Source organism: Tabrizicola sp., from assembly GCF_034366665.1.
Lineage (GTDB): Bacteria > Pseudomonadota > Alphaproteobacteria > Rhodobacterales > Rhodobacteraceae > Tabrizicola.
This window is the reverse complement of record NZ_JAXMMF010000062.1, coordinates 1-53,470: the sequence shown is the minus strand read 5'-3', so window position 1 is coordinate 53,470 and position 53,470 is coordinate 1. Positions and strand designations below refer to the sequence as shown.

General features: G+C 66.8%; 57 protein-coding genes, 1 tRNA gene, 1 pseudogene and 1 riboswitch (1 of these 60 cut by a window edge). Of the genes and pseudogenes, 32 read left to right on the top strand and 27 right to left on the bottom strand.

What is annotated here, in order from left to right:
- Window positions 1-224, top strand: partial view of an exodeoxyribonuclease VII large subunit gene (xseA, locus tag U1E69_RS08700; protein WP_322244004.1) — the 3' end only. Its footprint begins 1,345 nt before the window's first position; 224 of the gene's 1,569 nt are visible here — the last part of the coding sequence; its start codon lies off the left edge, out of view; it ends in the stop codon at window positions 222-224.
- 173 nt (window positions 225-397) lie between these two features.
- Here the strand turns inward: xseA and U1E69_RS08695 are convergent, their stop codons facing one another.
- The 8 genes from U1E69_RS08695 to U1E69_RS08660 all read right to left on the bottom strand — a co-directional run bounded on the left by U1E69_RS08695 (window position 398) and on the right by U1E69_RS08660 (window position 5,057).
- Window positions 398-790, bottom strand: coding sequence for a hypothetical protein (locus U1E69_RS08695; RefSeq protein WP_322244003.1), 393 nt, complete (start codon window positions 788-790; stop codon window positions 398-400).
- Window positions 787-1,176 (bottom strand): hypothetical protein, encoded by a 390-nt coding sequence (locus U1E69_RS08690; protein ID WP_322244002.1) that lies wholly within the window; start codon window positions 1,174-1,176, stop codon window positions 787-789. Before U1E69_RS08690 ends, U1E69_RS08695 begins: the two co-directional genes overlap by 4 nt.
- Before the next feature lies 1 nt (window position 1,177).
- Entirely contained in the window at window positions 1,178-1,594 is a 417-nt protein-coding gene (locus U1E69_RS08685) for a hypothetical protein (protein ID WP_322244001.1), read from the bottom strand.
- Between the two features lie 343 nt (window positions 1,595-1,937).
- The gene (locus U1E69_RS08680) at window positions 1,938-2,327 is read right to left on the bottom strand and encodes a hypothetical protein (RefSeq protein ID WP_322244000.1); all 390 of its coding nucleotides are present in this window, start codon (window positions 2,325-2,327) and stop codon (window positions 1,938-1,940) included.
- 355 nt (window positions 2,328-2,682) lie between these two features.
- Window positions 2,683-3,084, bottom strand: a complete 402-nt coding sequence (locus tag U1E69_RS08675; protein WP_322243999.1) for a hypothetical protein — start codon at window positions 3,082-3,084, stop codon at window positions 2,683-2,685.
- Window positions 3,085-3,087: 3 nt separating this feature from the next.
- On the bottom strand, window positions 3,088-3,477 hold the full coding sequence (locus U1E69_RS08670) for a hypothetical protein (protein ID WP_322243998.1): 390 nt from the start codon (window positions 3,475-3,477) through the stop codon (window positions 3,088-3,090).
- Between the two features lie 58 nt (window positions 3,478-3,535).
- Complete coding sequence (locus tag U1E69_RS08665) at window positions 3,536-3,928, bottom strand: hypothetical protein (RefSeq protein WP_322243997.1); 393 nt, start codon at window positions 3,926-3,928, stop codon at window positions 3,536-3,538.
- Between the two features lie 55 nt (window positions 3,929-3,983).
- A complete protein-coding gene (locus U1E69_RS08660; protein WP_322243996.1) occupies window positions 3,984-5,057 on the bottom strand; it encodes an alkane 1-monooxygenase in 1,074 nt (357 codons plus the stop codon).
- 683 nt (window positions 5,058-5,740) lie between these two features.
- On the opposite strand from U1E69_RS08660, the gene ftsY reads away from it, so the two are divergent.
- From ftsY to U1E69_RS08630, 6 genes are all read left to right on the top strand, one after another.
- Window positions 5,741-6,955 carry a signal recognition particle-docking protein FtsY gene (gene ftsY, locus U1E69_RS08655; RefSeq protein ID WP_322244031.1) on the top strand — a complete coding sequence of 405 codons (1,215 nt, stop codon included), beginning with the start codon at window positions 5,741-5,743 and terminating at the stop codon, window positions 6,953-6,955.
- Window positions 6,952-7,866 (top strand): hypothetical protein, encoded by a 915-nt coding sequence (locus U1E69_RS08650; protein ID WP_322243995.1) that lies wholly within the window; start codon window positions 6,952-6,954, stop codon window positions 7,864-7,866. The genes ftsY and U1E69_RS08650 overlap by 4 nt, the downstream gene beginning before the upstream one ends.
- A complete protein-coding gene (locus tag U1E69_RS08645; protein ID WP_322243994.1) occupies window positions 7,856-8,728 on the top strand; it encodes a hypothetical protein in 873 nt (290 codons plus the stop codon). The genes U1E69_RS08650 and U1E69_RS08645 overlap by 11 nt, the downstream gene beginning before the upstream one ends.
- Window positions 8,725-9,624 carry an EamA family transporter gene (locus U1E69_RS08640; protein WP_322243993.1) on the top strand — a complete coding sequence of 300 codons (900 nt, stop codon included), beginning with the start codon at window positions 8,725-8,727 and terminating at the stop codon, window positions 9,622-9,624. The genes U1E69_RS08645 and U1E69_RS08640 overlap by 4 nt, the downstream gene beginning before the upstream one ends.
- Complete coding sequence (locus tag U1E69_RS08635) at window positions 9,624-10,232, top strand: inner membrane-spanning protein YciB (RefSeq protein WP_322244030.1); 609 nt, start codon at window positions 9,624-9,626, stop codon at window positions 10,230-10,232. The genes U1E69_RS08640 and U1E69_RS08635 overlap by 1 nt, the downstream gene beginning before the upstream one ends.
- Window positions 10,233-10,327: 95 nt before the next feature.
- Window positions 10,328-10,960, top strand: a complete 633-nt coding sequence (locus U1E69_RS08630) for a hypothetical protein (protein ID WP_322243992.1) — start codon at window positions 10,328-10,330, stop codon at window positions 10,958-10,960.
- Between the two features lie 46 nt (window positions 10,961-11,006).
- Here the strand turns inward: U1E69_RS08630 and U1E69_RS08625 are convergent, their stop codons facing one another.
- Both U1E69_RS08625 and U1E69_RS08620 read right to left on the bottom strand, forming a co-directional pair.
- Complete coding sequence (locus U1E69_RS08625; RefSeq protein ID WP_322243991.1) at window positions 11,007-12,125, bottom strand: tetratricopeptide repeat protein; 1,119 nt, start codon at window positions 12,123-12,125, stop codon at window positions 11,007-11,009.
- A 70-nt stretch (window positions 12,126-12,195) separates the two neighbouring features.
- Entirely contained in the window at window positions 12,196-13,113 is a 918-nt protein-coding gene (locus tag U1E69_RS08620) for an alpha/beta fold hydrolase (RefSeq protein WP_322243990.1), read from the bottom strand.
- Window positions 13,114-13,244: 131 nt separating this feature from the next.
- Window positions 13,245-13,323, top strand: a riboswitch (SAM riboswitch).
- Between the two features lie 50 nt (window positions 13,324-13,373).
- Here U1E69_RS08620 and metZ point away from each other — a divergent pair.
- The 4 genes from metZ to U1E69_RS08600 all read left to right on the top strand — a co-directional run bounded on the left by metZ (window position 13,374) and on the right by U1E69_RS08600 (window position 18,513).
- The gene (gene metZ, locus U1E69_RS08615; RefSeq protein WP_322243989.1) at window positions 13,374-14,555 is read left to right on the top strand and encodes an O-succinylhomoserine sulfhydrylase; all 1,182 of its coding nucleotides are present in this window, start codon (window positions 13,374-13,376) and stop codon (window positions 14,553-14,555) included.
- Window position 14,556: 1 nt separating this feature from the next.
- Window positions 14,557-15,780: a hypothetical protein gene (locus U1E69_RS08610; protein WP_322243988.1), complete on the top strand. Its 1,224-nt coding sequence runs from the start codon at window positions 14,557-14,559 to the stop codon at window positions 15,778-15,780.
- A gap of 157 nt (window positions 15,781-15,937) precedes the next feature.
- Window positions 15,938-17,023: a GTP cyclohydrolase FolE2 gene (gene folE2 / locus U1E69_RS08605; protein WP_322243987.1), complete on the top strand. Its 1,086-nt coding sequence runs from the start codon at window positions 15,938-15,940 to the stop codon at window positions 17,021-17,023.
- Window positions 17,024-17,064: 41 nt separating this feature from the next.
- Entirely contained in the window at window positions 17,065-18,513 is a 1,449-nt protein-coding gene (locus tag U1E69_RS08600) for a TrkH family potassium uptake protein (RefSeq protein ID WP_322243986.1), read from the top strand.
- 79 nt (window positions 18,514-18,592) lie between these two features.
- On the opposite strand, the gene U1E69_RS08595 is transcribed toward U1E69_RS08600, so the two are convergent.
- Window positions 18,593-20,395: a serine protease gene (locus U1E69_RS08595; RefSeq protein ID WP_322243985.1), complete on the bottom strand. Its 1,803-nt coding sequence runs from the start codon at window positions 20,393-20,395 to the stop codon at window positions 18,593-18,595.
- Window positions 20,396-20,554: 159 nt separating this feature from the next.
- Between U1E69_RS08595 and U1E69_RS08590 the strand changes: the two genes are divergently transcribed.
- From U1E69_RS08590 to U1E69_RS08540, 11 genes are all read left to right on the top strand, one after another.
- Window positions 20,555-21,481 carry a glycine--tRNA ligase subunit alpha gene (locus tag U1E69_RS08590; protein WP_322243984.1) on the top strand — a complete coding sequence of 309 codons (927 nt, stop codon included), beginning with the start codon at window positions 20,555-20,557 and terminating at the stop codon, window positions 21,479-21,481.
- Window positions 21,436-21,954: a DUF6446 family protein gene (locus tag U1E69_RS08585; protein WP_322243983.1), complete on the top strand. Its 519-nt coding sequence runs from the start codon at window positions 21,436-21,438 to the stop codon at window positions 21,952-21,954. The genes U1E69_RS08590 and U1E69_RS08585 overlap by 46 nt, the downstream gene beginning before the upstream one ends.
- A 2-nt stretch (window positions 21,955-21,956) precedes the next feature.
- The gene (locus U1E69_RS08580; RefSeq protein WP_322243982.1) at window positions 21,957-22,622 is read left to right on the top strand and encodes an FkbM family methyltransferase; all 666 of its coding nucleotides are present in this window, start codon (window positions 21,957-21,959) and stop codon (window positions 22,620-22,622) included.
- Between the two features lie 9 nt (window positions 22,623-22,631).
- Complete coding sequence (glyS, locus tag U1E69_RS08575; protein WP_322243981.1) at window positions 22,632-24,914, top strand: glycine--tRNA ligase subunit beta; 2,283 nt, start codon at window positions 22,632-22,634, stop codon at window positions 24,912-24,914.
- 92 nt (window positions 24,915-25,006) lie between these two features.
- Window positions 25,007-27,553, top strand: coding sequence for a putative PEP-binding protein (locus U1E69_RS08570; RefSeq protein WP_322243980.1), 2,547 nt, complete (start codon window positions 25,007-25,009; stop codon window positions 27,551-27,553).
- 185 nt (window positions 27,554-27,738) lie between these two features.
- Window positions 27,739-28,353 carry a cell wall hydrolase gene (locus U1E69_RS08565; RefSeq protein WP_322243979.1) on the top strand — a complete coding sequence of 205 codons (615 nt, stop codon included), beginning with the start codon at window positions 27,739-27,741 and terminating at the stop codon, window positions 28,351-28,353.
- Window positions 28,354-28,438: 85 nt separating this feature from the next.
- Window positions 28,439-29,338 carry a dihydroneopterin aldolase gene (locus U1E69_RS08560; protein WP_322243978.1) on the top strand — a complete coding sequence of 300 codons (900 nt, stop codon included), beginning with the start codon at window positions 28,439-28,441 and terminating at the stop codon, window positions 29,336-29,338.
- 45 nt (window positions 29,339-29,383) lie between these two features.
- A complete protein-coding gene (gene folP / locus U1E69_RS08555; protein ID WP_322243977.1) occupies window positions 29,384-30,403 on the top strand; it encodes a dihydropteroate synthase in 1,020 nt (339 codons plus the stop codon).
- Window positions 30,400-31,743 carry a phosphoglucosamine mutase gene (gene glmM, locus U1E69_RS08550; protein ID WP_322243976.1) on the top strand — a complete coding sequence of 448 codons (1,344 nt, stop codon included), beginning with the start codon at window positions 30,400-30,402 and terminating at the stop codon, window positions 31,741-31,743. The genes folP and glmM overlap by 4 nt, the downstream gene beginning before the upstream one ends.
- A 175-nt stretch (window positions 31,744-31,918) precedes the next feature.
- Window positions 31,919-32,734 (top strand): hypothetical protein, encoded by an 816-nt coding sequence (locus U1E69_RS08545; RefSeq protein ID WP_322243975.1) that lies wholly within the window; start codon window positions 31,919-31,921, stop codon window positions 32,732-32,734.
- The gene (locus U1E69_RS08540; protein WP_322243974.1) at window positions 32,731-33,201 is read left to right on the top strand and encodes a hypothetical protein; all 471 of its coding nucleotides are present in this window, start codon (window positions 32,731-32,733) and stop codon (window positions 33,199-33,201) included. The genes U1E69_RS08545 and U1E69_RS08540 overlap by 4 nt, the downstream gene beginning before the upstream one ends.
- 6 nt (window positions 33,202-33,207) lie before the next feature.
- On the opposite strand, the gene U1E69_RS08535 is transcribed toward U1E69_RS08540, so the two are convergent.
- Together U1E69_RS08535 and U1E69_RS08530 are read right to left on the bottom strand one after the other, a co-directional pair.
- Entirely contained in the window at window positions 33,208-34,221 is a 1,014-nt protein-coding gene (locus tag U1E69_RS08535) for a glycosyltransferase family 61 protein (protein ID WP_322243972.1), read from the bottom strand.
- A 132-nt stretch (window positions 34,222-34,353) separates the two neighbouring features.
- Entirely contained in the window at window positions 34,354-35,136 is a 783-nt protein-coding gene (locus U1E69_RS08530) for a hypothetical protein (protein ID WP_322243971.1), read from the bottom strand.
- 206 nt (window positions 35,137-35,342) lie between these two features.
- On the opposite strand from U1E69_RS08530, the gene U1E69_RS08525 reads away from it, so the two are divergent.
- Window positions 35,343-35,609: a hypothetical protein gene (locus U1E69_RS08525; RefSeq protein ID WP_322243969.1), complete on the top strand. Its 267-nt coding sequence runs from the start codon at window positions 35,343-35,345 to the stop codon at window positions 35,607-35,609.
- Window positions 35,610-35,651: 42 nt separating this feature from the next.
- Here the strand turns inward: U1E69_RS08525 and ilvC are convergent, their stop codons facing one another.
- Window positions 35,652-36,674: a ketol-acid reductoisomerase gene (gene ilvC, locus U1E69_RS08520; protein WP_322243968.1), complete on the bottom strand. Its 1,023-nt coding sequence runs from the start codon at window positions 36,672-36,674 to the stop codon at window positions 35,652-35,654.
- A 127-nt stretch (window positions 36,675-36,801) separates the two neighbouring features.
- On the opposite strand from ilvC, the gene U1E69_RS08515 reads away from it, so the two are divergent.
- The 3 genes from U1E69_RS08515 (at window position 36,802) to U1E69_RS08505 (ending at window position 38,939) form a co-directional block, all read left to right on the top strand.
- Window positions 36,802-37,260 (top strand): Lrp/AsnC family transcriptional regulator, encoded by a 459-nt coding sequence (locus tag U1E69_RS08515; RefSeq protein ID WP_322243967.1) that lies wholly within the window; start codon window positions 36,802-36,804, stop codon window positions 37,258-37,260.
- The gene (locus U1E69_RS08510) at window positions 37,257-37,727 is read left to right on the top strand and encodes an Lrp/AsnC family transcriptional regulator (RefSeq protein WP_322243966.1); all 471 of its coding nucleotides are present in this window, start codon (window positions 37,257-37,259) and stop codon (window positions 37,725-37,727) included. Before U1E69_RS08515 ends, U1E69_RS08510 begins: the two co-directional genes overlap by 4 nt.
- 87 nt (window positions 37,728-37,814) lie before the next feature.
- A complete protein-coding gene (locus U1E69_RS08505) occupies window positions 37,815-38,939 on the top strand; it encodes an aminotransferase class V-fold PLP-dependent enzyme (RefSeq protein WP_322243965.1) in 1,125 nt (374 codons plus the stop codon).
- Between the two features lie 69 nt (window positions 38,940-39,008).
- Here U1E69_RS08505 and U1E69_RS08500 read toward each other — a convergent pair whose 3' ends face one another.
- The 4 genes from U1E69_RS08500 to U1E69_RS08485 form a co-directional block, all read right to left on the bottom strand.
- The gene (locus U1E69_RS08500; protein ID WP_322243964.1) at window positions 39,009-39,260 is read right to left on the bottom strand and encodes a hypothetical protein; all 252 of its coding nucleotides are present in this window, start codon (window positions 39,258-39,260) and stop codon (window positions 39,009-39,011) included.
- 256 nt (window positions 39,261-39,516) lie between these two features.
- Complete coding sequence (locus U1E69_RS08495) at window positions 39,517-40,740, bottom strand: UbiH/UbiF family hydroxylase (protein WP_322243963.1); 1,224 nt, start codon at window positions 40,738-40,740, stop codon at window positions 39,517-39,519.
- A gap of 76 nt (window positions 40,741-40,816) precedes the next feature.
- Window positions 40,817-41,059, bottom strand: a complete 243-nt coding sequence (locus tag U1E69_RS08490; protein WP_322243962.1) for a hypothetical protein — start codon at window positions 41,057-41,059, stop codon at window positions 40,817-40,819.
- Between the two features lie 70 nt (window positions 41,060-41,129).
- Window positions 41,130-41,777, bottom strand: a complete 648-nt coding sequence (locus U1E69_RS08485) for a pyrimidine 5'-nucleotidase (RefSeq protein ID WP_322243961.1) — start codon at window positions 41,775-41,777, stop codon at window positions 41,130-41,132.
- Window positions 41,778-41,871: 94 nt separating this feature from the next.
- Between U1E69_RS08485 and U1E69_RS08480 the strand changes: the two genes are divergently transcribed.
- Complete coding sequence (locus U1E69_RS08480; protein ID WP_322243960.1) at window positions 41,872-42,507, top strand: GntR family transcriptional regulator; 636 nt, start codon at window positions 41,872-41,874, stop codon at window positions 42,505-42,507.
- A gap of 38 nt (window positions 42,508-42,545) precedes the next feature.
- Here U1E69_RS08480 and U1E69_RS08475 read toward each other — a convergent pair whose 3' ends face one another.
- The gene (locus U1E69_RS08475; RefSeq protein WP_322243959.1) at window positions 42,546-44,417 is read right to left on the bottom strand and encodes a glycosyltransferase; all 1,872 of its coding nucleotides are present in this window, start codon (window positions 44,415-44,417) and stop codon (window positions 42,546-42,548) included.
- Between the two features lie 64 nt (window positions 44,418-44,481).
- A complete protein-coding gene (gene carA, locus U1E69_RS08470) occupies window positions 44,482-45,630 on the bottom strand; it encodes a glutamine-hydrolyzing carbamoyl-phosphate synthase small subunit (protein ID WP_322243958.1) in 1,149 nt (382 codons plus the stop codon).
- A gap of 180 nt (window positions 45,631-45,810) precedes the next feature.
- Here carA and U1E69_RS08465 point away from each other — a divergent pair, with 180 nt between their 5' ends.
- Both U1E69_RS08465 and U1E69_RS08460 read left to right on the top strand, forming a co-directional pair.
- Window positions 45,811-46,269 (top strand): GatB/YqeY domain-containing protein, encoded by a 459-nt coding sequence (locus U1E69_RS08465; protein ID WP_322243957.1) that lies wholly within the window; start codon window positions 45,811-45,813, stop codon window positions 46,267-46,269.
- Window positions 46,270-46,623: a hypothetical protein gene (locus tag U1E69_RS08460; protein ID WP_322243956.1), complete on the top strand. Its 354-nt coding sequence runs from the start codon at window positions 46,270-46,272 to the stop codon at window positions 46,621-46,623. It begins immediately after the preceding gene.
- Window positions 46,624-46,628: 5 nt separating this feature from the next.
- Here U1E69_RS08460 and U1E69_RS08455 read toward each other — a convergent pair whose 3' ends face one another.
- Together U1E69_RS08455 and U1E69_RS08450 are read right to left on the bottom strand one after the other, a co-directional pair.
- Window positions 46,629-47,021: a hypothetical protein gene (locus U1E69_RS08455; protein WP_322243955.1), complete on the bottom strand. Its 393-nt coding sequence runs from the start codon at window positions 47,019-47,021 to the stop codon at window positions 46,629-46,631.
- A 73-nt stretch (window positions 47,022-47,094) separates the two neighbouring features.
- The gene (locus tag U1E69_RS08450; RefSeq protein ID WP_322244029.1) at window positions 47,095-47,580 is read right to left on the bottom strand and encodes a DUF2244 domain-containing protein; all 486 of its coding nucleotides are present in this window, start codon (window positions 47,578-47,580) and stop codon (window positions 47,095-47,097) included.
- A gap of 98 nt (window positions 47,581-47,678) precedes the next feature.
- Here U1E69_RS08450 and U1E69_RS08445 point away from each other — a divergent pair, with 98 nt between their 5' ends.
- Window positions 47,679-48,266 carry a hypothetical protein gene (locus U1E69_RS08445; protein WP_322243954.1) on the top strand — a complete coding sequence of 196 codons (588 nt, stop codon included), beginning with the start codon at window positions 47,679-47,681 and terminating at the stop codon, window positions 48,264-48,266.
- 6 nt (window positions 48,267-48,272) lie between these two features.
- Here U1E69_RS08445 and U1E69_RS08440 read toward each other — a convergent pair whose 3' ends face one another.
- From U1E69_RS08440 to soxR, 5 genes and pseudogenes are all read right to left on the bottom strand, one after another.
- Window positions 48,273-49,220, bottom strand: coding sequence for a hypothetical protein (locus U1E69_RS08440; RefSeq protein ID WP_322243953.1), 948 nt, complete (start codon window positions 49,218-49,220; stop codon window positions 48,273-48,275).
- A 73-nt stretch (window positions 49,221-49,293) separates the two neighbouring features.
- Complete coding sequence (locus U1E69_RS08435; RefSeq protein WP_322243952.1) at window positions 49,294-50,976, bottom strand: cytochrome c oxidase subunit 1; 1,683 nt, start codon at window positions 50,974-50,976, stop codon at window positions 49,294-49,296.
- Window positions 50,977-51,178: 202 nt separating this feature from the next.
- Window positions 51,179-51,589, bottom strand: a complete 411-nt coding sequence (locus tag U1E69_RS08430; protein ID WP_322243951.1) for a cytochrome C — start codon at window positions 51,587-51,589, stop codon at window positions 51,179-51,181.
- Window positions 51,590-51,694: 105 nt separating this feature from the next.
- Window positions 51,695-52,357, bottom strand: a complete 663-nt coding sequence (lipB, locus tag U1E69_RS08425) for a lipoyl(octanoyl) transferase LipB (RefSeq protein ID WP_322243950.1) — start codon at window positions 52,355-52,357, stop codon at window positions 51,695-51,697.
- A pseudogene (gene soxR / locus U1E69_RS08420) lies at window positions 52,350-52,808 on the bottom strand (redox-sensitive transcriptional activator SoxR). The gene lipB and the pseudogene soxR overlap by 8 nt, the downstream one beginning before the upstream one ends.
- Window positions 52,809-52,880: 72 nt before the next feature.
- On the opposite strand from soxR, the gene U1E69_RS08415 reads away from it, so the two are divergent.
- Together U1E69_RS08415 and U1E69_RS08410 are read left to right on the top strand one after the other, a co-directional pair.
- Window positions 52,881-53,258, top strand: a complete 378-nt coding sequence (locus tag U1E69_RS08415; protein ID WP_322243949.1) for a VOC family protein — start codon at window positions 52,881-52,883, stop codon at window positions 53,256-53,258.
- Window positions 53,259-53,351: 93 nt separating this feature from the next.
- Window positions 53,352-53,438, top strand: a tRNA-Leu gene (locus U1E69_RS08410).
- Window positions 53,439-53,470 lie beyond the last annotated feature (32 nt).

Below are 53,470 nucleotides of genomic sequence, written 5' to 3'. Positions count from 1 at the left end.
TGGAGGCCCTGGACCGGACCCGCACCACGCTGGGCTATGCCGAGACCCTGAAGCGGGGCTACGCGGTCGTGCGGGGCGACGGGGCGGTGGTCACCTCGAAGGCCGGGGCCGAGAAGGCGGCGAGTCTGGAGATCGAGTTTCAGGATGGGCGGCTAGTGGTGGGCGGCCGGGCGGGGAAGAAGGCGCGGGGCGACGGGGAAAGCGGGCAGGGAAGCCTGTTCTGACCGCGGTGTCCACGAGTGGGCAGGGTCGCAGGCCATGATCTTTCAATGGCTTGCCTGTGGGCCTTCACGATTCCTTAACCGGGGGCCACGGCCGGACCTGGTGTGCGCAAATTCCTTGAGGAAGGAATTTGGCAAATTTCTTGCTTAAGAAATTTGGGTCCTTGGGGCACCGGTCACACGCCGAAGTAGCCCTCGCAGGTGACCACTTCGTCGGCGGGGTAGAGCAGGATCGGGTCGGTCCCGCGGTCGCCGTCAAGCCAGGCCATCAGCCAGTCGCCGCGGTCGTGGTAGGTCCAGCAATAGGGCGTCGGATCGCCCTGGTAGTCAAAGCAGATCTGGTCGCCCTGTGGCCGCCAGGTGCCTTCCAGGCATTGTTCCGCATCACGCCAGATCGCGCGGCGGCCGGGCAGGAAGGTCTCGACCCCGTAGCGGCCGGTCTGGTCATGGGTGTCGAAGGTGCGGCCCTGGACGAAGGCTTCGAAGTCACTTGCAGACAGCGGCGGGTCTGCCTGGGCCATGACGGCGCTGGGCAGGACGGCAAAGGCAAGCGCGAAACGGAGCATCATGCGCCAACCTCGGGTCCGAAACAGGCCAGGGGCTCGGTGGTCTCGGCGACCACGACGGGGGCCGAGTTCGCAGCCGTGCCGGCATAGCGGGCGTGCAGGTCCGAACCGGATCTGGTGATCGTCCAGCAATCGGGGTCGGGGTCATCCTCGTACTGAAAGCAGATCATCGCACCCTCGGGATACCAGTGGCCCAGCTTGCAGTCGTCGCCCAGCACGGTCCAGCGGACCCGGCGGTCGGGCAGGTATTGCTCGACCCCGTAGACCTGGCCGAACTCGGCCCAGGTCATGGTGCGGCCCTGGGTGAGGGCATCGAAGTCCTCGGCGGAAAGGGGGGCCTCGGCGAGCGCCGGGGTGGCAAGCAGAAGGGCAAGGAGGGTTGCGCGCATGTCAGACGCCCACCTCGGGGGCACAGGAAAGCGGGTTGGCAGAGGGGGTGACGGTCTGGGCGGGGTCATCGGGACCGGCGAGGCGGGGTTTGGCCAGGACCTTGTCATGCTCGCGCCAGTATAGCCAGCAGTGGCGCTGGTCGCTGCCGTCGTAGACGAAGCACACGGCCGGGCCGTCGGGATACCAGACCCCGGCCCGGCATGGCCCGCTGGTGTCGGCATCGCGGACACTGCGATCGGGGAAATAGGCCTCGGATCCCAGGACCTTGCCATCGACGGCATAGTCAAGTGTGCGGCCCGTGGCGAAGGCCGCGAACTCGTCCGGGGTCATCGGCTGGGCAGGGGCCGGGGCCGCGAGGAGCAGCGCCAAAGTGACGGCGAGGGCAGGGGTGGGGATGGCGACGACGGCACGGCGCATCAGTCTGCGGCCCCCCGGCGGCAGGGTCACGGCCTTTGGGCCAGGGTGAGTGCCAAGGTAAGTGCCAGTCCTTCGGCGGGTGAACCGGTCCCGAAAGTCGGCGACGGTCTTTCCCAAGCCCCAATCGACACAACGATGACCCGTGGCCCGGCTGCGGGGATGGAAAGCAATTTCATGGGTCATGCAGACAGCCCCAACCGGTGGAGGTCATCGGCCCGGTCACCGCAGGTCGTCCTTGACGTCCTTGCGGGTCTGAAACCGGGTTTCAGCGATCTGGCCCCGAGCGACGCTTTGGCGTCGCTGGTCCATCTGGCCAAACCTGCCGACGGGTCACGGGCAGGCATCAGACACCGACCTCGGGACCCGGACAGGGCAGAGGCTGGTCGGTGGATGCGACCTCGTAAAGCTCGGTGCCGGGCAGGTTGTCGGTGGAAAGCGCGACCAGTGCGCCGTCCTTCAGCCAGAAGGTCCAGCAGTGCGGGACAGGGTCGTAGTCGTAGACGAAGCAGATATCGTCGTCTTGCGGATACCAGGTTCCGTACTGGCACTGGTCGGGCGCCGTCGACCAGCGGACGCGGCGGTCGGGCAGGTATTCCTCGGTGCCGAAGGGGCTTCCGAACTGGCTGTAAGTGATGGTCTTGCCGGTGACATGCGCCTGAAACGCGTCGGCGGTGATCGGAGTGTCACCAAGCGCCGGGGTGGCAAGGAGGAGGGCAAGGGCAAGGGGGCGCATCGATCAGGCTCCTGCAAGGGGGACGGGGTGGGCGCCGGTCGTTGTTCGACCTTGGCGCGGGCGTATCCGCAAGGTGTCCGTGGGGGTGCGGGCGTCCGGAACGCCGGGGGGTGTGATCTGCCGGGCCTTTGGGGCGGGTCCAGCAGCGGCAGGACCGTGCCAGCTGGCAGGACAGCGACCGGGCGTGCCTACCTTTGAAGTGCACGCCGCATGGACGGAAAGACTGCAAAGCCCTTGCGGGCGACGAAAGACGTTGCCAAGGGAAGACCCCTCCAGCGGGCTTCTGGTGGCCCGGGTCCTGATCCGGTCGGCTGTCACCGGACGTTCGGTCTGCACTGGGGTGAAGCGGGGCATGTCAGACCCCGACCTGCGGGGCATGGCAGTCCAAGGGGTCGGACCTGCGGGCGGATTCCCGGATTTCCAGCGGTTGGGCCTTGCCCGAAGCCAGTTCGGTTGCGGTCCCGCGCAGGCCTTCGCCGTCAAGGAAGAAATGCCAGCAGGCCGACAGTCGACCGTCCGTGTAGGCAAAGCAGATTTCGTCAGCCCGGGCGAACCACTTACCCTCAAAGCAGGGCTCACCCTCGAAGGCCCAGCGAAGCGTGCCGTCCGGCCCGTAATCCGCCGTGCCGCGGGCGCCAGTGCTGTAGGTGTAGGTGACGGTGTCGGTCCCGACATGGGCGGCAAAGACGCTTGCGCTCAGCGGGGTTTCGGCAAGCGCAGGGCCGGCCAGAAGGACAAGGAGGGCGACCTTGCGCATCGCCTACGACCCCAGGTCCGGACCGGGGCAGACCAGGGGCTCGGCGGCCTCGCGCGCAAGGTGGAATGACGTGGTGAGGCTGTCTGTGGCGAACCGCCCGGCAAGGCCTGTGCCGTCGGGCCAGAGGCTCCAGCACTTCGGGGCGGGATCGTCCGTGTAGAGAAAGCAGATCTGTCGGCCCTCGGGATACCATGTCCCGGTCTTGCAGTCGCCCCCGGTCCTGGCCCAGTGGACCTTGCGGCCGGGAAGGTAGGCCTCGCGGCCATAGACCGCTCCGTCAAGCGAATAGTCCAGCGTCTTGCCCGTAACGTGGGCCTCGAACTCCTCTGCCGTCATCGGGGACAAGGCCAGGGCCGGGCTGGCCAGAGCGCAGACCAGGAGCAAGGCCCGCATCAGACACTCCCGCATCAGACACTCCCGCATCAGACGCCCCCCATCAGACGCCCCCCCATCAGACACCGACGTCCGGCCCGGCGCAGGGCAGGGGGCCGCCATCGCGGGACGTCTCCAGGATTTCCCAGCCGCCGCCTTCGCCCATGTAGCGGCCACGGATCTTGCCATCTTCCAGGAAATACAGCCAGCAGGCCGCGCCGGGTTCGTTCTCGTATTCAAAGCAGATCTCGTCGTTCTTCTGATACCAGACGCCGTAGATGCAGAGGTCGCCTTCGAAGGCCCAGCGGACGCGGCGGTCGTCAAGGTATTCCTCGGTGCCGAAAAGGCCGCCCCCGTAGTCATAGGTGATGGTGTCGCCACGGGTGGCCGCGTCGAATTCTTCGGCGTTCAGCGGGGTCTCGGCGAAGGCCGGGGTCGAGGACAGGATCAGCGACAGGACAAGGGTACGCATCCGGGGCTCCGTTTGGATCGAGGGGAGAGTGCCAGAGAGCGATCGGGTTGGCCAGTCAAGCCGCCGTGTCCGTCGTGCTCTTGCCGGGTGGGGAATTCCGCAGGCGCGCAAGGTGCGGCGCCAATGCGCGACGCCAAAGGCGCGGGGCGAGGGCCAGCATGCAGGCAAGCGGCAAGGGCCAGGGCAGGCGGGGGGCGTCCTCGGTCAGGCGCAGGGCGGGGAAGGGGCGCAAGGGGTGGACGTGGTGGTCGGAATGGCGGGGCGCGTTCAGCATCAGGGCTGCGCTGAACCAGTGTGCGGTGTTCCAGCTATGGCCAAGGCCGACCGGTTCCAGCTTTCCGCCGGGCAGCCGGGCGCGGGTCAGGCCATAGTGCTGGACGTAGTCGGACAGAAGGATCTGGCTTTGGGCGTGCAGGGCAAGGCCGGTCCAGACAAGCACCCCCGGCAGCCCAGCGATGAGCGCGGCAAGCAGCAGGGCCGCGGCACTGCCGGTCAGATACAGCGCATAGGGGTGCAGGCCGGGGCGATCGGCCCGAAGCGCGGTCTCGGCGCGGGCACCTTCGCGAAAGCTGCCGATCCAGGCGCGGCGCGCGAAACGGTAGAAGCTTTCCCCCTCGCGCGCCGAGTTGGGATCGTCGCGGGTCGCGACATGGCGATGGTGGACCAGGCGATGCGCACTGGCGTGCTGGCCGAACAGGATCGCGGCGTAAAAGGCGGCTCCCAGACGGAAAAGGCCGCGCCCGGGGCGGTGGATCAGCTCATGCGCGGCGGGGTGGGCGACCTGGCCAAGCCAGAAGCCTGCGGCGAAGAAGAGCAGCACCTTTTCGCCCGTATCAAGGGTGCCGTCCCCCGTGCTGTGCCCCGCGATGGCCCAGGTGGCAAGGGGTAGAAGACCCAGCGCGCCGAGGCCGACGAGGACCAGAAGCAGGTTGGCCCCGGGAAACTCGGCATCTTCCGCGGTGCCCGAGGTCAGGGGAAGCAACTGGTCAAGAACCAGCGTCAGGACCCCCATGTAAAGGAAGGCCAGCCACAGCCACAGCCCACCTTGCACCATGCCAAGGGCGACAAGCGGCAGCGGCAAGAGGGTTGCCAGCGCAAAAGCCGAAAGGGGCAGAGGACGGGGTTGCATCGGGCGGTCCGGTCAGGGGGCGGTCAGGGCATGGGTCCATGCTGCCCGACAAATTGGGCGAAACGCTGGCGGGCGCAACTGCAATGATGTCGCTGGCGGCTTCGTTGGGCCAGTGCAGGGACCTTGCCTGCGGGCTGGAAAGCGGGTTGGGCGCGTGAAAGTCCGGGCGGGCCGCCTGGGTCCAAGGCGATCTGGTCATGGGGGAGGATGCCGCGCGCGGGATCGGTGCAAGCGGACCGTCACGCCTGCGATAAACTGGATGAGGCCGCGGCCCCTAACCCGGCGGATCGGGCGGCAAGGGCATCCGGGCCGCACGTCTGAAATCGCGTGGGGTTTGGAAGGCTTCAGCAAGACCGTGCTGAATTCGAACGAGGATGACGCCGGGTGCACCAAGCGGCAGGCTGCCACTCCGGGGCGGTCGGGGCTGCTTCGGCGGCATGGCTGGTGGCCGTGACCGAAAGTGCCTTGCCTTGGACGCCGCTTCGCCGGGCGTGACGGCGATCAGGCCGGCGGTCTGCAGGAACGGCGGGCTTCACCCCTCAAGATGGTCGTTGCACCCCGCGCCGTGGGGACCTTGCGACGAGAAGACGAAGTCGCACGAGGAGCCTGCCCTGGGGTTTCACGGCCTTCCAATGACCCGCCAAAGGGACTAGGTGAAAGGAAACAGCCCGGGGGTGCCGCCCATGTCGTTCTTCAAGAAGCTCAAGGAACGGATGTTCCGGTCCTCGGACAAGATCGGCGAGGGGCTGGACGCGCTGGTGGCCGAAGGAGCCGAAGGGCCGAAGGACCCCACGCGGGAAATACCGCCATCCGTGCCGGAGTTGCCCGAGCCACTGGCCCCGGAATTGCCGGAACCTGACCTGCCCGAATTTCCTGAACCGGTCGCGCCCGAACCCGATCTGCCGATGCCTGAAGACCCGGCGCCGGTCGAGCAGGCAAGGATGGCGGTGGCCCCCGGACACCCCGTCGCCCGCACCCCCGAGCTTGTCCCAGAACCCACACCCGAACCACCCAAGCCCGGCCTTCTGGGGCGGCTCTTCGGGCGGGTGGCGGTCGAGGAGCCCCGGCGCGTGCTGGACGATGCGATGCTGGAAAGCCTGGAGGAGCTGCTGATCCAAGCCGACATGGGCGTCGATACGGCGGTGCGGGTGACGGCGAACATCGCCGAGGGGCGGTTCGGGCGGAAGATTTCCACGCGGGAATTGCGCGCAGCGCTTGCGGCCGAAGTGGCGCGGATCATGGAGCCGGTGGCGCGGCCGATGCCCTTGTACCCGCAGAAGCCTCAGGTCGTGCTGGTGGTGGGCGTGAACGGATCGGGCAAGACCACGACGATCGGCAAGCTGGCCAGTCAGTTCAAGGCGGCGGGCAAGACAGTGGTGATCGCGGCGGGCGACACGTTCCGCGCGGCGGCGGTGGAGCAGTTGCAGATCTGGGGCCAGCGCGCGGGGGTGCCGGTGCTGACCGCTCCCGAAGGCTCGGACCCGGCGTCGCTGGCGTTCGACGCGCTGACCAAGGCGCGGGCGGATGGCGCGGACCTGCTGATGATCGACACGGCGGGGCGGCTGCAGAACCGGCAGGACCTGATGGAGGAACTTGCCAAGATCGTCCGCGTCATTCGCAAGGTCGACCCCACGGCGCCACACAACACCTTGTTGGTGCTGGACGCGACGACCGGCCAGAACGCGGTGGCGCAGGTCGACATCTTCCGCAAGATCGCCGATGTGTCGGGCCTGGTGATGACCAAGCTGGACGGGACGGCCAAGGGCGGCGTGCTGGTCGCCTTGGCCGACAAGTTCGGGCTGCCGATCCATGCCATCGGCGTGGGCGAGCAGATCGACGACCTTGCCCCCTTTGACCCCGAAGAGTTCGCCCGCGCGCTGGTCGGGGCCGAGGCATGATCCGGGCGGGCGTTGTCGCGCTGCTGCTGGCTTCGCCGGCGGGGGCGGAAAGCTTCTGTGCAACGGCCTGGACCAAGGTCTCGGCCGGGCTGACGGCCTTTGGAACGGTCAGCGGCACCGTGCGGCAGGACGGGGACTGGTGCGTCGTTCAGGGCGCGATCCTGGACCTTGACGGGCAGTATCTGCCGGATTGGCACCTGGACCTGCTGCGCGTCCGCGGTTCGGCGCTGGGCTGGCTGGTCGATGGCTCGACCCTGCCCGAGGGGCTTGAGATCGCGGTCGAGGGGTTGCGTCTGGTCGTGCAGACCGGCGACCCGCAAATGGACTGGCTTTTCGCCGCGCAATCCCGCCCGAACGCGATCAATGCCGATGCGGCCCTGTCTTGGGACGCCAAGGCACGGGTGCTGCGGCTGGAAGGGCTGAGCATCGACTTCCCGGGGGAGAACCTGATCGAGGTCTCGGCGCTGGTGCGGGGGGTGGACCTGTCCTCGACCGGGGCGATGCAGATGTCCCTGACCAGCTTTGCGCTGACCGAGGCGGACCTGGCGGTCACCACGCATGGGCTCTTCGAAGGGTATGCCCTGTCGGCGCTGGCACCGATGCTGCTGCCGGTCGAAGGTGACATGGACGCAGCGGCCGAGGCGATCCGGGCCGACCTGCTGGCGGGGGTGGGTGACTTGGCCGAGGGCAGCTTTTCGGCAGACAGCAAGGCCGCCCTGCGGGCGCTGGTGGCCGAGTTGCCGAACCCGTCGGGCACTCTGACCCTGGGCCTGCGGGCCGAGGCGGGCCTTGGCCCGGCGCGGCTGGGGGGCTACGCCATGACGGGTGTGCCTGGGACAGTGGCCGAGGCGGCCCCGCTTCTTCAGGGCGTGACGGTTGATGTCGGTTGGACGCACACGGATGCGCCCTAGCATTGGCTGCGCGCTGGTGATTGCGCTGGCCGGTCCGGTCGCGGCAGAGCCTGCGGAGTGTCGAAGGCTTGCGGTGGTGCTGGCGGGGCTGACGGGCTTTGCGGTGACGGCCCCTCCGGCGGGGCCCGAGGACGGGTGGTGCGTCTTCGACCGGGGGGTTCTGAAGGCCCAGGGCCCGCCGGACCTGGCGGTGGAACGACTGCGGCTGAAGGGCGAATGGGTCGACAGTGTGCTCGTGGCGCTTGTGCTGGAGGCGAGCGGTCTGCGGGTGGCCCCGGGCCTGCCGCAGAGCTACCTGGACCCGGTCTTGCGTGAGACGTTGCGGCTGCAGACGGCAGAGGTGACGGCCACGGTGCGCGTCGGGCCGGAGGGGCTGGCGCTGCGGGACGCGCGGCTGCGCCTGACGGGCGGGACCGAGGTCAAGGTCGAGGTGGACATCGGCGGGGCGGGGTTTGCGGCGGGGTCGCTTCTGGCCGGTCGGCTGACCTTTGCGCGGATCGACTGGCGCAATGACGGCAAGTTTCTGCAGCCAGTGATGCAGGCCTGGGGGGAAGATCTGGTGGACGGGGCAACGGGCGAAGCCTGGGTAGGCGCCGCGCGGCTGGCCTTGCGCCAACTGGCAGGGAACCTGCCGGTGTCGCTGTTCCCGGGCGATGGGCTGGACCGGCTGGAGGCGGTGATTGACGCCTTGCCGCAGGGGCGGGGGCGGCTGGTGCTGGAGTTCCGCTCGCCCGAGGGGATCGGGATGGCCGAGGTCGGGATCGCGGCGCTGTCGGGCGACCCGCTAGGCCCCGAGGCGCTGGCGAGGCTGTTCGCCGGGGCAGAGGTCATGCTGGACTGGCAGCCTGGGCTGGCCCCTTGACCGAATATCTTCGCTCGATCGAGGGGACGCCTGCGGGGCATGACGTGGCCTTGGCGCTCGCGCTCTTGGCGGCTGTGCTGCATGCGCTGTTCGGGGCGTTGCAGAAGGGGCGGCATGATCCCTGGCTTTCGCGCGCCGCCATCGATATCAGCTACGGGGTGATCGCGCTGCCCTTCGCGCTGTTCGTGGTCCCCTGGCCGGAACCCCACATGTGGCCGATCTTCGCGGGGGCCGTGCTGATCCACATCGTCTACAAGGTGCTGCAGGCGATGACCTACACGCGGGGGGCCTTCACTGTGGTCTACCCCGTGGTGCGCGGGACGGGGCCGTTCTTCACGGTCATCGGCGCTGGGATCGTCTTTGGCGAGACCTTTGCGCCCGGCCAATGGGCGGGGCTGGCGCTGCTGGTCGGCGGAATCCTGGGGCTGGCGGCCTGGAACCTGACCCATGTCACGGTGGACCGGGCGACGATGGTCCCCGCACTTTGGCTGGCCGTGGCCACGGGGGCGATGGTCGCAGTCTACACCACCTATGACGCTTACGGCATCCGCGCGACGGCGGACCCGTTCACCTTTCTGGCCTGGTTCTTCCTGCTGGATGGCATCTTCATCCCGCTGGTCACGCAGCGCCGCTGGCGGCAGCTTCCCGCCACCGAGATCGTCCCCCTGATGAAGCGGGGTGTCCTGGGCGCTTTCGTCGCCTATTTCAGCTTCGGCTCGATCATGCTGGCCACACGGCTGGACAAGGTCGGCGAGGCGGCGGTCCTGCGCGAGACCTCGACCGTATTTGCCGCCTTGATCGGCTGGCTGGTTCTGGGCGAGAAGGTGGGGCCCGTCAGGGCAGGTCTGATGGCGTTGATCGCCATTGGCGCAGTGATCATGGAATGGGCGGGATAATGGCCGAGCGGAAGATCAACCCGATACTGAAGCAGGCGCTGGAGCTGGGGCCGACGATTCTGTTCTTCCTGGTCTACATGCGGATCAAGGATGACAGCTACAGCTTCGCGGGGACCGAATATTCTGGCTTCATTGTGGCAGCCCTGATCCTGGTGCCACTTTTGCTCGCCTCGACCCTGACGCTGTGGTTGTTGACGGGAACGATCAGCCGGATGCAGATATTCGTGGCTGTGATGGTGATCTTTTTCGGCGGGTTGACCGCCTGGTTCAACGACGAGCGGTTCTTCAAGATGAAGACGACCATCGTCTACGGCACTTTCGCGGTGATCCTTGGGATCGGCCTGGTGCGCGGAACAAGCCTGCTGCAATGGGTAATGGCCGAGGCTTTGCCCATGAAGCCAGAGGGTTGGATGATCCTGACCCGCCGGCTGGCGGTGATGTTCGCGGCCCTGGCCGTGGCCAATGAAATCATCTGGCGCACCCAGTCGACCGAGCTTTGGGTCAAGCTGGAGACCTTTGCGATGCCCGCGGCATTGTTTCTGTTTCTGATGGGAAACTTCATGGCGCTGCAGCGCTACATGATCGACCCGGAGGCCGAGAAAGAGTGACGGCGCGGGGGGGAATGCCCCCTTGGAGACCGGCTTCTGCCGCAGGTCTGCCTTGATGCGTGGCTAGCTTGAGGACACCAAAGAAGGGTCCTGCCATGTACCGCTCGCCACTTGATCTCGTCCGCCTCTTTCTCAGCCTGTTCCAGGATCTGCCGCCGCTGTCGCGGGCGCTGTATCTGCCGGGCGCGGTGCTGCTGATCGGGTATCCGCTTCTGTCGGTGCTGCTGGGGCCGGATCATCATGGCCAGGCTTTCGCGACGGCCTTCCTCGCGGCGCTGGCAGTCAAGATCGGGATGGGGTTCGAGGGCATGGTCAAGCGGATGCTGACCCGCTACTCCCCGACCCAGGCGGTCGTCTTCGCGCTGCTGTTCGCCGGGTTGCCGCTGGCCGTTCTGGCGCTGGTGGATGATCCCTTGTGGTGCCAGCGCATGCAAAGCCTGTTCTACGTGGTGATCGCCGGGATCTTCCTGCAGGACGTGCTGAACGGCCGCACCGCGACCGCTGCAAGCTTCTGGCCGCATGAGGAAATGCGTGCGCACCTGCCGAACCTGACCAAGATGATGGTGGTCTACAACTTCACCTTCCTGATGCTGAACGAAACCATGATCCGCATCGTCGAGCCGTCACAGTGGCTGCTGTTCTGGGCGGTGCTGCCGGTGATCGGCCACATGATCCTGCGCGCCATGGTCCTGACGGTGATCAACCTGGACGCCGGCCACAAGGCCTGAGCGGATTGCCAGACAGACGGACAGGGCGCCCCAGGGGCGCCCTTTGTCATTTCGACATCACGCAGGCAGTCTTCTTGACGTCGATGCAGCGGCGCAGCGCGGTGAGAACGCCCGCAGGCGCGTTCGACAGGGGCAGGAAGCCAAGCTCGGACAGCTTTCGGGCGTAGGTCCTGGACAAACCTGCGTCGAGGGTCATCGCGGCCTCGTAATTGGCGAAGGCGTCGTCCATCCGGCCAAGGCTTGCGTCGATGCGGGCGAGGGTGTCGTGGTAGACCGCCTCCATCCGGGCACCGTCGGGGTTCTGCCGCAGGACCTGGGTGACCTGGTCCGCCTCGGCGGCCTTGCCGTCGGCCAGAAGGGCGGCCCCCTGGACGTTCACCGCGGCCAGGTTCTGCGGGTAGCGCTGCAACAGCGCGGCGGCTTCGGTCGCCACGGTGGCGGGGGGCGCGTATTCGCCAAGCGCCAGCAGGCGGCGGGCCAGGATGTCCTCTTCGATCGCGGGATTCGGGTCGGGAATGGTGCCGGGACGCAGCGCCTCGTCTGCGACGGCAACGACGTCCTGGGGACGGCCCAAGGCGGACAGGGCGGCCAGCTTGTTGCGGTAGGCGTTCTGATAGCCCGGCGCCAGCGCGATGGCGGTGTCGAAGTAGGCCAGCGCCTCGTCCGCGCGGCCAAGGTCGATCAGGCAGCGGCCCTTGATCTCGTTCGCATAGGCATATTGCGGGTCCAGCCGCAGTGCATTGTCGGCGTCGTCGGAACAGCGCTGGCCTTCGCGGAACTGCCACCAGGTTTCGGCCCGGTTGGCCCAGGCCGAGATGTAGTCCTCGGTCGCCAGGGCGGCGGAATAGTGCGCCAGCGCTCCGGCACTGTCGCCCTGGTCGTAGCGCACATTGCCCAGCTCGACCCAGACCCAGGCACTGCCGGGGGTGTAGCCAAGCGCCTGCTGCAAGGTCGCGGCGGCCTCGTCGTATTGACCGAGCATCCGCTGCGCTTCGCCCTTGTAGGACAGTGCGAGGGAGGCGTCCTCGGGGGTGGTGGCGTCCTGGAAGGCCTGGTCGCACAGCGTAACTTGCGTTGCGGGGTCGGCTGCGCGGTCGATGCAGGATTGCGCCCAGGCCGGGGCCGCGGGGGCGAGGGTGGCAAGGGCAAAGAGGAAACGGCGCATGGGGGCCTTGGGGTGAGGGACGGTCCTGGGGGCGACTTCCGGCAAACCGTCCCTTACCCGGCGGCAGAAATCAAGCCCGGCCAAGGGGTGTGGGGCCGGGGATGATCCGAAAGCCCCGCGCGCCCAGGACCAGTCGGGACCAGCGCCGTCCGGGGCGGCCGAGGGGCAGGTCGGCTATGCTGATCCTGCCGTCGATCAGGGCGCGGTAAAGGGCGATGGTCCCGGGTCGCAGGTAGGGCGACCAGTGGCAGATCCGGCGCGGCGGGTCGGAAAGCGGATGGCCAAGTGCGGCCAGCACCTTCAGCGTCTCTGGCTGGTCGATCCAGAGGTCGCGCCAGTTCGGCACGGACCGGCCGAGGCCCTGACCGATCGAGGTGCGACAGCCCAGGTGGATGCCCCATTCGAAACAGGCGTCGAAAAGGTCATTCTCGCGCGTGGTGACGTTGATGATCTCGGCCGCGCGGCCGGCAGGGGTCTGCAAGGCCCTTTGCGCCCGGTCCCGGGTTTCGGCGGCGGCCAGCAGGATCAGGCGGGTGATCTGGCCCGGTTCGACCAGGGGAAGCGCGGCCAGCGCCACCCGTGCGCCCATCGAGTGCGCGATGACCTGCACGCCGCGCCCGGTCCGGTCATGCACATTGCGGACGATTTCGGCCAGGGCATCGCCGGTCTGCCAAGCGCGCAGGTGGGCGCGCCAGGGATCGCAGCGGGCATTCCAGCCAAGCGCGACGCCCAGGCCCTGCGTGCCGTCAAGGCCCAGATGCCGGGGCCAGCTGACCGCCCGGCGATCCTCGGGCGCGGGGTCCAGCGAGAGGATCGAGCCGTGCGGACAGTCGCGCGCAATGCCGGGGGCGTAGCGCCAGCCGTGGATCATGACGACAACGGGGGCGTCGGGGGGCAGGGCCTTCAGCTTGCGGGCAAGCCGGTCCCGGTCAAGCCGCAGGCCACCAGGTTCAAGATCGGCGCGGATGGGGCGGGGATCGTGGGTCATGACAGCGCCACCACTAGGGCTTGTTGCCGAAGGTCTCGCTCAGCCCGGAAACGCGGCGGTGACGCGGCGGTGACAGGCGCATGACGCACCAGATATTGTGGCGGGTTGACCACACCCCCTTGCGGGCGTATTCAAACGGTCGTGGCGATTTGTCCTCCGGATTGCGGGCCACGTTAAACAAACCGCTAAAGAGGTGAAGGGCATGGCCCCGGCACCTTCTGGTTGTCCGGGGCTTTTTTATTGGCCGGAGGGCCCGCACGATGACGAAGGACTGGAAGACCCGCACGCAACTGGTGCACGAAGGCACCCGCCGCAGCCAGTATGGCGAGATGGCCGAGGCGATCTTCCTGACGCAAGGGTTCGTCTACCCCACGGCCGAGGCTGCCGAGGCGCGCTTCGTCAAGGCGGGCGAGGACGAGTTCATCTATGCCCGCTACGGCAACCCCACGACCCGGATGTTCGAGGAACGCATCGCCGCCCTGGAGGGCACCGAAGACGCCTTCGCCACGGCCAGCGGCATGGCGGCGGTGTCGGGCGCGCTGATGTCCTGCCTGCGGGCGGGGGACCATGTGGTCAGCGCGCGGGCGCTCTTCGGGTCTTGCCTCTACGTGCTGGAAGAGGTGCTGCAGCGCTTTGGCGTCCGCGTGACCTTTGTCGATGGCGCGGACCTGGACCAGTGGCACAAGGCGGTCACTCCGGGCACGAAGGCGGTGTTCTTCGAGTCGATGTCGAACCCGACGCTGGAACTGGTGGACATCCGCAGCGTCAGCGAGATTGCCCATGCGCAAGGCGCGCTGGTGATCTGCGACAATGTCTTTGCAACGCCGATCTTTTCGCGGGCCGTGGAGCAGGGCGCGGATGTGGTGGTCTATTCCACCACCAAGCACATCGACGGGCAGGGGCGTGCCCTGGGCGGCGTGGTCTGCGGCACGAAGGACTTCATCCGCAAGGTGCTGGAGCCTTACATCAAGCACACCGGCGGCTCGATGAGCCCGTTCACTGCGTGGATGCACCTGAATGGCATGGCGACGCTGGACCTGCGCTGCCGGGCGATGGCGGATACGGCGCTGACGGTGGCCCGCGCGTTGGAGGCGCATGGCAAGGTCACCAGGGTGATCTATCCGGGCCTCGCCAGCCACCCGCAGCACGCGCTGGCGATGGCGCAGATGGGGTCCGGCGGGACCCTCGTGACATTCGAGATCGCTGGCGGGAAGGAGGCGGCCTTCCGCTTCATGAACGCGCTGGCAATCGCCAAGATTTCCAACAACCTGGGCGATGCCAAAAGCATTGCGACGCACCCTGCGACGACGACCCATCAACGCCTGCCGCAGGACCAGAAGGACGTGCTTGGGATCACGCCCGGCCTGATCCGGCTGTCTCTGGGGCTGGAGGATGCCGGCGACCTGATCGCCGACCTCGCCCAGGCGCTGGCCGTCGCCTGAGGTGGCCCGGCCAGGCGGAGAGCTGGTACTGTATCTGGGCCTTGGCCAGTCGCTCCTGGCCCTGGTGCCCCGGCTGCGTCCCCTGGGTGAGAAGCCTGGGCTGTTGGACGCAGAGAAAGCCTGGGTTTTCGCTGCGACGGGTGATCCCCGCGTCGCCGCCGACCCGACAGAGCCGCTTTCCGACGACGCGCTGACCCAGCTTCATCCGCATCTGCGGCAGGGACGGTCGGGGCCGCTGACCGCGTCATCGGCGGCGATCCTTCCGGCGCTGCAGCCGGACGACCAGCTTCTGACGGTGAACCTTGCGCGACGCAACACTGTGGTCGAGGCTTTCCTGCCGGGGACCGTGACCTTCCGCAATGTCCAGCACTGCCTGCGCCGCGCTGCCGATGTGGCGCGCGCGCGGGGCTTGCGGTTCGAATGTCTGGTGGTGTCCTGGGTGCAAGGTCAGGCCGATGCGCGGACCCCGCATCGGGCCTATGTCCAGCAGCTGGGCGCGCTGGTCGACGGGCTGCAGACGGCCGTCGACGCGGTGACGGGCGGGCGGGGGCGACTGCTCTTCTGCCTGAGCCAGACGACGGCGTTCTACGAGGCAGGGCGGCGTGGGGTGCCGCTCGCGCAACTTGAGGTTGCCGAAGCGCGTGTGGGCCAAGTGGTGCTGGCCGGGCCGGAGTATATGCTGGAGCGATCCGACGGGGTGCATCTGAAGCCGCGCGGCGCGGTCCGGCTTGGGGCAATGCACGGCCGGGCGATCCGGCGGACCCTGACGGGCGAGGGGTGGGCGCCGCTGCGAATGATCGACGCGCTGGTTGTCGGGGCCGAAGTGAAGGTCACGTTTGCGGGAGGTCTGGGCGATCTGGAACCCGCGGGCGAAGCGTCGGGTCCGGTCGAAGTCGGCGTGCGGACGCTGCCGCATCTGGGCTTTGTCTGGCAAGCGCCACGGGGCGTGGCGACCAGAATTGTCGAGGCCAGCGTCACCGGCCCGCGCGAGGTCAGCCTCACGCTGTCCCAGACCCCGCCGCATCTGGAAAAGACGCGGCTCGCCTTGGGTTTCCCGGACGGAATCACCATGCCGGAGGGGTTCGTCACAGGCGACCCGGCCACCGCGCAGGGTGGCGCGACGGGTCTGCGGACCCGGGGCGGCGATCCGGGGCCTTTCGGCGAGCCCCTGCAGGACTGGGCCTTGCAACAGCGGATTGCGCCGCACTGGTCGCAAACCGCGTGATTGCGTCCGGTTTTGTCTTGTGTCGCGACGCGGAATCCCTATCTGATGGACATCTGCCTCGGACCAGGGTGATCCGGCGGCGGGATCCGTACGTAAGACTATCCGGAAATTGAAGGCGCTCGCCTGATGGCGCGCCTGAACCGAAAGGACCTGCCCGATGAATATCCATACTCCCGAGCTTGACCGTCTTCCCTCGCGCGAAGAGGCCGAAGCGGCGCTGGCCGTGCTGCGCCAGTGGGCGGGCAAATCCTCGGACGAGGATATCGCCAAGCTTGATTCGGCGGTCGGCTGGCTGTTGCCCGGTCAGGGCTATCCCGCCCTGTCGCGCAGCTATCCCGAAGCCTTCCGTCCGGACGCGGGCTACAAGGCGTCGATGCCCGACCTGCAGAACGGGCCGTCCAGCCTGATCCGGGGCGCCAAGGCGCGCATCCAGCATGTGGGCATTTCCAACTTCCGCCTGCCGGTCCGCTTTGCGACCCGTGACGGCGCGCCGGTGGTGCTGGAAACCTCGGTCACGGGCACGGTCAGCCTGGAAGCCGAAAAGAAGGGCATCAACATGAGCCGCATCATGCGGTCGTTCTATGCCCATGCCGAAAAGGAGTTTTCCTTTGGCGTGATCGAGGCAGCGCTGGACGACTACAAGGCCGACCTGGGGTCCTTCGACGCGCGCATCCAGATGCGGCTGTCGTTCCCGATGCAGATGGTCTCGCTGCGGTCGGACCTGAGCGGCTGGCAGTATTACGACATCGCGCTGGAGCTGGTGGAACAGGCGGGGGTTCGCCAGCGCATTGCGCATCTGGACTATGTCTACAGCTCGACCTGCCCCTGCAGCCTGGAGCTGTCGGAACACGCCCGCATGGTGCGCGGCCAGCTGGCCACGCCGCATTCGCAGCGCTCCGTCGCGCGGCTGTCGGTGGTGCTGACGGGCGACATGGCGCTGGAGGACCTGGTGGAACTGGCGCGGGGCGCCGTCGTCACCGAGACCCAGGTCATGGTCAAGCGTGAGGACGAGCAGGCTTTCGCGGAACTGAACGCCGCCAACCCGATCTTCGTCGAGGATGCAGCACGGCTTTTCTGCGAGGCGTTGCGGGCGGACGGACGGATCGGCGATTTCCGGGTGGTGGCCAGCCATCAGGAAAGTCTGCACAGCCACGACGCCATCAGCCTTCTGACCGAGGGCGACACCTTTGCGGCGACCAGCCTGGACCCGCATCTCTTCCGGACGCTGATCCACGCGCGCTGATGATTGACCTGGGGCGCGGGGCCGCGTAGCCATGCCCGATCATGGTTGACCTCCGCCCCGTCGCCTATGTCATTGGCCGTATCCTGATCGTGCTGGCGATCCTGATGCTGGCCCCGGCCATCATCGATTGGCGCGCGGGGCTGGCAAATGGCTATGACTTCCTGGCCTGCGCCGCGCTGACGGGGGTCGTCGGCGCGGCCTTGACCCTGTCCACCGGCAACGCGCTGGGGCAGGCGCTGGACACGCGGCAGGCCTATCTGCTGACCGCGGGGATCTGGTTTCTGGTCCCATTCTTCGGTGCCTTGCCGTTCTGGATCGGCGCGCCCGGCCTGTCGCTGCAATATGCCTATTTCGAGGCCGTGTCCGGGATCACCACGACGGGCGCCACGGTGATCTACGGGCTGGAGGAACTGCCCGCAGGCATGAACCTGTGGCGCGGGATGCTGAACTGGCTGGGGGGGCTGGGGATCGCCTTCATCGCGATGATCTTCCTGCCACTGATGCGGATCGGGGGGATGCAGTTCTTTCGCACCGAGGGCTTTGACACCTTCGGCAAGGCGCTGCCCCGCGCGACCGACATCGCCAGGCAGCTTTTGTTCGTCTACTCGGCCCTGACCCTGGCCTGCATCGCCACCTATGCCGGCATCGGAATGTCGACGCTGGATGCCGTGGTCGGCGGGTTCGCCACCATCGCGACGGGTGGGTTCTTTCCGGCGGATGTGTCGTTCAGCAAGTATCCGGGGGCGGGGGAGTATTTCGGGGCGCTGTTCATGATCCTGGGCAGCCTGCCCTATATCCGCTACGTCCAGCTGGTGAACGGCTCGGCCACGCCACTGTGGCAGGATGCCCAGGTCCGCGCCTATCTGCGCTGGCTGGCCTATGCCGTGCTGTCTGTGACGATCTGGCGGGTCTGGACCACGGGCGATCCGGTCGAGCCGGTGTTCCGCGAGGCGCTGTTCAACCTGGTGTCGATCATGTCCTCGACCGGGTTCTTCTCGGGCAGCTTCCCGGTCTGGGGCGGGTTCATGCTGGTCGTCGCCTTCGTGATCGGCGTGGTTGGGGCCTGTTCGGGGTCATCGGCGGCGGGTCTGTCGGTCTTCCGGGTCCAGCTTGTCCTGTCGGTGCTGAAACGCGAGGTCCGGCGGATCGGCAACCCGTCGGCGGTTGATCCGATCCGCTATGACGGGCGGTCGGTCGAAGAGGATGTGCTGAACGCGCTGATCCTGTTCGTGTCGAGCTACATCCTGATCCTGGGCGTGATGAGCGTGGCAATGACCCTGCTGGGCGTAGACACTGTCTCGGCCATGTTCGCGGTCTGGACCTCGCTGGGCAACATCGGCTACGGCTTCGGGCCGCTGGTCGAGCGAACCGGAACCTTCATCGACTTCCCGCCCGGTGCCATCGCGATCATGACGCTGTGCATGATCCTGGGCCGTCTGGGCCTGCTGGCGATCCTGGTGATGGTCCTTCCCAGCTTCTGGAGGCGCTGAGGCAACCCCTCCTCGTTCGCCTGCGGCTCCTCCTCGGTAGGGCAGCAAAGCGCGCGTTGCTTGCGAGGGGCCTGCAGGATTACTCCCAGCACGAGACGAGCACGGCCATGCCCGTCCCCACTTCGGCCAGCGCGCCGGGGGTCAGGGGGGCGGGTGCCGTCGGGGTCTGCGGGGCCAGGCCGTTTGCGGTCAGAAGCCGGGTGATCTCGGCCCCAGACAGCGCGAAGGCCACACCGGCAGGAAGCTGCTTGCCGCCCTGCGGCGCTGCGGGCAACAGCATGCCAAGGACTGCACCGGTCGTGTCCAGCACCGCCCCGCCCGCGTCGCCGGGCAAGGATTGCAGCGTCAGGCGCGACAGCCCCGCTTCGCCGTTCAGGCCCTGGGGGTCCTCGAAGGTGCCGAAGGTCAGGACCGGGGCGGGCAGGCGGTCTTCGTAGGAATAGCCGGGCACGGTCACTTCGCTGCCGGGGCGGGTCGAGCCGGTGGCGAAGGCGGCGACGGCGCGGGGGGCAAGCGGGGACTTCGGTTTCAGCAGCGCCAGGCCCGAGGCCGCATCGGAAAGCGCAATCTCGGCGTCTGTAGTGCGGTCGATGGTGACGCGGCCGCATTGGGTGACGGCCTCGACAGTGGTGACGACCGCGCCGTCGGCCGTGACGAAAAAGCCGGTGCGGCTGAACTTCGGCTTGCGCACCTCTAGCCCCGCAAGAAGGCCAGCCTTGGCACCGGCATCCATCGCCACCATCCCGGGGTCAAGCACGCTGTCCCCATCGGGAGAGAAGCTGTCCTGCAGCACCTTCAGGATGCGGGCATCCCGGCCCTCGTTCCCGGGGGTCGAGATCAGCATCCAGCCCTTGATCCGGTCGCCGTTGCGTTCCGCGTATACGGTCGTATCGGCCTTGGCCGAGGTGCCGCGGATGCGGAAGCTGCGGTCGTCACGGTCGCGCGCGCCGTCAAGCGGGACGGCGTCCAGGGTCTGCAGCACGTCGTAAAGCCCGAACAGCGCCGCCTGGTCGCCGGGCTGCGAGATCAGGACGATCTTCGGCGCACCCTCGACCTTGGCGCGATAATGGACGAAGGGCGGCTCGTAATGGTCGAACTCCACCAGACCCAGGGGCAGGGTGACGGTGATCCCGGATTCGGCCTCGATCACCTCCTGAAAGCCGAAGGCGGCCAATTCGCCCTGCCAGGCGTCCAGAAGCGCGCGACGCTGGCGGGCGGTCAGGATGCCCGTCGGCTCGAACCCCCGGGCCTCTTGCCAGGCGGACATCGAATTGCGGGTGCCCGGTCCGAAAGCGCCGTCGATGGCCGAAGGGTAATAGCCGAACCATTGCAGAGCGGTCTGCAGGTCGCGGCGGTCTTCTGGGGTCAGAAGGGCTTCGCTGTCGCGGGCCTGCTGCCGGTCTTCGTCCGGAGCCTCGACCGGTTGGGGTTCCGGTGCGGGGTCGGCAGCGGCGGTCAGTTCGGTCGCCGGGTCCGTGGCGAGGTCTTGGGCGGCGTCTTCGGCGGCGTCGGGGGAGGCGTCGGGGGAGGCGTCTGGGCTAGTGCCCTCGGCCGGCCAGAACCGATCGCGCAGGTCGCGGGGAAAGGCGATGAAGCTGTCCGAGGGGATCAGGCGTTCGGCCTTCAGGCTGGCCAGCAGCTCGGCCGCTTCCTCGGGCGGGTAGGGTCCCAGCAGGATGCCGAACCAGCCCGAGCGCAGCCCGAAGCCCGCCGTTTCGGGGAAGAGCGCACTGTAGGCCTGGGCGCGGGTCACGGCGGTGGCGCGGTCGGGCTGCGCTTCGACCTGAATGTAGACCTGACCCTCCTGGGCCGCGCCTGCCCTGGGGTGCATCAGCACGAGAGCGGACAGAAGAAGGGCAAACAGGGCAACGGGTCTGAACATGGGATGGTCCTGCACAAGGCGTTTTGCGCACCTTTAGTCAGTGCGCGTGCGGCGGCAAGGGTGAAACCGGTCACGTTTGCGCCGGGCCTTTCCGGAATTGACCCTTTCGCCCCCAGTGGATAGGGAAGGCGCCAGTCCAGCCCCTGCCAGAGGCCGCCCATGTCCGACGCCCCCGCCACACCCCGAAGCTTTCAGGAGATCATCCTGCGGCTGCAGTCTTATTGGGCGGCTCAGGGCTGCGCGGTCCTGCAGCCCTATGACATGGAAGTGGGGGCGGGCACCTTCCACCCGGCGACCACGCTGCGGTCCCTGGGCACCAAGCCCTGGGCCGCGGCTTACGTGCAGCCCTCGCGCCGCCCGACCGACGGGCGCTATGGCGAGAACCCGAACCGGCTTCAGCACTATTACCAGTATCAGGTCATCATCAAACCCTCGCCGCCGAACCTGCAGGAGCTGTATCTCGGCTCGCTTCAGGCCATCGGGATCGACCTTGGCCTGCACGACATCCGCTTTGTCGAGGACGACTGGGAAAGCCCGACGCTGGGCGCCTGGGGCCTGGGCTGGGAGGTCTGGTGCGACGGGATGGAGGTCAGCCAGTTCACCTATTTCCAGCAGGTCGGCGGGCATGACTGCAAGCCCGTGTCGGGCGAGTTGACCTATGGGCTGGAACGGCTGGCGATGTATGTGATGGGCATCGACCACGTGATGGACATGCCGTTCAACGATCCCGCCAGCCCGATCCCCTTGAAATACGGCGACATCTTCCGCCAGACCGAAGAGGAATACAGCCGCCACAACTTTGACGGGGCCGATACCGAGATGCTGTTCCGGCATTTTGAAGCCGCCGAAAAGGAATGTGAGCGGCTGCTTGCCTTCGCGCCCGAGGACCCGAAGTCCGGCAAGCGCATCATCATGGCGCATCCCGCCTATGACCAGACGATCAAGGCCAGCCACCTCTTCAACCTTCTGGACGCGCGGGGCGTGATCTCGGTCACTGAACGGCAGGCCTATATCGGCCGGGTGCGGGCCCTGGCCAAGCAATGTGCCGATGCCTTCCGCCAGACCGAAGCGGGGGCGGATCAGTGAATGCGGGCAAGCTCATCGTGGGGGCCATCTTGATCGTCGCAGTCGCTGCCGGTGCGTTCCTGTGGTACACCGCAGAACGCGCCTTCTATGAACCCGTCGCCTTCCAGCCCGGTGCCGAGATCCGGCTGGTGCCGCTGACCGGCGACCAGCCCGAGGCCATCGTGGTCGAAGCGGTCGAGGGGATCGACGCGATCAGCTCTCCGATCAAGTTCCGCGCCTGTTTCACCACGCCCCTGTCGCTGGCGATGCTGACCGAGACGTATCGCGATTACCCGGCGGCCGAGCCGCTGATCGCTCCGAGCGGCTTTGACTGCTTTGACGCGCAGGCCATCGGGCAGGCGCTGGAAAGCGGCGAGGCTCTGGCCTTCCTGTCCGAGCCCGAGATCCATCCCGGCGTCGACCGGGTGGTAGCCGTCTTCCCCGACGGCCGCGCCTTCGCCTGGCATCAGCTGAACGGCAACCTGGCGGAGTGAGCATGGCCGAGGCCGACGACGCCCTGAGGAAGCTGAAGCGCCGTCACAAGCGCGACCTGCGCCATGCGCGGGCGGAAGGGCTTTTGGCGGGCGTGGTCTCGATGCTGCGGCCGGGCGATGTGGTGGTGGACTGCGGCGCGAACCGGGGCGATGTGACCGAGGTGCTGGCGGCATCGGGTGCCTCGGTTCATGCCTTCGAGCCGGACCCCTACAACTTGGCCCACCTGCAGGACCGCTTCGCCACCGCCTCCAACGTGACGCTGCATGCCGCGGCGGTGGGGGTGAAGGCCGGGATCGTGCAACTGATGCGGGCTGCCAACTGGGACGACAACCCGGACTTCGCCTCCGTCAAAAGCACCGTTGTCGCGGGGGGCCACAACATCGCCGAAGGGCAGGGGATCGACGTCGCGTTGATCGACTTTCCCGCCTTCCTGCGCGGGCTTCTGGACGCGCACGGGCGCATCGCCTTCGTCAAGATGGACATCGAGGGCGCCGAATTGGACCTGCTGGGCGCGATGCTGGACGGACGGCTCTTCGACCATATCCAGCTGACCGTCGCCGAGACCCATGAGCACAAGTTCAAGGACCTGCGCCCCCGCTTTGCCGACCTGCGCTCTGCCATCGCCGCCGCCTATCCGCCCGCCCGCGTGAACCTCGACTGGATCTAGGAACCCGACATGCCCGACCTTCTGATCGAACTCTTCTCCGAGGAAATCCCGGCGCGCATGCAAGCCCGCGCCCGCGAGGATCTGCGCAAGCTCGTGACCGACGGGCTGGTCGAGGCGGGGCTGACCTATGCCAGCGCCGGGGCCTTCTCGACGCCGCGCCGGCTGGTGCTGTCGGTCGAGGGGCTGACCGCCGAAAGCCGCCCGGTGCGGGAGGAGCGGAAGGGGCCGTCGGTGTCCGCGCCTGCGCAAGCGGTGGAGGGGTTCCTGCGGTCGACGGGCCTGACGCTGGACCAGCTGGAACGCCGGGCGGACAAGAAGGGCGAGACGTTCTATGCTGTCGTCGAAAAGCCGGGCCGGACGGCCGAGGCCATCGTGGCCGAGGTGTTGGAAGGTGTGATCCGCACGTTCCCCTGGCCAAAGTCGATGCGCTGGGGCTCGGGCACTTTGCGCTGGGTGCGGCCGTTGCAGTCGATCATCTGCCTGCTGTCGGATGAGACAGGCGCGCATGTCGTGCCGCTGACCGTGGACGGGATCGTGGCGGGGAACACGACCGAGGGCCACCGTTTCATGGGCAACGGGCGGTTTGTGGTGCACGGCTTCGACGACTACGCGGTGAAGCTGAAGCGCGCCAAGGTCGTGCTGGACAGCGCCGAACGCGAGGCCGCGATCTGGCAGGGCGCACAGAACCTGGCCTTTGCGGCGGGGATGGAGGTCGTGGCCGACCCCGGGCTGCTGGCCGAGGTCGCAGGTCTGGTGGAATGGCCGGTGCCGCTGATGGGGCGGATTGCAGAGCAGTTCCTTGGCCTGCCGCCCGAGGTGCTGCAGACCAGCATGAAGGAGCACCAGAAGTTCTTTTCGGTGAAGAACCCGAAGACCGGACGGATCGAGGGCTTCGTGACCGTGGCCAACATCGAGGCGGCGGATGGTGGCGAGGTGATCCTGAAAGGGAACCAGAAGGTGCTGGCTGCGCGCCTGTCGGACGCGAAGTTCTTCTGGGAGAATGACTTGCGGGTCGCCAAAGCCGGGATGGGCGAGTGGGTGGAGGGGCTGAAGGCCGTCACTTTCCACAACAAGCTTGGCTCTCAGGCCGACCGGATCGACCGGATCGCGGCTTTGGCGCGGGAGATTGCGCCCTTGGTGGGGGCTGACCCGGAGGATGCGGAATATGCGGCGAAGATCGCAAAGCTGGACCTGCGGTCGGCGATGGTGGGCGAGTTCCCCGAGTTGCAGGGCGTGATGGGCCGCTACTATGCGCTGGTGGCGTTGCAGGAAGACCCCGCCCCGGGCCTGACCCGGGGCCTCGGGTTGCCACACGGAGGCCCCGGATCAAGTCCGGGGCGGGTATCCGCAATCGCCGATGCCGCCCGCGATCACTGGCGACCGAAGGGGGAGAGTGACTCCGTTCCGACTGAACCCGTCTCCGTCGCCGTGGCGCTGGCCGACAAGATCGACACGCTGACCGGGTTCTGGGCGATTGACGAGAAGCCTACGGGCTCGAAGGACCCGTTCGCTCTGCGCCGGGCGGCGTTGGGGGTTGTGCGGTTGGTGTTGGGTAATGGGGTGCAAGGCTCAATTGAAAAGCTGCTAGTGTCCCACTCTGCTCGGGTAACTGGTGACGCTTCAGCGGCTTTCGCCTTAGAAGGCGATAAAATCGTTGAGGCAGGCCAGTACAAGGTGATCTCCAAAAAGTATGATTTGGTAAAGCTCGCCAACGACGGCGCTGACAGGCCGACAATTCACTTTAATGAGTTCACCTCTGCACACGCCGCAGACCTCCTCTCCTTCTTCCACGACCGCCTCAAGGTCTACCTCAAGGACCAGGGCGTCCGGCACGACATCATCGACGCCTGCCTTGCCATGCCCGGCAACGACGACCTGACGCTGCTGGTGAAGCGGGCCGAGGCGCTGGCGGCGGTGATGAAGACCGAGGATGGGGCGAACCTGCTGCAGGGCTACAAGCGGGCGGCGAATATCCTGTCTCAGGCCGAGGCGAAGGACGGGGTGGAATACTCGTTCGGGGCGGACCCGAAGTTTGCCGAGACGGACGAAGAGCGGGCGCTGTTTGTGGCGCTGGACACCGCCGAGGCGGCGATTGCTCCGGCGATGGCGCAGGAGGATTTCGGGACCGCGATGGAGGCGATGGCGGCCCTCCGCGCGCCCATCGATGCGTTCTTCACCGCCGTGCAGGTCAACAGCGACAACCAGATCGTCCGGCGCAACCGCCTGAACCTTCTGCACCGCATCCGGGCCATCTGTTCCGGCGTCGCCGATCTGACCCGCATCGAGGGCTGAGACGCGCCCAAAGATTCGTCACGTAACTGACATGTCACGCTTGATTGACAGGGGTTTCGGCGTATTCTGCACCTGAACATCAAGGTGCTGCAGTGCAGAAATACGACCCCATCGCGGAGTTTGCGCAGATCACGCCAAGCGCGCAGATCGCGACTGCAAGCCACGGCTGGCGGGCGAAATGCCTGCAGCGGCTGGTGCGGCTGGACCTTCCGGTGCCGAAGTCCGTCGCGCTGCCTACGGCGACCGTGCGGGCCATCGCGGCGGGTCACGGGGTGGATGCGGCTGGAATCCTTGACCATTTCGGCGACGGCCCGCTGATCAGTGTCCGCCCAAGCCCCGCCAACCCCGACTGGGGCGGCCCAGCAACGATCCTGAACATCGGGCTGAACGCCAAGCGCCACGCCCGGCTGGCCGAGACGCATGGCGAGGCGGCGGCGGATGCGCTGTATCTGCGCTTTGTGCAGGCCTATGCGATCCACGTCGCACGGCTGGACCCCGAGGTCTTTGACGGGCTGAAGCCGGGGCCGGGTGCCCTGCGGGACGCCTTGCGCGAATACGAGGTCGAAACCGACGAGCCCTTCCCGCAAGAGCCCGCCCGGCAGCTTTCGGAAGTGCTCCGCAGCATGGCGCGGGCGTGGGAAGGGACCTCGGCCCGGCTTCTGCGCCAGGCCAAGGGCGCGCCCGAAGAGGCGGCGCTGGGGCTGGTCGTGCAGGAGATGGCGCAGGGGATCGGGCAGGGCATCAGCGGCTCGGGGGTCATGCAATTCGTCGATCCGGTCACCGGCCAGCCGCAGATCACCGGGCGCTACCTGGGCCAAAGCCAGGGCCGCGACGCGCTGAAGACGACCGAGGCGCTGTATCTGACCCGCGATGCGCGCGGCGCCTCGCTGGAGGATATCTCGCCCGAGGTTTTCGGCAGGCTGGTCGAATACGGGGCCGTCTGCCGCCAGCGCCTGCGCGAAGAGATGCAGATCGAGTTCACCGTCGAGGATGGCCGTCTGGCGGTTCTGGACGCGGTGAAGGTGCAACGCTCGGCTCGGGCGGGGCTGCGGATCGCGGTGGCGCTGGCCGAGGACGGGATCATCCCGCGCAATGAGGCGGTGCTGCGGGTCGAACCGCGCGCGCTGTCGGAACTTCTGCACCATCAGGTCGATCCACGCGGTCCGCGGGACGTGATCGCGCGGGGAATCGCGGCCTCACCCGGGGCGGCGACCGGGATTTTGGTGTTTTCGTCCTCGGCGGCGCAGGCGGCGGCGTCGCGGGGCGAGGCTTGCATCCTGGTGCGGCGCGAAACGGCACCCGAGGATATCCGGGGGATGCATTCGTCGGCGGCGGTGCTGACCGAGCGCGGTGGCATGACCAGCCATGCGGCGGTGATCGCGCGGGGTCTTGGTTTGCCCTGCGTGGTGGGCGCGTCCGAAGTGCGGATGGACACGCGCGACAAGAAGCTGACGGCCGCGGATGGACGTGTCTTCCGTGAGGGTGACCTGGTGACGCTGGACGGCACCAAGGGCGAGGCGCTGGCGGGCGCGGCCGAGATGCTGCCGCCCGCGCTGGACGACAGTTTCCGGCGTTTGCTGGCCTGGGCGGACGAGGTGCGCGACATCGGCATCCGGGCCAATGCCGACACGCCTGCCGATGCGGAAACGGCGCGGAAGTTCGAGGCCGAGGGCATCGGGCTCTGCCGGACCGAACACATGTTCTTCGACGAAGACCGCCTGATCGTCATGCGCGAGATGATCTTCGCCGACACCCCCGGCGACCGTGCCGCGGCCCTGGCGCGGCTGTTGCCAATGCAGCGCGCGGACTTCGTGCAGCTCTTTGAAATCATGCAGGGGTTGCCGGTCTGCATCCGCCTGTTCGACCCGCCTTTGCATGAATTCCTGCCCTCGGACCGCGAAGGCTTGCGGGATCTTGCGGAAGCATTGGACCGCCCGTTGTCCGAGGTCACGCGCCGCGCCGAGGCGCTGACCGAGGTGAACCCGATGCTGGGGATGCGGGGGGTGCGCCTGGGCGTGGTCCTGCCGGAAATCTATGACATGCAGGCCCAGGCGATCTTCGAGGCGACGCTGGAAAGCGCCCGCCGCGGCGCCCCCGTGGTGCCCGAAATCATGATCCCGCTGGTCAGCGCCCGGCGCGAGGTCGAACTGGTGAAGACCCGGATCGACGCAGTGGCGGCGATGGTGCGCACCAAGGCCGGGGGAAGCTTCGACTACAAGCTGGGCGTCATGGTCGAAACCCCCCGCGCCGCGCTGCGGGCCGGAGAGATCGCCCAGCACGCCGCTTTCCTGTCCTTTGGCACCAACGACCTGACCCAGATGACCTACGGGTTGAGCAGAGACGACGCGGGCCGCTTCATGAACACCTATGTCCGGCTGGGGGTGTTCCCCGAGGACCCGTTCCACATCCTGGACATCGACGGCGTGGGCGAACTTTTGCACATCGGGGCCGAGCGGGGTCGCAAGACTCGGAAAGACCTGACGCTTTCCATTTGCGGCGAGCATGGCGGAAACCCGGAATCCATCGACTTTTGCCGGCAAGCCGGGTTCGACTACGTGTCATGCTCACCCTACCGCGTGCCGATGGCGCGACTGGCTGCGGCGCACCTTGCGCTCAACGATAAGGCGAAAGTCGTTTAAGATCAGTTACCTGTAACGTTTTCTTAAGAGATTTCGGCCGTTTTTCGGCGGTATCTCGCTTATGCAGCATTGAATTCCGTGGCATTTCGGCAACAGCGGTAGACCGGCGGGAACAGAACCCATAGGTCGCCTGCTGCTTGCAAAGGTGGGGACACGCCCGCCGGAAACGAAAGACGGATGAGCAGATGAAACGCGTTCTGACCCTCGCGGTGGCGATGGCCCTGGCGGCCACGACCGCCTTTGCCGATGCCAGTTGGCCGGCCAGCATGTTCGGCTTTCAGTCGGCCGCCATCACCCCTGATCTGAAGCGCTTGCCTTCACCGGACCTGAACGGGCCCTTGCCCGCCATCGCCATGACCGACGGCATCACCGAGGACTGGCTGATGTCGCGTTCTGCGCCCACGGGCGATGCGCAGTGGGAATGCCTGACCGAGGCGCTGTATTTCGAAGCGCGCGGCGAAAGCCTGGATGGGCAGATCGCCGTGGCGGAAGTGATCCTGAACCGCGTCGACAGCGGGCTTTACCCGCGCACGATCTGCGGCGTGGTCAAGCAGCGCGGCGGCGGGGGATGCCAGTTCTCGTACGTCTGTCAGGGCAAGGTCAAGATGCGGGAAAAGCGCGCCGCCGACCTGGCGGGGCGGATTGCGCGCGCCATGCTGGACGGTGCGCCGCGCGTCCTGACCGACGGGGCCACGCATTTCCACACCCGCGCCGTCAAGCCAAGCTGGTCGAAGCGCTTCGCCCGGACGGCGGCCATCGGCGCGCATCTCTTTTACCGCCAACCCGGGACCCGGGGCTGATGTCGGGTATTGCGCGTTCGGTGACGCCTTCTCGCTTGGCCCCTGCGCGCTGCATGGTATGAGGAGCCGAACCGCGGAGGCGCCCATGACCATGTCCGATATCGAGCTTGCCTTCGCCCACCCCGAGGATCGGGCCGAGGCTTCGGCGGGCGCCGCCCCGCGCGACCGGATCAGCTTGCGCGACCACGTGGTCGAGGCCGACATCGGCGCTTTCCAGAAGGAACGCGGCCACAAGCAGCGCCTGCGCTTCAACGTCGTGGTCGAAGTGCGGCCCGTGACCGAACCGCTGGAGGATGACGTCGACCGCATCCTGTCCTACGACCGGATCACCGAAGCCATCGACGCCGAGCTTGCCGCCGAACGGCTGAACCTGCTGGAAACCCTGGCCGAACGGGTCGCCGAGCGTATCCTGGCCGAACCCGCCGCCATGCGGGTCTTCGTGCGGATCGAGAAGCTGGACATCGGCCCCTATGCCCTTGGGGTCGAAATCGTGCGGTCCCGCGCCGAACGTCCGGTGCAGACCGAGGGGATGGAGGCGGTGCATCCGCTGGTCGTCTTCCTGGACAATCCGTCGATCCATGCCGATGACCTGTCCGCACGGCTGGATGCGCTGCTGGCCCAGGGGCTGCCGCTCATCCTGACCGTCGGTCTGCCTGATCTGCCGCGCCCCGTGACCGGCCACAAGCCGACGCAACGCCGGGTGGACCTCTTGGCGATGGAGCAGAATGCCTGGACCCTGGCCGCCCGCGATCCGCGCTGTGTGGTGGTGGCGACAAGGACGGAAATCGACTGGGCGATCAAGCGCAGGCAGTCTGTGGTCTGGGCGCCGTCCAAGCTGGTGCTGGACGCGGTGGACGGCCCGAAGGGGTCCGAGCCGGTGAGCCTTGCCTTGTGGCTTGCGGAAACAATGTCGGCCACGGCACTGGTTGTTCACGGCGACGTTGCAGTCCCGGCAGGAAGCCGCGTCCCGGTGCGGCGGGCCTGACGCTTCCCCCTTGAAAAGCGGCGGACCATCGGCCACTCCGGGGGCATGGAATACTTTCGACCGATTGCGATGACCGATCCGGCGCGGCCTGCGGGGGCCTTCACCCTTGCCGGGGGATGGTGCTGGTTCGACCGGGCCGAGGTCCTGTCGCGGGCTGCGGCGGGCCGGATCATCCCCGCAAGCGAAATCCCCGCCGCGGTCCTGCACCGCCTGACCGCGCCCCGCGCGCCCTTCGCCGCGCTGGAGATGGACCGCCCGCGCCTGATGGGCATCCTGAACGTGACGCCCGACAGTTTTTCCGATGGCGGCAAGTTCCTGGGGGCCGAGGCCGCCGTCTCGCAAGCCCGCGCGATGGCCAAGGGGGCCGAGATCATCGACATCGGGGGCGAAAGTACGCGTCCCGGCGCGGTGGAGGTGCCGGTCGCCGAGGAGATTGCCCGCACGGTTCCGGTCATCCAGGCGCTTCGGACCGGGGGCCTGACCTCTCCGCTTTCGATCGACACCCGGAAAGCGCCCGTGGCCGAGGCGGCGCTGCAGGCGGGCGCGACCATCGTCAACGATGTCTCGGCCTTCGACTTCGACCCGTCGATGGGACCGCTGGTGGCCCGGACCGGTGCTCCGGTGATGCTGATGCATGCCCAGGGCGTGCCCGAGACGATGCAGGACAATCCGCTTTACGGCGACGTGCTTCTGGACGTCTACGACGCGCTTGCCACGCGGCTGGCGCGGGCCGAGGCGCTGGGGATCGACCGGGCGCGGATCGTGCTGGACCCCGGTATCGGCTTTGGCAAGACGCAAGCCCACAACCTTGCACTTATCCGGGGGCTGTCTCTGTTCCACGGCCTTGGCTGCGCGATCCTGCTGGGGACGTCCCGTAAGCGGTTCATCGGGTCCATCGGCGGCGCCGACCGGCCCGAGGACCGCGCCCCCGGCTCCATCGCGACGGCGCTGGCGGGCGTGGCGCAGGGCGTGCAGATCATCCGCGTCCACGACGTCGCCGAGACGCGGCAGGCGCTGCGGCTGTGGCAGGCTTTGAACACCGATCATTTGGAGACTGACGCATGACCAGAAAGCTCTTTGGCACCGATGGCGTCCGGGGGCGGGCGAACAGCTGGCCGATGACGGCAGAGCTGGCCCTGAAGCTGGGGGCTGCGGCGGGTCGGTATTTCCGCCGTGACGGCTCCTCGGCGCACCGGGTGGTGATCGGCAAGGACACGCGGCTGTCGGGCTACATGCTGGAAAACGCGCTGACGGCGGGGTTTACCTCCACCGGGATGAACGTGCTGCTTTTGGGCCCGGTGCCGACTCCGGCGGTCGGCTACCTCACGCGGTCGATGCGGGCGGATGTGGGCGTGATGATCTCGGCCAGCCACAACCCGCACCAGGACAACGGGATCAAGTTCTTCGGGCCGGACGGCTTCAAGCTGTCCGACGCCGCCGAGGCCGAGATCGAGGCGATGGTCGAAGGCGAGATTGCCCCCGCCAAGCCCGAGAACATCGGCCGCGCCAAGCGGATCGAGGACGGGCGGGGCCGGTATCAGGAGTTCGTCAAGACCTCGTTCCCGAACGGGTTGCGGCTGGATGGCCTCAAGGTGGTGATCGATTGCGCGAACGGGGCGGCCTACAAGGCAGCACCCGAGGTCTTGTGGGAGTTGGGGGCCGAGGTGATCCCCGTCGGCGTTCACCCGAACGGGACCAACATCAACGACCGCTGCGGGTCCACCCATACCGAGACGGCGGCCGAGGCGGTCGTCGCCCACGGCGCGCATGTGGGGATTTCGCTGGATGGCGATGCCGACCGGATCATGATCCTGGACGAGACGGGCCGTGTTGCGGACGGGGATCAGATCATGGCGCTGCTGGCGGCTCGCTGGGCCGAGGAGGGGCGGCTTTCGGGCGGCGCTCTGGTCGCGACCGTGATGTCGAACCTGGGGCTGGAGCGGTTCCTGGAAGGCCGGGGCCTGCGGCTGGAACGGACAGCGGTGGGCGACCGCTATGTGGTGGAACGGATGCGGGAAGGTGGCTTCAACCTGGGGGGCGAGCAGTCGGGCCACATCGTGATGACCGACTATGCGACCACGGGCGACGGCCTTGTCGCGGGGTTGCAGTTCCTGGCCGAGATGGTCCGCACCGGGCGGCCGGCGTCCGAGCTGACGCGGTCTTTCGCGACGGTCCCGCAGATGTTGAAGAACGTCCGGTTCAGCGCCGGGGCCAGGCCGCTGGATGTGGCCTCGGTCCAGGAGGTGATCCGGGCGTCCGAGCAGCGGATCGAGGGGCTGGGGCGCATCCTGATCCGGAAATCGGGGACCGAACCCCTGATCCGGGTCATGGCGGAATGCGAGGATGAGGCCCTGCTTGCCGCCGTCGTCGACGAGATCGTGGGCGCGGTGGAGGCTGCGGTCTGAGGCTGTCCACGGCGGACATCTTCGGTTCCTTCAATTGAAACAGTGGCTTGCGGCTTTGCGTTAAGCCGGCCTTAACCATTCGTCTGACTGGCGGAAGGTCAGGCTTTCCGCTCTGGTGCCGGGGCGTGGGTCCGGGGCAGTCTTCTGACGGTAGACGGGACAAAGTGAGGCAGTGATGCGGAAACCGGGACATGCGGCGTGGCTGCTGGTGGCGCTTTGGGCCGGGACGGCCCAGGCGCAGGACCTGTCGGTTGCCGGGCACCAGATTACCATCAAGGAGGACGGAATGGGCGGCGCGGCGCTGGTCGTCGATGGCGAGGTCCTGCACGAGGATGGGGTGATCTACCTGGACGAGGCGCCGCAGGTCGTGGGCGGGGTCACGGTGATCACCGGTGTCGCCGGGGCGGGCGGCAATGCCTGCGCGGCGGCCCCCTTTGTGCTGGCCTTGCCCGAGGGCGCGGCCCCGGCGCTGCATGGCCCGCTGGACAGCTGCCGGGAGTTTGCGCTGCAGGTCCAGCCCGATGCGCTGGTATTCGCGACCGATCCCCTGCCGTCCGAACCGGGAGAGGTCTGGGTCTGGAACCCGGCCACCGGCCTGACCGAAGCCCTGCCCGAAGCGTTCAGTGCCGATCCCGGTGCGGGGTGGGCGGCGGTCGCAGGTCTGGCGCAAGCGCATCCGGTCGACGCCATGAAGCTTGCGCCGGTCCTGTCGGCGCTGGAGACGGGCCTTGGCGTCGACTATCCCGTGTTCGCCGAGCGCATCTCGGACCTTGGCTCGGGTGACCTGACGGCCGAGGGCTATCTGGGTCAGGCCTGCCTGAAATTCACCTGCGACGCGGACTGGGCGCTGCTTTACCTCCATCCGGCGACCGAGGGGGTCTTTGCCGCCTGGCATGTCTCGGGCGAGATCGAGCCCCGGGTCTGGCCTGCGGATACGACGCTTTGGCCCGCCGAAGCGATGGCCGCGCTGCGCGGGGCGGTCGGGGAATGAAGGCGGTCTTCGTGGCGGGTCTGACCGTCCTTGCCCTTCCAGCGCAGGCCGAGATGCGCGATGAAGAGCACCGCATCGGCGACACGCTGGTCAGGATCGCCGTCGTCGAAACCATCGAGACCTTGACCGTCGGTCCGGGCGCTGACGCACAGACCAAGGTCCTTTCGGCTGCGGATGTGGAAATCGTCGCCTTCCTGACCGACCCGGACAGCGAAGCGCTGCTTGGCCTGCCGGTGCTACTGGTCGAGGTGACGGGAACCCACAGCTGCGAGGCAGGCGATGCGCGCGCCTACTGGGCCGTGACGCTGGGCGACCGGCCGATCTCCGATGGGCCGGTGACCACCTGCCAGGCGCTGACCCCGGGCCTTGCCCCCGGTATGGCTGTGCTGGAGGCCGATCCGATGGGTGAGGGCCGGGAGTTCTGGACCTGGACGCCGGGCAAGGGCTGGTCTGGTCAGGCCGAATAGCGCGGATCAGGCCGGCGCATCCGCAAGGTCCAGGGTTCGCAGGATCTCATCCAGATCGGCGTGATAGCCGGTCTCGACCGAGCCCTTCACCACCACGAATCCCGGGCTCACCTCATGCGCACGGGACAGACCGACCTGGCGCAGCGTGAAACGATCCTGCGGCACCAGGACGATCATCCTGCTGCCAGGCCGAAGCGACAGGTGCGCATGATCAAGATGACTGCCGTCGATGCTGACCACGATCCTTGCAGGGCACAGCGCGCGCTGCATCGCTTCGACCGAGGTGCCGTCGATGTCGATCACCTGCCAGTTCCGCGCAACCAGCGCCTCGATCAGCGAATCCTCGTTTGCAATCCAGCGCGGTGCCCCGGTCCGGCCCCGGCGCAGGTAGACCGCAGTTTCCCCCGGACTGCCGAAGCGGGCCTGAAGCTGGTCGCGGATGCGGTTGTAACGCGCAACCTTGTGACTTCCCTGGCCGAAGTCCTGATAGGTGACAAGCTGGTCGGCCAAAGCCGCCCGGTCGGGCAGCGCGGGCAGCGACAGCGCCTGAAGATAGCCGGGACAATGCGCCCAGGCCGGGTCATGCGGCATGAAAAGGGCGCCGGTTCCCGGTTCGATCAGGGCGGAGGGGATGGAATCGGTCAGCCAATGGCCAAAGTAGCGCCAGCTGACCCAGCCGTGGCAGTAGCGCAGGACCGGGACCTCTGCCACGGGGCGGACCAGGTCGGGAAGTCCGAAGCCCCTGCCGTAGCGTTCATGCTTGCGCCAGGTCGCAAAGCCGCCTCGGCGGACCAGAGCCTTGCGCCAGACATGCCGCAGGACGGGGGCATGGGTCACCGTGGTCTCGCGGGCCACCTGGACGTGATAGGCGATGGTCGAATGTTCGTCGGTACCTGTCACGCGGTCCAGCATTGCGTCCAGGTAAGCGGGCGGGCGCACGGCGACAGTCTCGGCGGGTTGCAGGACCTGAGTGTCTGGCTGGTCAGGACCCAGCAGTCTCTGCAGGACCGGGGCGGTCAAGGGAGACAACCGCGCAACCAGTGGCACCAGCGACACCCCCCTTAAGAATTGGCACCGATGATGCCACAAAATGGCAGATTCGGGCAGTTTTCGCCCGAAACGCGCGGGATCAGTGCCCCAAGCCCAGGAAATTCAGTCGGATTTGCCCATTTTTCGGGCAAGATCATAGTCGCCGGGATAGGCAAGGCTGCCGTGGTGGGTGATCTTCGCGGTCTCGTGGCACCAGATGTCGCCGTTGCACCCGTTGATCCAGCGGCGGCAGAACGAGGTGTCCTCGCCATGCATCACCGCGCCGTCGCGCCCGCGCAGGTGGCTGAAGAAGTCGTGGAAATCTGCGCCGGGATAGCCGGGGCCGTTGAAGCCGGGGACCGGCAGGACGGCACCGCTCGCGACCATGCGTTCGGGCACCGCGCGGCGGAGAAGGATGAAGCCGGTGCCGACGCCCGGGACCTTGCGGAAGCCGTCCCGCACCTCGTGCGGCCAGGGTTGGCCCGCCTCGAAGGTCTCGGCGACGTTATAGCGCAGCGACCGGGCCAGAAGGTCGGCGGTCGGGGCACGATCAGCCTCGGGCTTTGCCGCTTCGGCTTCGATCAGGGTGCGGAAGGCCTGCCAGCGCATCTGGCGCTGCGGATAGGGGGCGCAGGTGAAGTCGGCGTCGAAGTCGAGAAGGTCGAAGAACAGTTGCGCCGGATAGCTCATGTCGCTGTCCAGAAGCAGCGCATGGGTAAACTGCTTCTGCGCCAGAAAATACGACATCAGGTAATTGCGCGAGATGACAAGGTCGGACCATTCCCAGGTCTTCATCGCGAAAGCGACCTTGCGGCGGGCCATCGCCTGGGTCAGCCCGATCAGGCTAAGCATGGCGGGCGTGTGGACCTGGCCGCCCGTGGGCATCAGGATCAGGACGGTGGCCATCAGGGGGTGCGCCCTATTGCAGGGCCATGCGCGACCCGCGATGCCAAGTCCCTGATCCGCATCCTGCCCCCCATGCCTTGTCGGTGCAAGGGTGCCAAAGGCGGTGCGCGATTACAAAGGAAAACGGTGGTCAGGGAACCGGGTTGGGCCGGGGCGGTTGGTCCGTCGATGGCACCGTGGGGTGCCCTTTGACATAGGAGGCAAAGATGTTCGACGGTGGAATCGTGCCCTTCCTGTCGCTGTTCACTCTCTTGGCCGTTGGGGTCCTGGCGCTGATCAGCAAGGAGCGGACCAAGGACCGGATGCGCGACCCGAATGCGCCGGTCTCGACTTTGGCGAAGGACGGCAAGTATGGCGGCGTGGCGTTCCTTTTGCCGCTGGAGGACCGGCTGCGGGTCGTGCGGCGGATGGAACTGGCGCGGGTGCCGGTGGCGGAGGTGCGGCGGCAGATGCTGCGCCGCGATGAGCCGTAAGAAAAAGGGCGCCCGCCGGGGCGCCCTTTCGGTGTTTCGGTATCAGTTGCGGGCCTTGTCGACCATCTTGCCCTTGGAAATCCAGGGCATCATCGCGCGCAGCTTTTCGCCGACCTGTTCGATCTGGTGTTCGTCGTTGATCCGGCGGGTCGCCTTGAAGAACGGCTGGCCGACGGCGTTTTCCTGCATGAAGTCGCGGACGAACTTGCCGGTCTGGATGTCCTTGAGGACGGCTTTCATCCGGGCCTTGGTCTCATCGTAAGGCAGGATGCGCGGGCCCGAAACGTATTCGCCATACTCGGCCGTGTTCGAGATCGAGTAGTTCATGTTGGCGATGCCGCCTTCGTAGATCAGGTCCACGATCAGCTTCACTTCGTGCAGACATTCGAAATAGGCCATCTCGGGCTCATACCCGGCCTCGACGAGGGTCTCGAAGCCCATGCGGATCAGCTCAACCAGGCCGCCGCAAAGGACCGCTTGTTCGCCAAAGAGGTCGGTTTCGCATTCCTGGCGGAAGTTGGTCTCGATGATGCCGGACCGCCCGCCACCGATGGCCGAGCAGTAGGACAGGCCGATTTCCATCGCCTTGCCGGTCGCGTCCTGGTGGACGGCCACGAGGCAGGGCACGCCGCCGCCCTTGGTGTATTCGCCGCGCACGGTGTGGCCGGGGCCCTTGGGGGCCATCATGATGACGTCGACGCCCTTTTTCGGCTCGATCAGGCCGAAGTGCACGTTCAGGCCGTGGGCGAAGGCGATGGCAGCGCCCTCACGCAGGTTGTCGTGGACGTATTGCTTGTAGGTCGCGGCCTGCAGCTCGTCGGGCATGGTGAACATGATCAGATCGCACCACTTCGCCGCCTCGGCGATGTCCATGACCTTCAGGCCCTCGGCCTCGCATTTCTTCGCGCTGGCCGAACCAGGGCGCAGGGCGACGACGACGTTCTTCGCACCCGAATCGCGCAGGTTCAGCGCGTGGGCGTGGCCTTGGGAGCCGTAGCCGAGGATGGCGACTTTCGTGGCCTTGATCAGGTTCACATCGCAGTCGCGGTCGTAGTAAACGCGCATTGGGCGTCCTCCTTGGTGTTGATGGGGGCAAGATAGGGATTTTCAGCGCGTGGACCGTGCATATTTTGACGTTTCTGCCAAATTCTGCAAAGGATCATTCACAAAATACTATTCCGCTGGATAAATCATGCAAATCGACGACACCGACCGCCGCATCCTGCGCCACTGGCTGGCCGAGCCGGGGCTGGACCGTGCAGCTCTGGCCGAACGCGCCGGGGTCACTGGGGCCACGCTTTGGCGCAGGCTTGACCGGCTGCGAGAGGGCGGGGTGATCCGCAGCGAAGGCGCGATGATCGACTGGCGCGCCCTTGGGTATGAGGTCGAGGTCTCGCTTCGCTTCACTCTGGACAAGACAAACCCCCGCGCCTTCGACGAGTTCATCGCCGCCGCACGGCTGGTGCCCGAGGTCACCTCGATCGAGACGTTCCTGGGTCGGGTCGACGTGCGCCTGAACGTGATTGCACGGGACATGGGGCATTGGACCGGCATCTACCGCGACCGCATCCTGACCCTGCCGCATATCGCCGAGGTCGAGGCGCTGATGTTGGTCTCGACCATCAAGGAAACCGGGGGGTTGCCTCTGTGACTTACGGCGCGATCGAACTGGACGACACCGACCGGGCGATCCTGCGGGCGCTTTCCGCCGAGGGCACGCTGTCGGCAGGTGAGCTTGGCCGTCGTCTGGGCCTGTCGCAGCCCGCGGCCTGGCGGCGGGTGCGCCGGCTTGAAGAGGCCAAGGTGCTGCAGGGTCTTGTGGTGGACGTGGACCGCCAGAAGCTGGGGTTCGGCGTCACGGTCTTTCTGGGGGTGAAGCTGGCGACCAAGGGCCGGGTCAGTCTGGAGGATTTCGAGCGCGCGGTGCAGGCGATCCCCGAGGTGCAGGTGGTCCAGCACGTGCTGGGACTGTTCGACTACCGCCTGCGGGTCGTCGCGCGCGACATTGCCGACTTCGAGCGGGTCTTGCGGCGGCGGATCATGACCCTGCCGGGGGTGGGGAACGTCGAGGCGAACGTGCTTCTGACCGAGGAGCGCCTGCCGGGGCCGCTGGGCTAAGAGTAGGGTGGGCAATATTGCCCACCCTACGGGCTGGCAGTGCGGGACGGCAGGCGTTAGGCTTGGCCTGACAAAGGGAGGCCAAAGATGAACTTGCCGCATGCGCATATCGACCCGGACGGATTGCAGGAGTTTTCGGTCGTCTTCACCGACCGGTCGCTCAACCACATGTCCGCCCGCTTTCAGGGCGTGATGCGTGACGTCTCGGGTATGCTGAAAGAGGTCTACAAGGGCTCGGCTGTCGCCCTGGTCCCCGGCGGCGGGTCCTATGCGATGGAGGCCGTGGCGCGGCAGTTCGGCAAGGGGCGCGTCCTGATCCTGCGCAACGGCTGGTTCAGCTACCGCTGGACGCAGATATTCGAGGCGGGCGGGTTCGCGGGCGAAACGACGGTGGTGATGGCGCGGCAGACCGGCAACGATGCGCGGGCGCCCTATGCGCCGCCCCCCATTGAAGAGGTGGTTGCGAAGATCCGCGAGGTGCGTCCCGAAGCGGTCTTCGCGCCGCATGTGGAAACCAGCGCCGGGATCATCCTGCCCGACGACTATATCACCCAGATGGCCACAGCGGCGCACGAGGTTGGGGCGCTGATGGTGCTGGACTGCATCGCCTCGGGCTGCATCTGGGTCGACATGGGTGCGACGGGCGTCGATGTGCTGATCAGCGCACCGCAGAAGGGGTGGTCCGCCTCGCCCTCGGCGGGCGTGGTGGTGCTTTCTCCGGCGGCAGAGGCGCGGCTGGCCGAGACCGCGTCGAACAGTTTTGCGCTGGACCTCAAGAAATGGCGCGCCATCATGGAGACCTACGAAAAGGGCGGTCACGCCTATCATGCGACGATGCCGACGGATGCGATCGTCGGCTTCCGCGACGCGATGGTCGAGACGCAAGCGATGGGGTTCGAGGCTGCGAAGGCGGCGCAGTGGGCGCTGGGGCGGGCAGTGCGTGGGATGTTGGCCGCGAAGGGCGTTCCGTCCGTGGCGGCCGAGGGCTTTCAGGCGCCGGGGGTTGTGGTCAGCTACACCAGCGATCCCGACGTGCAGAACGGTGCCAGGTTCCGGGCCGAGGGATTGCAGATCGCGGCGGGGGTGCCCTTGCAGGTCGGCGAGGGGCCGGAGTTCAAGACCTTCCGGCTGGGGCTCTTCGGGCTGGACAAGCTGAAGGACGTCGAGGCGACTGTGGCGCGGCTGCAGCGGGCGGTTGACGCGGTCCTTTGAACGCTCCCACGATAAAAACACAGGCCGGAGGGGAGCTCTCCGGCCTGTGCGTTTTGGTAGAGCAGCTGCTTACTGCGCGTTGTTCAGGATCGCCTTGACGCCCTGCGCGGTGCCCGACGCGGTGCGGGTGTTCTCGGAGTCGGCGAAGAAGCCAACGATCTGGGCGTACTGCGAGTTGGTCAGGTTCGACAGGTCGGCGCCGGGAAGCACGGTCATGATCTGCGACGAGATCGACGAGGGCAGCGCGACCGGGGCCTGCTGGGCGAAGGAGCCGACAGCCGTCAGTGCAACGAGAGCGGAAGCGAGAGCGAAGCTTTTCATCTTGGAATCCTTGGTTTCTTTCGTCCTGCCCCACCGTGGGGCGGTGAAGGAGATTTGGGGTTACGCCAAGGAAAAGGGAAATCACGGCTTGGTCGCGTGCCGTCTCTGGAATGTGAACTCACGTGCGCCTTGCGCCAGGGATCACGCGATTTGCCCAAGAATTCTTGTCCCGGGGCCAGGGTTTCATTCACATGTTACATTCGCAAACTGCTGCGCCGTGAGGATGAGAGCGGTCTGTGCAAAAATGCACGAAACTTTAACCCCGCGTGGGCGTAGCAGATTTTCCGGACGCGCCGAGGCCCGCCCGCATCAGGGTGTGGCGGACCGGGCTGGCCGAATAAAGCGCGTCCAGCGCCTTGGCGCGCAGGTCCCTCAGGACGGGGGCCTTCGCCATCGACGCGCGGTTCAGCAGGTCGATCCCGGTGACGCGGGCCTTGACTTCAAGGTGCCGGGCGCGGTGGAAGGCTTCGGTCACGGCGGGCACTCCGGGATCTTCAGGATGGCTTTGGGCCAGTTCCAGAAGGACCGCCAGGTCGGCCAGGCTCATGTTCAGGCCCTGCGCGCCGATGGGGGGCAGGACATGCGCCGCTTCGGCCATCAGAACGGTGCGGGGGCCCGAGAGGCGGTCTGCGATCTGGCTGATGATCGGCCAGATCGTCCGACGGCTGACCAGCGTCAGCGGGCCGAGGATACCCGAGGAGCGGGCGGTCATTTCGGCCTCGAACTCCGGCACGGAAAGGGCAGAGAGGCGGGCGACTTCGGGGCCGCTTTCCATCCAGACCACAGCCGAGGCCGGATGGCCGTCGCGGTCGGGCAGCGGAACCAGAGTGAAGGGGCCCCCCGAGCGGTGGACCTCGGTCGAGACGTTGTCGTGCGGGATCAGGTGGGTGACGGCGAAGGCCAGCGCCTTCTGGCCGTAGCGGGTGGTGCTGGCGGCAATGCCAAGCGCCTCGCGCACGGGTGAGGTGCGACCGTCGGCCCCGATCACCAGTTTTGCCACAATCCGGGTGCCATCGGTGAGGGTCACCAAGGCCTCGGTATCACGGGTCAGCATCCGGGCGAAACCGGTGCCGGGACGAAAGCTGACGGTCGGCAATTCGGACAGCCGGGCCACCATCTCGCGGCGCAGAAGCCAGTTGGGCAGGTTCCAGCCAAAAGGCGCGTCCGAGATGTCGGCGGCGTTGAAGTCCTTGATCAGACGCGCTTCGGGAAGCTCTCCTCCAGCGTCGATGATCCGCATGACCTGAAGCGGGGCCGCGTGCGGTTCAAGGCGGGACCAGAGCCCCGCGTCTTGCAGGACCGGGATCGAGGGCTGCAGGAAAGCCGTCGTGCGCAGGTCCGCGCCCTCGGCGTCGCGTTCGGTGATCGGGGGGGCGGGATCGACGCAGATCACGCGGAACCCGGCAGACCCGAAGGCGCAAGCCGCAGTCAACCCGGCGACGCCGCCGCCAGAGATCAGGATATCGGTGGTTTCGCGCATCTTGGCCCTCCGGTGGTCAGCATAGGCTGTGGCGGCGCGGGGGGCCAGAGGACAGGGTGCCTCAGGCAACGACCCACTATGGTCGGGCGATCAGGATCAGCAGGATGAACATCACCGGGACCAGCGCCAGCGCGGTCAGGACAAGCGCCGCCAGGCCCCAGGTCTGGATCGCCAGCACCACGGCAGTCAGCACGATGACGAGAAGATAGTAGATGCTGCTGGTGTCACGCTCGATATCGCGGATCACCCGGCCCAGGACCGGAGTGGCGCGGGCAAACCGGCCGAAGGCGCTGGGGGGATTGGTGGTGGCAAGGGTCATCGCGGCATCCTGCATCTGACGGTTTGCAGAAACTTAGGGTGAAGCCGCGCAAGTTTGATGCGGCGGAGTGTCACTCCACCAGGCGCGCCAGGAAGGCCGCAAGGTCATCGGTGTGGTGGTGGATGTGGTCGGCCGGTTCAGGAGCGGGGGCCACGTGAACCGTGCGCATCCCCAGCGCATGCGGCACGGCAAGGTTGCGGGCGTCATCTTCGAACATGGCACCTTGGGCCGGATCAAGACCGTCCTTGCCGAAGACCGTGGCGAAGGCCTGGGCGTCCGGCTTGGGATGAAACCCGGCATGCTCGACCCCGTAGATCCCATCGAAAAGCCCGGCAAGCCCCCGCGCCGCAAGGACTTTCTCGGCATAAGGCGCGCAGCCGTTGGTGTAGACGATCTTGCGGCCGGGCAGGTGGGCGATGCTGCGCGCAAGGCCGGGGTCGGGCGAGAGGACCGAAAAGTCGATGTCGTGGACGTCGGACAGGTAGGGGCCGGGGTCGACGTCATGTTCGCGCATCAGGCCCGCCAGGGTCGTGCCATAGGTGCGCCAGTAATAGGCGCGCAGATGGTCCGCCCGCGCCCGGTCGACCTGCAATGCCTGCATCACCCAGTCGGTCATCCGGACCTCGATCTGGTCGAAAAGCCGCATGTGGGGCGGATAAAGCGTGTTGTCCAGGTCGAAGACCCAGGTGCTGACGTGACTGAAATCCTGTTTCGGCATGCGACGGATGTAGGGCAGGGTGGTGGCGTTGGGAAGGGTTGATCGCGGGGTGGCGCGCGGCTTATGGTCCGCTGCACAAGATAAGGGACGGCACGTGCAGAAAGACGCCTATACGCTGCTTATGGAAGCGATCGAGGCCGGGGTCTACAAGCCCGGCGACCGGCTGGTCGAAAGCGAGCTGGCCGAGCGGCTGGGTGTCAGCCGCACGCCGGTGCGCGAGGCACTGCAGCGACTGGAGACGCAGGCGATGCTGACGCGCGACGGGCGCAGCCTGATCGTGGCGTCGCTGGACCACAACCAGCTGGCCGAACTTTACGCGGTCCGGACCGAGCTTGAGGGGTTGGCGGCACGCCTTGCCGCGCGTCATGCGACGCCCGAGGAAGTGCGGGTGCTGAAAAGCATGGTGGCCGAGGATCGGGCGCTTCTGGGCGGCGATCCGCGCGCCTTGTCCCGGGCGAACAAGCGGTTCCACAAGCAGATCCATCTGGCCAGCCACAACCGCTTTCTGGTGCAGCAGCTGGATCTGGTGCATCGGTCGATGGCGCTGATGGCGAACACCTCTTTCGCGGCCGAGGGTCGGGACGAGGTGGCGCTGGACGAACATGCCCAGATCGTCGCCGCGATCGAGGCCGGGGACGGCGACGCGGCGTATCAGGCGCTGAAGTCGCACATCAGCCAGGCCTTCGAGACGCGTCTGCGCGTCGACGCGGGCGAGTTGCGGATGCGCTAGCGCCGGCTCATCGGTTCACTGCGTTCCCTCTTCGCGGGTCAGTCCTTGGTCTCGGCTTGGTCGAAAAGGCCGTGTGTGGTCTTGTCCCAGTAGAAGGGTCGTGTCGCGAGTTCGAGCAGCCCCTTGTAAGCGGCAAGCGAGGCCAGCGGGTAATAGACCTTCAGCGTCAGCACCCAGAGCGGGCTAAGGCCGTGTCGCGTCCGGCCAAGGCCAATCGCGCCGATGAAGATGTTTGCAGCCTCGGACAGGAAGAAGAATCCTGCGATGGTCCAGACAGCGGCCACGGGCAGCGCTGCATAAACCGGGTGGTCGAAGCCGAAGGGCAGCAGCATGAAGGACCACAGCAAGGGTGCCAGCAGGAACTGCGCGATGGTGCCAAGAAACAGCACTTGAAAGCCCATAAAACCCCTTGGCCCCAGTTGCCGCCACAACAGCCGCGGGTGGCGCATGTGGACGGCCCAGGTCATCATGTAGCCCTTGATCCAGCGCGAGCGCTGCTTGATCCAGGGAAGCGGGCGGCAGTTCGCCTCTTCCAGGGTGACGGTATCGATCAACTCGGTCCGGTAGCCGTGGCGGGCCAGACGGATGCCAAGATCGGCATCCTCGGTCACGTTATGGGCGTCCCAGGCGCCCAGATTGTCCAGCACCTCACGCCGGAAGAACAGCGTGGTGCCGCCCAAAGGCACGACCAGGCCCAGGCGGGCAAGGCCGGGCAGAACCAGGCGGAACCATCCGGCATATTCGATTGTGAAACAGCGGCTTAGCCAGTTGGTGCGGGGGTTGCAGTAGTCAAGGACACCTTGCAGGCAGGCAACCTCGGGGCCCGAGCGCTGGAAGCGTTCGACCACCTTCCGTAGCTGGTCCGGTTCAGGCGCATCCTCGGCGTCATAGACACCGATGACCGCACCGCGCGCGTGGTCAAGCGCATGGTTCAGGGCGCGCGGCTTGGTCTTGACCTGGCCTTCCGGCACGACGACCACCCGCATCCAGGGCGGCAATTCCGCGTTGGCCAGCGCGTCGAGGGTGATGTGATCCTCGGCCTCGACCGCAAGGATGACATCCAGAAGCTCCACCGGGTAGTCAAGGCGCGCCAGGCGGCGGACGAGGCGGGGGGCGATGTCAGCCTCACGATACAGCGCGACGATGATGGAGACCACGGTGGGAAGGGCGTCCGAGGCGGGCTGCGGGCCGGGAAGCGGCGCGCGCAGGGCGGCGACAGTGGCAGCGATCTTCAGCGCGGCAAGGCAGGCCAGCGAGAAGACCGCAAAGCCAAGGGCTGCAAGCCCGGTGGCAATCGGCGCAATGGCCAGGGCGGCAAAGGTCAGGCCAAGCACCAGCATGGCGCGCGGCGACTGGTGCAGGCGCGGCCAGGAGCGGCAGCTTTCGGCGGCCGCCACACGGGTTTCGGCCGCCCGGGCCAGTACGTCGCCGCGCCGGGCATGGATCGCGCCCAGGATCGCGCGGGCCGAGGCGATCCCTGCGGCGACAGGTCCAAGCCGCGCCTCCAGCATCGGGCGGAGGCGGCGGAACTCTTCAGGCCGCGAGGTGGCGACGATGGTGACATCACCGACGCGTCGCCAGGGGACAAGCCCGTGGCGCAGGCAATCCTGCACGTCCACGGCGTCGATCAGCCGGGGGTCCGGCAGGGCCGCGTCCAGATCGACGAGGCGCAGGCCCCAGTTTCGGGCATCGACGCCAAGGAGGTCCCGCTCCACCACCAGGCCGCGCGCCCGCAGCACATCCGGCAGACGCCCGGATTCGCGACCCTGATGGGCCAGCGCGGTCAGCATCTCGTCCGGTGCAACAACGCCTTCCCGCAAGAGCGAGGCCCCAACGGCAAAGGTGCGGCGCGGGCCCCGGGCTGCGGCCTGGGGCAGTTCAATATTGCTGATCCGTTCGGCGGCACCCATGCCCGTTCCCCTGCTTCCACACGCCAGCATGCGCGCGGGGGGTTAACAGACCGTTAACGTCTGTTCAGCGGCGCGCCTGCATCGCGGCGGCGAAGCGCTCGAAGAGGTAAAAGCTGTCCTGGGGGCCGGGCGAGGCCTCGGGGTGGTACTGGACCGAGTAAACCGGTTTGCCATCCACCGCGATGCCGCAGTTGGTGCCGTCGAAAAGGCTGACATGTGTCTCGGAGACACCCTTGGGCAGGGTGTCGGCGTCCACCGTGAAACCGTGGTTCATCGAAGTGATCTCGACCTTGCCGGTGGTCAGGTCCTTGACGGGGTGGTTCGCGCCGTGGTGGCCGTGGTTCATCTTGCGGGTCTTGGCGCCCAAAGCCAGGGCCAGCATCTGATGCCCAAGGCAGATGCCGAACAAGGGCAGATCCTTGGCCAGCACGCCCTGGATCATCGGCACGGCATAAGCGCCGGTCGCGGCCGGGTCGCCTGGGCCGTTCGACAGAAACACGCCCTCGGGGTTCAGAGCCAGCACGTCCTCGGCCGTGGCAGAGGCGGGCAGGACGGTCACTTCGCAGCCGACGGACGCCAGGCAGCGCAGGATGTTGCGCTTGGCGCCGTAGTCGATGGCGACGACGCGCAGGCCGGGGCCCTGCCGCTGGGTGTAGCCCTCGGGCCAGGCCCAGCGTTTCTCGTCCCAGCGGTAGCTTTGCGCGCAGGTCACGTCCTTGGCGAGGTCCAGGCCGACCAGGCCCTTCCAGGCGCGGGCGCGGGCGACCAGCTTTTCGATGTCGAACTTGCCCTCGGGGTCATGCGCAAGCGCCACATGCGGCGCGCCCTGCTGGCGGATCGCCCGGGTCAGGCGGCGGGTGTCGATCCCGCCAATGCCGATGCGCCCGATCTTCGTCAGCCAATCGGTCAGCTCACCCGTGGCGCGCCAGTTCGACGGCTCGGTCGGGTCCCACTTGACCACCATGCCGGCGGCGGAGGGGGTGCCGGTTTCGTCATCCTCGGGGGTGACGCCGGTGTTGCCGATATGGGGGAAGGTGAAGGTGACGACCTGGCCTGCATAGGAGGGATCGGTCATGATCTCCTGGTAGCCGGTCATCGCGGTGTTGAAGACCAGTTCGGCCACCGTCTCGCCCACCGCGCCGAAGCCGTGGCCGTAAAACAGGGTGCCGTCAGCAAGTGCGAGGCAGGCGGTAGGCTTCTGCGGCGCAGGCATGGCGACTCTCCCATTTGGCAAATTGCGCGGAAACTAAGGGGCGGGGGCGGCAGGGTCAAGGGCGGATGCGAAAAGGTTTTTCCAAGAGAATCAAGGATTTGTGGAAATCAGTGGCGGTTGCGGTTCGGGCCGGTTCAGAGTAAAGTCGCGATCCTGGGGAAACTATCGGAAAGTCCGACCATGCTTTTGCGCGACCGTCTGCAGACGGCCCTCAAAGAGGCCATGAAGGCGAAGGAAGTCGACCGGCTTTCGACGCTGCGTCTGATCAACGCCGCCATCAAGGACCGCGAGATTGCCCTGCGCGGCGATCAGGACGCGGGCGAGGTTGGCGAGCCGGAAATCCTGCAGATCATGGGCAAGATGGTGAAGCAGCGCCAGGAATCGGCGCGCGCCTACGAAGAGGGCGGGCGGCTGGAGCTGGCGGAAAAGGAACTGGCCGAAATCGGCGTGATCCAGGAATTCCTGCCGCGCCAGATGGATCAGGCCGAGGTTGTTGCCGCGGTCGACGCCGCAGTGGCCGAAACCGGGGCCACCAGCATCCGCGATGTGGGCAAGGTGATGGCCGCCCTCAAGGCGCGCTACACCGGCCAGATGGACTTCGGCGCGGTCGGAGCGCTGGTCAAGGCGCGGCTGGCGTAGATGTTGGCGGCTGCGGTTGCGCTGGCGTTCGACATGACCTCGGTCCTGGCGCTGATGTATCCGGGGCGAGAGCGGGTGGAGATCGTCGCCTTGGACGGTACAACCTATGTCTATGCCTGCAAGCCCGGACCCGCTGGCGAGCCTCCCCGCGAGCAGGCTGAAAAGGCCCAGGCCGCCTTCGAGGAGAACCTGGACAAGTTCGCCGAAGTCTTCGTGGGCGAAATGATGCAGGACGTCACCGAGGGCGCCCCGACGCTGAGCACAGCGCTGGATATGAACCGCCGGACCAATTCCTGGGCGGGGTCGATGACCAACCACCTGGAAAAGGAATACGGCTGCGCCCTTCTGGGCTAGCGGGATCAGGCCGCGTGGGTCTGGTTGCCAAGGCCCCAGGCGATGACCAGCCAGAAGGCCGCGCGAAACGGCAGGGCCAGCGCGGTGCGCAGCTCGACCGGCGCGCCTGTCAGGGCGGTGACGGCGAAGCCTGCCAGCACGACCAGGGTTGCCACACCGATGGCCAGTGCGATGGGTTTTGCGGCGGGGTGGTTGCGCCAAAGTGCGACGGCTCCCGCCAGATAGGCGACGCCGGCGGCGGTGTTGAAGATCACCACGAAAGGCACGACATTCCCGGCCGCGTCCTGTGCAGCCCTGGGGCCGAACAGCACCATGCTGCCGCTGAAGAGGGTCAGGGCACCAAAGGCGGCGGCGGCAAGGGCGACGGGGCGGGTCCAGCGTGGGGTGGGATGGGGCACGGCAAGCCTCCGGTCAGGGGCGATGGGGGAAGTCTGCGCCCCCGTCCGTCGCGCGACCTTGATCGGGATCAAGTCAGCGCAAGGCGCGCAGGCGGGACTGCAATTCGCCCCGCAGCGCGATGCGTTCGTCTTCGGACAGGAAGGCCCCCAGTTCGACCTCGCGCCCGTCGCCCTTGAGCGTCAGGTAGTTCGGCACCGGTCCCCCGGTTTCGTGCAGCGTGATCCGCAGCCAGTAGGGGTTCGCCTCCCAATCCTGACGGCGGCCCTTGGGGCCGTGGCGGACAAGGGTGATACGGTCCGGCGAAAGCCGCAGGTCCTCGACAACGTCGCGGTCGCGGCCGTTCTTCCGAAGCGCGAACCAGATCGCCCAGATCGTGCCAAGAAGAAACGGGAGGAGCGCCCAAAGCACCGGGCTGCCCAGGATGCCGACCAGCGGCACCGCAATCAGCGCGGCGGTCGCGCCGATGAACCAGACGAAACCGCGCTGCGTGAGCGAGCGGTGCGGCCAGAGATGCAGACGGTCCTCGCCGCCTTCGGGGGGAAGCCAGTGGTAGGGCATGGCGCGCATTCTAGGCGGGACGCGCGCAAGGAAAAGAGGCACTTTGCCGCGTGAGGCGGGGTGTGGCAGGGTCGCGTCATGACGGGAGGATGATGGTGTTGAGAGTGATGAGTCTTGCGGTCCTGGTCGGGGCAGGTGCGGCGGCTGCGGATTGCCCGCGCCCGGTCTCGGAAGTGGCCGGTGTGGAGCTGGTGCGCAGCGAGCCGTTCTTCGCCAACGTCTATCGGCACTCCCCCGAAGGCCTGATCGAGACTCGTGTCATGGAACGGGACGGGGCCGAAGAGAAGGGTTCGACCATCTACATTCACCCGCTGGCGCCAGGACAGCAGATCTCGGCCAATGGCGCGATCATGCTGGACTATACGGCTGATGCGTCAGAGTTGGACCGGCTGGATCAGACGGGGCAGTGGACCTCGGCGATCGCGGTGAAGATCGACGGGCAGGTGGTGATGACCGGGACGGCCGAGAAGCGGTTCGTCGGCGTGGACACAGTCACGATCGGCGACTGCCGGACGGATGTCTGGCTGGTCGAGGACCGGATGGCGTTGGGGCCGAGCGATGGCAGCTACATGCTGTTGTCCTACGCGCCGGATTTGGGTCTGGTGGTCCGTGCCGTGACGATGGCCGCCGATGGAAAGCCGTTGCAGGGCGTAGAGTTCGACCAGATCCGAGTGTTGGCGGAATAGCCTGCCCTAGCCCACGATCTGCGCCAGGAAGTCCTGGAAGGACTTGCGGTAGGCCGCTGGATCGCCGGCGTAAGAGCCAAGGTGGTCCGCCTCGGTCCAAAGGGTGACGGTCGGGGCGCTGCGGCTGGTGGCCAGGGTCTGTGAGGGGCCTTGGGGCACGATGCGGTCGGCGCTGCCGTGGGCCAGGAACAGCGGGCCGGGGAAGGCCTGGAAGGTCGCTGCAACTTCGGCCTGGGCGAGGGGCAGGGGGGTCTTGTAGGGCAGGATTTGCCGGGCCGTCACGGCAACCAGGCCGGGCAGCGGCTTGCCGCCTTGCGCGGCCAGGTGGTCGATCACTGCACCGAAGCTGATGGCAGGGCTGTCCAGTGCCACGGCCTGCACTCGGGCGGCCAGCGGGCTTTGCGCCAGAAACTGGCCCAGGATCGCGCCGCCCATCGATTCGGCGACGACCAGGACCCTGTCAGCCTCGCCGGGCGCGACATGGGTGACCGCGGCCTCAAGGTCGGGCCATTCGGTCAGGCCGAACCCGTACGTGCCCTCGGGCGAAGCGGGGGCATCGGGGTCGTTGCGGTAGGAGATGAGCAGGACCGACCAGCCCGCCTCATGCAGGATGGAAAGCGCGCGGTAGCCGTCCTCGCGCGCGCCGGCGATGCCGTGGACATAGATCGCGCGGCCGACCTCGGGTCCGGCGGCAGGGACGAGCCAGGCTTCGGTGGGACCAAGCGGCATGTCCAGGGTGACAGTCTGGAACGGCAGGGCCAGCGCGGTCGTCGGATCACCACGGTAGCCAAGCGCCAGGGGGTCTGTCGGCGGCTCGGCGGTGGCAAGCAGGGTCGAGATCGCCCCGACCTTCAGCAGGCCGACGGCGGCATGGGCCAGGAAATAGCCGGTGATGCCGACATACCCCACCAGCGCGACAAGGATCAGCACGGCAAGGAAGAAGACGATACGCATCGGGCGGCCTTTCGGGAAAAGGAAAAGGCCCCGGGCGCTGCTGCAGCCCGGGGCCTTCGATCAGATCAGGCGCTTAGTGCGCGTGGCTCTTGTCCCAGTCGGACTGCTTGGGCAGCTGCTCGAACGTGTGCTCGGGCGGCGGCGAGGGCAGGGTCCATTCCAGGGTGTCGGCGTATTCGTTCCAGTAGTTGTTCTCGGTCACGCGGCGGCCCCAGAGAAGCGTGTAGAACACGATGCCGATGAAGAACACGAACGAAGCAAAGGACAGGAACGCACCGATGGACGAGAACCAGTTCCAGTAGCCAAAGGCCTCTGGATAGTCGATGTAGCGGCGCGGCATGCCCTGGCGGCCCAGGAAGTGCTGCGGGAAGAACGTCAGGTTCGAGCCGATGAACATCATCCAGAAGTGCAGCTTGCCCGCCCATTCCGGATACTGGCGGCCCGACATCTTGCCGATCCAGAAGTAGATCCCGGCGAAGATCCCGAAGACAGCCCCCAGCGACATCACGTAGTGGAAGTGCGCGACCACATAGTAGGTGTCGTGGTAGGCGCGGTCCACGGGGGCCTGCGACAGCACGATCCCGGTCACGCCACCGACGGTAAACAGGAAGAGGAAGCCGAAGGCCCAGAGCATCGGGGTCTTGAACTCGACCGACCCGCCCCAGATCGTCGCGATCCACGAGAAGATCTTAACGCCTGTCGGCACCGCGATGACCATCGTCGCCAGCATGAAGTAGGACTGCTGGGTCAGCGACATGCCCGCGGTGTACATGTGGTGCGCCCAGACGACGAAGCCAAGGACACCGATTGCCACCATCGCGTAGACCATCGGCAGGTAGCCGAAGATCGGCTTGCGGGCGAAGGTCGAGATGACCTGGGAGATGATCCCGAAGGCCGGGATGATGATGATGTAGACCTCGGGGTGGCCGAAGAACCACAGGATGTGCTGGTAAAGGACCGGGTCACCGCCACCCGAGGGCGTGAAGAAGGTGGTGCCGAAGTTGCGGTCCGTCAGCAGCATGGTGATCGCACCGGCCAGCACGGGCAGGGCAAGAAGGATCAGCCAGGCGGTGACGAAGATCGACCAGCCGAACAGCGGCACCTTGTGCATGGTCATGCCGGGGGCACGCATGTTGAGGAAGGTCGTGATCATGTTGATCGCGCCCAGGATCGACGAAGCACCCGACAGGTGGACGGCGAAGATCGCCAGGTCCATCGCATAGCCGCCTTCCGCCGTGGTCGACAGGGGCGGATAAAGGACCCAGCCGCCGCCGAAGCCCGTGCCCAGATCGCCACCGCCGCCCGGCGCCAGCATCGAGGCCACGCCCAGCGAGGTCCCGGCGACATAGAGCCAGAACGACAGGTTGTTCATCCGCGGGAAAGCCATGTCCGGCGCGCCGATCTGCAGCGGCATGAAATAGTTGCCGAAGCCGCCAAACAGCGCCGGGATGACGACAAAGAACATCATCAGGACGCCGTGATAGGTGATCAGCACGTTCCACAGGTGCCCGTTCGGGGTACAGGTCGCCGCGGCGTCGGCCACGAAGCGCGCACCCTCCTGGCACATGTACTGGACACCGGGGTACATCAGTTCAAGCCGCATGTAGACGGTGAACGTGACCGCGATCAGGCCGACGAAACCGCCGACAAACAGATAGAGGATCCCGATGTCCTTGTGGTTGGTCGACATGAACCAGCGGGTGAAGAACCCGGGTCGATGATGTTCGTCATGGCCGTGGATGGCTGCGTCCGCCATAGGCGTCCTCCGCTTTGGTCGTTCCCGTATGCCCGTTCACGGACTTGTCAGCCCGCCCGGTTCCCTTGTGTTCCCGTCTTTAGCCCCGCCGGGCCTGCGTCGCAATGCATGACTTTGCCGCAGGGGACAGAAATCTTTCCCGAAAAGCTAAGGGCGCGCCCCGGTGAGGAGGCGCGCCCTTACTGTCAGCGACAGCGGAAGCTTACTGAGCGACAGAGGCCAGATAGGCCGCCACATCCTCGCCGCCCGCAGCCAGCTTGAAGGACATCTTCGATTTTGCCGCCGGGTCGCCAAGCGCGGTTTTCAGATATTCGACCGGGTTCGCGGTATAGGCGGCCAGGCTTGCCTCGTCCCAGACCGCGCCCGATGCCCCCAGGGCGGCAATCGAATCGCCGTAGGAAAAATCGGGGTCCGAGGCCACGCCCTTGCCGATGATCCCGTAAAGGTTCGGACCGGTGCGGCCGCCCTTCTGGATCTCGGTCCCGTCGGGGGCCACGATCGAGTGGCAGGCCTTGCACTTCTTGAACGTGTCCTCGCCGGCGGCCGGGTCGCCTGCGAAGGCGGGGGCCGACAGGGCGGCGACGGTCAGGCCAAGAAGGATGAACTTCGTCATGGTGTCCTCATGTGTCTCGGAGCGCCGCAGCTTGGCGTCTCCACAGGGGCGAACATGGGGGCGGGAGCCCTTGATATGCAATAGCATCCTGCCGCTATGCGACATCTACGCAGCGCAACTGCCTTGGAAACGGCGCGGGAAAGTGGCCGTCAGGGCCGCGTCAAGGTCGGCCATCGTCACCGGCAGGCCCAGGTCGACCAGGCTGGTGACGCCATGTTCGCGGATGCCGCAGGGAACGATTCCGTCAAAATGGCCGAGGTCGGGTTCGACGTTGATCGAGATGCCGTGAAAGCTGACCCAGCGGCGCAGCTTGATGCCGATGGCGGCGATCTTGTCCTCACGCGGGGACCCATCGGGGTTTGGAGCCTTGTCGGGACGCGTGACCCAGACGCCGACGCGCCCGGGGCGAATCTCTCCGGTCACGTTGAACTCGGCGAGGGTGTCGATGACCCAGTGCTCCAGTTCGCGCACGAAGCAGCGGACGTCCTGGCCGCGCGCCTTGACGTCCAGCATGGTGTAGATCACCCGCTGGCCCGGCCCGTGATAGGTGTATTGCCCGCCACGGCCCACGGGATAGACCGGAAAGCGGTCGGGCTGGACCAGGTCGGCGGGCTTTGCGGACGTGCCGGCAGTGTAAAGCGGCGGATGCTCCAGCAGCCAGATCGCCTCGTCCGCGGTGCCGGTGTTCATGGCGGCGACATGTGCCTCCATCGCCGCGAGGGTGTCGGGGTAGGGGGCGAACCCCGGGATATGCGTCCAGTCAACCATGAGGGTCCTCGGGGCGATCACCAAGAAGGTAGCGCGGGCCGCGCCCTTTGCGTGCTGCCCGGTCTGCGGCGTTATAGAGCGAACAACGATCAAGCGACAGGCAGCCGCAACCGATTCAGCCGTCGAGTTTGTCGGACAAGGTCTGCAGCGCCTCGATCCGCGCGGCAATCCTGACGCGAAACCCGGTTGCGATCCGTTCCCAGTCCTTCCGGTCAGGGGCGCGGTCGGCAGGCAGGCTGGACAGGTGACCGGCAATCTCTGCCAGGGGAAAACCCAGACGTTGGGCGATCAGCGTGAAGGACAGGCGTCGCAGGTCGGCCTTGCCATACCTTCGATGACCGCCCGGATTGCGCAGGGGGCGGACGATGCCATGCGTTTCGTAAAACCGGATGGCCGAGACGGCCAGCCCGGATCGAGCGGCAAGGTCGCCGATGGTCAGGCCCTGGGGCAAGCGGAGATTCCCCTTGATCTGACGTTGACTTGAGAAATTATCAGGAAAGGGTCAGGAGTGAAAGGACATCGAATGACCCGCATTGAACATGTGAACGTGACCGTTTCGGCGCCCGTAAAGACCGCGCGTGTGTTGTGCCGACTTTTTGGCTGGCATGTCCGCTGGCAGGGCCCGGCAAAGATGGGCGGATTTTCCGTCCATGTCGGCACGGATGCGCAGTATCTGGCGCTATTTTCGCCGCCCGGGGCGCTGCAGGATGCTGTAGACCCCGGGCTTTACCGGTCAGGGCTGAATCATATCGGCGTCGTCGTCGATGACCTGGACCGCACCGAAGCCCTTGTTCTTGCGGCTGGCTACCTGACTGGATCGCATGCCGATTATGATCCCGGACGGCGGTTCTACTTTACCGAAGAAAACGGGGTCGAGATCGAGGTCGTCTCGTACGGCTGATCGTCTGCGTCGCAGCCTTTGTCGCCAGAAGAATCCCTCTTTCCTTCCCGCGCGACTGTCGCTAGACAGCAGGCGTCCAAGACCAGACCCCGTGCGGATGTGGCGGAATTGGTAGACGCGCAGCGTTGAGGTCGCTGTTCCTTAACCGGAGTGAAAGTTCGAGTCTTTTCATCCGCACCAGGGTCGGTCGGGACAAGCCAAAGGGCGCGGGG

What these genes read in the sequence shown, in the direction of transcription:
- U1E69_RS08635 (WP_322244030.1), top strand. Translation starts at nt 9,624, where the DNA reads ATGGCCGAGCGGAAGATCAACCCGATACTGAAGCAGGCGCTGGAGCTG.
- U1E69_RS08515 (WP_322243967.1), top strand. Translation starts at nt 36,802, where the DNA reads ATGCAAATCGACGACACCGACCGCCGCATCCTGCGCCACTGGCTGGCC.
- U1E69_RS08580 (WP_322243982.1), top strand. Translation starts at nt 21,957, where the DNA reads ATGGCCGAGGCCGACGACGCCCTGAGGAAGCTGAAGCGCCGTCACAAG.
- U1E69_RS08490 (WP_322243962.1), bottom strand. Translation starts at nt 41,059, where the DNA reads ATGACCCTTGCCACCACCAATCCCCCCAGCGCCTTCGGCCGGTTTGCC.
- U1E69_RS08660 (WP_322243996.1), bottom strand. Translation starts at nt 5,057, where the DNA reads ATGCAACCCCGTCCTCTGCCCCTTTCGGCTTTTGCGCTGGCAACCCTC.
- U1E69_RS08695 (WP_322244003.1), bottom strand. Translation starts at nt 790, where the DNA reads ATGATGCTCCGTTTCGCGCTTGCCTTTGCCGTCCTGCCCAGCGCCGTC.
- glmM (WP_322243976.1), top strand. Translation starts at nt 30,400, where the DNA reads ATGACCAGAAAGCTCTTTGGCACCGATGGCGTCCGGGGGCGGGCGAAC.
- U1E69_RS08690 (WP_322244002.1), bottom strand. Translation starts at nt 1,176, where the DNA reads ATGCGCGCAACCCTCCTTGCCCTTCTGCTTGCCACCCCGGCGCTCGCC.
- ftsY (WP_322244031.1), top strand. Translation starts at nt 5,741, where the DNA reads ATGTCGTTCTTCAAGAAGCTCAAGGAACGGATGTTCCGGTCCTCGGAC.
- metZ (WP_322243989.1), top strand. Translation starts at nt 13,374, where the DNA reads ATGACGAAGGACTGGAAGACCCGCACGCAACTGGTGCACGAAGGCACC.
- folP (WP_322243977.1), top strand. Translation starts at nt 29,384, where the DNA reads ATGGAATACTTTCGACCGATTGCGATGACCGATCCGGCGCGGCCTGCG.
- ilvC (WP_322243968.1), bottom strand. Translation starts at nt 36,674, where the DNA reads ATGCGCGTTTACTACGACCGCGACTGCGATGTGAACCTGATCAAGGCC.
- U1E69_RS08415 (WP_322243949.1), top strand. Translation starts at nt 52,881, where the DNA reads ATGACCCGCATTGAACATGTGAACGTGACCGTTTCGGCGCCCGTAAAG.
- U1E69_RS08465 (WP_322243957.1), top strand. Translation starts at nt 45,811, where the DNA reads ATGCTTTTGCGCGACCGTCTGCAGACGGCCCTCAAAGAGGCCATGAAG.
- U1E69_RS08565 (WP_322243979.1), top strand. Translation starts at nt 27,739, where the DNA reads ATGAAACGCGTTCTGACCCTCGCGGTGGCGATGGCCCTGGCGGCCACG.
- U1E69_RS08530 (WP_322243971.1), bottom strand. Translation starts at nt 35,136, where the DNA reads ATGGCCACCGTCCTGATCCTGATGCCCACGGGCGGCCAGGTCCACACG.
- U1E69_RS08460 (WP_322243956.1), top strand. Translation starts at nt 46,270, where the DNA reads ATGTTGGCGGCTGCGGTTGCGCTGGCGTTCGACATGACCTCGGTCCTG.
- U1E69_RS08560 (WP_322243978.1), top strand. Translation starts at nt 28,439, where the DNA reads ATGACCATGTCCGATATCGAGCTTGCCTTCGCCCACCCCGAGGATCGG.
- U1E69_RS08670 (WP_322243998.1), bottom strand. Translation starts at nt 3,477, where the DNA reads ATGCGGGCCTTGCTCCTGGTCTGCGCTCTGGCCAGCCCGGCCCTGGCC.
- U1E69_RS08680 (WP_322244000.1), bottom strand. Translation starts at nt 2,327, where the DNA reads ATGCGCCCCCTTGCCCTTGCCCTCCTCCTTGCCACCCCGGCGCTTGGT.
- U1E69_RS08485 (WP_322243961.1), bottom strand. Translation starts at nt 41,777, where the DNA reads ATGCCGAAACAGGATTTCAGTCACGTCAGCACCTGGGTCTTCGACCTG.
- lipB (WP_322243950.1), bottom strand. Translation starts at nt 52,357, where the DNA reads ATGGTTGACTGGACGCATATCCCGGGGTTCGCCCCCTACCCCGACACC.
- U1E69_RS08675 (WP_322243999.1), bottom strand. Translation starts at nt 3,084, where the DNA reads ATGCGCAAGGTCGCCCTCCTTGTCCTTCTGGCCGGCCCTGCGCTTGCC.
- carA (WP_322243958.1), bottom strand. Translation starts at nt 45,630, where the DNA reads ATGCCTGCGCCGCAGAAGCCTACCGCCTGCCTCGCACTTGCTGACGGC.
- U1E69_RS08540 (WP_322243974.1), top strand. Translation starts at nt 32,731, where the DNA reads ATGAAGGCGGTCTTCGTGGCGGGTCTGACCGTCCTTGCCCTTCCAGCG.
- U1E69_RS08505 (WP_322243965.1), top strand. Translation starts at nt 37,815, where the DNA reads ATGAACTTGCCGCATGCGCATATCGACCCGGACGGATTGCAGGAGTTT.
- U1E69_RS08495 (WP_322243963.1), bottom strand. Translation starts at nt 40,740, where the DNA reads ATGCGCGAAACCACCGATATCCTGATCTCTGGCGGCGGCGTCGCCGGG.
- U1E69_RS08650 (WP_322243995.1), top strand. Translation starts at nt 6,952, where the DNA reads ATGATCCGGGCGGGCGTTGTCGCGCTGCTGCTGGCTTCGCCGGCGGGG.
- U1E69_RS08435 (WP_322243952.1), bottom strand. Translation starts at nt 50,976, where the DNA reads ATGGCGGACGCAGCCATCCACGGCCATGACGAACATCATCGACCCGGG.
- U1E69_RS08595 (WP_322243985.1), bottom strand. Translation starts at nt 20,395, where the DNA reads ATGTTCAGACCCGTTGCCCTGTTTGCCCTTCTTCTGTCCGCTCTCGTG.
- U1E69_RS08590 (WP_322243984.1), top strand. Translation starts at nt 20,555, where the DNA reads ATGTCCGACGCCCCCGCCACACCCCGAAGCTTTCAGGAGATCATCCTG.
- folE2 (WP_322243987.1), top strand. Translation starts at nt 15,938, where the DNA reads ATGAATATCCATACTCCCGAGCTTGACCGTCTTCCCTCGCGCGAAGAG.
- U1E69_RS08665 (WP_322243997.1), bottom strand. Translation starts at nt 3,928, where the DNA reads ATGCGTACCCTTGTCCTGTCGCTGATCCTGTCCTCGACCCCGGCCTTC.
- U1E69_RS08600 (WP_322243986.1), top strand. Translation starts at nt 17,065, where the DNA reads ATGGTTGACCTCCGCCCCGTCGCCTATGTCATTGGCCGTATCCTGATC.
- U1E69_RS08525 (WP_322243969.1), top strand. Translation starts at nt 35,343, where the DNA reads ATGTTCGACGGTGGAATCGTGCCCTTCCTGTCGCTGTTCACTCTCTTG.
- U1E69_RS08630 (WP_322243992.1), top strand. Translation starts at nt 10,328, where the DNA reads ATGTACCGCTCGCCACTTGATCTCGTCCGCCTCTTTCTCAGCCTGTTC.
- U1E69_RS08440 (WP_322243953.1), bottom strand. Translation starts at nt 49,220, where the DNA reads ATGCGTATCGTCTTCTTCCTTGCCGTGCTGATCCTTGTCGCGCTGGTG.
- glyS (WP_322243981.1), top strand. Translation starts at nt 22,632, where the DNA reads ATGCCCGACCTTCTGATCGAACTCTTCTCCGAGGAAATCCCGGCGCGC.
- U1E69_RS08585 (WP_322243983.1), top strand. Translation starts at nt 21,436, where the DNA reads ATGTGCCGATGCCTTCCGCCAGACCGAAGCGGGGGCGGATCAGTGAAT.
- U1E69_RS08620 (WP_322243990.1), bottom strand. Translation starts at nt 13,113, where the DNA reads ATGACCCACGATCCCCGCCCCATCCGCGCCGATCTTGAACCTGGTGGC.
- U1E69_RS08685 (WP_322244001.1), bottom strand. Translation starts at nt 1,594, where the DNA reads ATGCGCCGTGCCGTCGTCGCCATCCCCACCCCTGCCCTCGCCGTCACT.
- U1E69_RS08645 (WP_322243994.1), top strand. Translation starts at nt 7,856, where the DNA reads ATGCGCCCTAGCATTGGCTGCGCGCTGGTGATTGCGCTGGCCGGTCCG.
- U1E69_RS08625 (WP_322243991.1), bottom strand. Translation starts at nt 12,125, where the DNA reads ATGCGCCGTTTCCTCTTTGCCCTTGCCACCCTCGCCCCCGCGGCCCCG.
- U1E69_RS08430 (WP_322243951.1), bottom strand. Translation starts at nt 51,589, where the DNA reads ATGACGAAGTTCATCCTTCTTGGCCTGACCGTCGCCGCCCTGTCGGCC.
- U1E69_RS08500 (WP_322243964.1), bottom strand. Translation starts at nt 39,260, where the DNA reads ATGAAAAGCTTCGCTCTCGCTTCCGCTCTCGTTGCACTGACGGCTGTC.
- U1E69_RS08450 (WP_322244029.1), bottom strand. Translation starts at nt 47,580, where the DNA reads ATGCCCTACCACTGGCTTCCCCCCGAAGGCGGCGAGGACCGTCTGCAT.
- U1E69_RS08475 (WP_322243959.1), bottom strand. Translation starts at nt 44,417, where the DNA reads ATGGGTGCCGCCGAACGGATCAGCAATATTGAACTGCCCCAGGCCGCA.
- U1E69_RS08545 (WP_322243975.1), top strand. Translation starts at nt 31,919, where the DNA reads ATGCGGAAACCGGGACATGCGGCGTGGCTGCTGGTGGCGCTTTGGGCC.